This is a genomic window from Paenibacillus sp. J22FR5, from assembly GCF_059691975.1.
This window is the reverse complement of record NZ_JCAUAN010000041.1, coordinates 1-56,372: the sequence shown is the minus strand read 5'-3', so window position 1 is coordinate 56,372 and position 56,372 is coordinate 1. Positions and strand designations below refer to the sequence as shown.

Annotated in this window: 53 protein-coding genes, 2 pseudogenes and 1 riboswitch; of the genes and pseudogenes, 31 read left to right on the top strand and 24 right to left on the bottom strand. The window is 48.3% G+C overall.

Annotated elements, in window-relative coordinates; genetic code table 11:
* The first annotated feature begins 300 nt into the window (after nucleotides 1-300).
* The 5 genes from AC58P7_RS30620 to AC58P7_RS30600 all read left to right on the top strand — a co-directional run bounded on the left by AC58P7_RS30620 (nucleotide 301) and on the right by AC58P7_RS30600 (nucleotide 2,647).
* Nucleotides 301-624: an ArsR/SmtB family transcription factor gene (locus tag AC58P7_RS30620; protein WP_497349730.1), complete on the top strand. Its 324-nt coding sequence runs from the start codon at nucleotides 301-303 to the stop codon at nucleotides 622-624.
* Complete coding sequence (locus tag AC58P7_RS30615; RefSeq protein WP_497349728.1) at nucleotides 608-1,066, top strand: SRPBCC family protein; 459 nt, start codon at nucleotides 608-610, stop codon at nucleotides 1,064-1,066. The genes AC58P7_RS30620 and AC58P7_RS30615 overlap by 17 nt, the downstream gene beginning before the upstream one ends.
* A 46-nt stretch (nucleotides 1,067-1,112) precedes the next feature.
* The gene (locus AC58P7_RS30610; RefSeq protein ID WP_497349726.1) at nucleotides 1,113-1,292 is read left to right on the top strand and encodes a hypothetical protein; all 180 of its coding nucleotides are present in this window, start codon (nucleotides 1,113-1,115) and stop codon (nucleotides 1,290-1,292) included.
* 2 nt (nucleotides 1,293-1,294) lie between these two features.
* Entirely contained in the window at nucleotides 1,295-1,684 is a 390-nt protein-coding gene (locus AC58P7_RS30605) for an SRPBCC domain-containing protein (protein ID WP_497349724.1), read from the top strand.
* Nucleotides 1,685-2,011: 327 nt separating this feature from the next.
* Nucleotides 2,012-2,647, top strand: a complete 636-nt coding sequence (locus AC58P7_RS30600; RefSeq protein ID WP_497349722.1) for a GGDEF domain-containing protein — start codon at nucleotides 2,012-2,014, stop codon at nucleotides 2,645-2,647.
* A 93-nt stretch (nucleotides 2,648-2,740) separates the two neighbouring features.
* On the opposite strand, the gene AC58P7_RS30595 is transcribed toward AC58P7_RS30600, so the two are convergent.
* Together AC58P7_RS30595 and AC58P7_RS30590 are read right to left on the bottom strand one after the other, a co-directional pair.
* On the bottom strand, nucleotides 2,741-3,451 hold the full coding sequence (locus AC58P7_RS30595; RefSeq protein WP_497349738.1) for a DsbA family oxidoreductase: 711 nt from the start codon (nucleotides 3,449-3,451) through the stop codon (nucleotides 2,741-2,743).
* A gap of 34 nt (nucleotides 3,452-3,485) precedes the next feature.
* Nucleotides 3,486-4,358, bottom strand: a complete 873-nt coding sequence (locus AC58P7_RS30590; protein WP_497349720.1) for an SDR family oxidoreductase — start codon at nucleotides 4,356-4,358, stop codon at nucleotides 3,486-3,488.
* A gap of 147 nt (nucleotides 4,359-4,505) precedes the next feature.
* Here AC58P7_RS30590 and AC58P7_RS30585 point away from each other — a divergent pair, with 147 nt between their 5' ends.
* The gene (locus AC58P7_RS30585) at nucleotides 4,506-4,862 is read left to right on the top strand and encodes a winged helix-turn-helix transcriptional regulator (RefSeq protein ID WP_497349718.1); all 357 of its coding nucleotides are present in this window, start codon (nucleotides 4,506-4,508) and stop codon (nucleotides 4,860-4,862) included.
* A 79-nt stretch (nucleotides 4,863-4,941) separates the two neighbouring features.
* Here the strand turns inward: AC58P7_RS30585 and AC58P7_RS30580 are convergent, their stop codons facing one another.
* Nucleotides 4,942-5,151, bottom strand: coding sequence for a hypothetical protein (locus tag AC58P7_RS30580; protein WP_497349716.1), 210 nt, complete (start codon nucleotides 5,149-5,151; stop codon nucleotides 4,942-4,944).
* Between the two features lie 306 nt (nucleotides 5,152-5,457).
* Between AC58P7_RS30580 and AC58P7_RS30575 the strand changes: the two genes are divergently transcribed.
* The gene (locus AC58P7_RS30575) at nucleotides 5,458-7,374 is read left to right on the top strand and encodes a DUF2334 domain-containing protein (protein WP_497349714.1); all 1,917 of its coding nucleotides are present in this window, start codon (nucleotides 5,458-5,460) and stop codon (nucleotides 7,372-7,374) included.
* A 180-nt stretch (nucleotides 7,375-7,554) separates the two neighbouring features.
* Nucleotides 7,555-8,466 carry a thermonuclease family protein gene (locus AC58P7_RS30570; protein ID WP_497349712.1) on the top strand — a complete coding sequence of 304 codons (912 nt, stop codon included), beginning with the start codon at nucleotides 7,555-7,557 and terminating at the stop codon, nucleotides 8,464-8,466.
* Between the two features lie 106 nt (nucleotides 8,467-8,572).
* Here the strand turns inward: AC58P7_RS30570 and AC58P7_RS30565 are convergent, their stop codons facing one another.
* Both AC58P7_RS30565 and AC58P7_RS30560 read right to left on the bottom strand, forming a co-directional pair.
* Entirely contained in the window at nucleotides 8,573-9,844 is a 1,272-nt protein-coding gene (locus AC58P7_RS30565) for an MDR family MFS transporter (protein ID WP_497349710.1), read from the bottom strand.
* Between the two features lie 159 nt (nucleotides 9,845-10,003).
* On the bottom strand, nucleotides 10,004-10,831 hold the full coding sequence (locus AC58P7_RS30560; RefSeq protein ID WP_497349708.1) for a hypothetical protein: 828 nt from the start codon (nucleotides 10,829-10,831) through the stop codon (nucleotides 10,004-10,006).
* Between the two features lie 141 nt (nucleotides 10,832-10,972).
* On the opposite strand from AC58P7_RS30560, the gene AC58P7_RS30555 reads away from it, so the two are divergent.
* The 5 genes and pseudogenes from AC58P7_RS30555 to AC58P7_RS30535 all read left to right on the top strand — a co-directional run bounded on the left by AC58P7_RS30555 (nucleotide 10,973) and on the right by AC58P7_RS30535 (nucleotide 16,771).
* A complete protein-coding gene (locus AC58P7_RS30555; protein WP_497349706.1) occupies nucleotides 10,973-11,647 on the top strand; it encodes a response regulator transcription factor in 675 nt (224 codons plus the stop codon).
* A gap of 10 nt (nucleotides 11,648-11,657) precedes the next feature.
* On the top strand, nucleotides 11,658-13,025 hold the full coding sequence (locus AC58P7_RS30550; RefSeq protein ID WP_497349704.1) for a sensor histidine kinase: 1,368 nt from the start codon (nucleotides 11,658-11,660) through the stop codon (nucleotides 13,023-13,025).
* A 187-nt stretch (nucleotides 13,026-13,212) separates the two neighbouring features.
* Nucleotides 13,213-13,305, top strand: a pseudogene (locus AC58P7_RS30545) (NAD(P)/FAD-dependent oxidoreductase); the annotation flags it as partial.
* 150 nt (nucleotides 13,306-13,455) lie between these two features.
* Nucleotides 13,456-13,947: a CcdC protein domain-containing protein gene (locus AC58P7_RS30540; RefSeq protein ID WP_497349702.1), complete on the top strand. Its 492-nt coding sequence runs from the start codon at nucleotides 13,456-13,458 to the stop codon at nucleotides 13,945-13,947.
* A 184-nt stretch (nucleotides 13,948-14,131) separates the two neighbouring features.
* Nucleotides 14,132-16,771, top strand: coding sequence for an adenylate/guanylate cyclase domain-containing protein (locus tag AC58P7_RS30535; protein WP_497349700.1), 2,640 nt, complete (start codon nucleotides 14,132-14,134; stop codon nucleotides 16,769-16,771).
* A 76-nt stretch (nucleotides 16,772-16,847) separates the two neighbouring features.
* On the opposite strand, the gene AC58P7_RS30530 is transcribed toward AC58P7_RS30535, so the two are convergent.
* Nucleotides 16,848-17,468: a transmembrane-type terpene cyclase gene (locus AC58P7_RS30530; protein WP_497349699.1), complete on the bottom strand. Its 621-nt coding sequence runs from the start codon at nucleotides 17,466-17,468 to the stop codon at nucleotides 16,848-16,850.
* 377 nt (nucleotides 17,469-17,845) lie between these two features.
* Between AC58P7_RS30530 and AC58P7_RS30525 the strand changes: the two genes are divergently transcribed.
* The 4 genes from AC58P7_RS30525 to AC58P7_RS30510 all read left to right on the top strand — a co-directional run bounded on the left by AC58P7_RS30525 (nucleotide 17,846) and on the right by AC58P7_RS30510 (nucleotide 23,135).
* Nucleotides 17,846-18,610: a GTP pyrophosphokinase gene (locus tag AC58P7_RS30525; RefSeq protein WP_497349697.1), complete on the top strand. Its 765-nt coding sequence runs from the start codon at nucleotides 17,846-17,848 to the stop codon at nucleotides 18,608-18,610.
* A 90-nt stretch (nucleotides 18,611-18,700) separates the two neighbouring features.
* Complete coding sequence (locus AC58P7_RS30520) at nucleotides 18,701-18,925, top strand: hypothetical protein (RefSeq protein WP_028555525.1); 225 nt, start codon at nucleotides 18,701-18,703, stop codon at nucleotides 18,923-18,925.
* Nucleotides 18,926-18,929: 4 nt separating this feature from the next.
* Nucleotides 18,930-19,364 carry a DUF6526 family protein gene (locus AC58P7_RS30515; RefSeq protein WP_497349695.1) on the top strand — a complete coding sequence of 145 codons (435 nt, stop codon included), beginning with the start codon at nucleotides 18,930-18,932 and terminating at the stop codon, nucleotides 19,362-19,364.
* Between the two features lie 156 nt (nucleotides 19,365-19,520).
* Nucleotides 19,521-23,135, top strand: coding sequence for an Npt1/Npt2 family nucleotide transporter (locus tag AC58P7_RS30510; protein WP_497349693.1), 3,615 nt, complete (start codon nucleotides 19,521-19,523; stop codon nucleotides 23,133-23,135).
* Between the two features lie 521 nt (nucleotides 23,136-23,656).
* Here AC58P7_RS30510 and AC58P7_RS30505 read toward each other — a convergent pair.
* The 5 genes from AC58P7_RS30505 to AC58P7_RS30485 all read right to left on the bottom strand — a co-directional run bounded on the left by AC58P7_RS30505 (nucleotide 23,657) and on the right by AC58P7_RS30485 (nucleotide 28,113).
* On the bottom strand, nucleotides 23,657-24,664 hold the full coding sequence (locus AC58P7_RS30505; RefSeq protein WP_497349691.1) for a FecCD family ABC transporter permease: 1,008 nt from the start codon (nucleotides 24,662-24,664) through the stop codon (nucleotides 23,657-23,659).
* Nucleotides 24,661-25,677: a FecCD family ABC transporter permease gene (locus AC58P7_RS30500; protein WP_497349689.1), complete on the bottom strand. Its 1,017-nt coding sequence runs from the start codon at nucleotides 25,675-25,677 to the stop codon at nucleotides 24,661-24,663. The genes AC58P7_RS30505 and AC58P7_RS30500 overlap by 4 nt, the downstream gene beginning before the upstream one ends.
* 4 nt (nucleotides 25,678-25,681) lie before the next feature.
* Nucleotides 25,682-26,656, bottom strand: a complete 975-nt coding sequence (locus AC58P7_RS30495) for an ABC transporter substrate-binding protein (RefSeq protein WP_497349687.1) — start codon at nucleotides 26,654-26,656, stop codon at nucleotides 25,682-25,684.
* A gap of 103 nt (nucleotides 26,657-26,759) precedes the next feature.
* Nucleotides 26,760-27,566, bottom strand: coding sequence for a helix-turn-helix transcriptional regulator (locus tag AC58P7_RS30490; protein ID WP_497349685.1), 807 nt, complete (start codon nucleotides 27,564-27,566; stop codon nucleotides 26,760-26,762).
* Nucleotides 27,567-27,819: 253 nt separating this feature from the next.
* Nucleotides 27,820-28,113, bottom strand: a complete 294-nt coding sequence (locus AC58P7_RS30485) for a hypothetical protein (protein ID WP_497349683.1) — start codon at nucleotides 28,111-28,113, stop codon at nucleotides 27,820-27,822.
* A gap of 204 nt (nucleotides 28,114-28,317) precedes the next feature.
* On the opposite strand from AC58P7_RS30485, the gene pdaA reads away from it, so the two are divergent.
* Entirely contained in the window at nucleotides 28,318-29,088 is a 771-nt protein-coding gene (gene pdaA / locus AC58P7_RS30480; protein WP_497349681.1) for a delta-lactam-biosynthetic de-N-acetylase, read from the top strand.
* A gap of 123 nt (nucleotides 29,089-29,211) precedes the next feature.
* Here the strand turns inward: pdaA and AC58P7_RS30475 are convergent, their stop codons facing one another.
* Nucleotides 29,212-30,126: a peptidylprolyl isomerase gene (locus AC58P7_RS30475; protein ID WP_497349679.1), complete on the bottom strand. Its 915-nt coding sequence runs from the start codon at nucleotides 30,124-30,126 to the stop codon at nucleotides 29,212-29,214.
* A gap of 266 nt (nucleotides 30,127-30,392) precedes the next feature.
* On the opposite strand from AC58P7_RS30475, the gene trxB reads away from it, so the two are divergent.
* The 3 genes from trxB (at nucleotide 30,393) to tpx (ending at nucleotide 32,316) form a co-directional block, all read left to right on the top strand.
* Nucleotides 30,393-31,361, top strand: coding sequence for a thioredoxin-disulfide reductase (trxB, locus tag AC58P7_RS30470; RefSeq protein WP_497349677.1), 969 nt, complete (start codon nucleotides 30,393-30,395; stop codon nucleotides 31,359-31,361).
* Entirely contained in the window at nucleotides 31,351-31,662 is a 312-nt protein-coding gene (gene trxA, locus AC58P7_RS30465) for a thioredoxin (protein WP_497349675.1), read from the top strand. The genes trxB and trxA overlap by 11 nt, the downstream gene beginning before the upstream one ends.
* A gap of 123 nt (nucleotides 31,663-31,785) precedes the next feature.
* Nucleotides 31,786-32,316 (top strand): thiol peroxidase, encoded by a 531-nt coding sequence (gene tpx, locus AC58P7_RS30460; protein WP_497349673.1) that lies wholly within the window; start codon nucleotides 31,786-31,788, stop codon nucleotides 32,314-32,316.
* A 441-nt stretch (nucleotides 32,317-32,757) separates the two neighbouring features.
* Here the strand turns inward: tpx and AC58P7_RS30455 are convergent, their stop codons facing one another.
* On the bottom strand, nucleotides 32,758-35,130 hold the full coding sequence (locus AC58P7_RS30455; protein WP_497349671.1) for a UvrD-helicase domain-containing protein: 2,373 nt from the start codon (nucleotides 35,128-35,130) through the stop codon (nucleotides 32,758-32,760).
* 97 nt (nucleotides 35,131-35,227) lie between these two features.
* Between AC58P7_RS30455 and AC58P7_RS30450 the strand changes: the two genes are divergently transcribed.
* Nucleotides 35,228-36,082, top strand: a complete 855-nt coding sequence (locus AC58P7_RS30450; protein WP_497349669.1) for a YihY/virulence factor BrkB family protein — start codon at nucleotides 35,228-35,230, stop codon at nucleotides 36,080-36,082.
* A 57-nt stretch (nucleotides 36,083-36,139) separates the two neighbouring features.
* Here AC58P7_RS30450 and uvsE read toward each other — a convergent pair whose 3' ends face one another.
* Both uvsE and pyk read right to left on the bottom strand, forming a co-directional pair.
* The gene (gene uvsE / locus AC58P7_RS30445) at nucleotides 36,140-37,087 is read right to left on the bottom strand and encodes a UV DNA damage repair endonuclease UvsE (RefSeq protein ID WP_497349667.1); all 948 of its coding nucleotides are present in this window, start codon (nucleotides 37,085-37,087) and stop codon (nucleotides 36,140-36,142) included.
* A 218-nt stretch (nucleotides 37,088-37,305) separates the two neighbouring features.
* Entirely contained in the window at nucleotides 37,306-38,718 is a 1,413-nt protein-coding gene (gene pyk / locus AC58P7_RS30440) for a pyruvate kinase (protein ID WP_497349665.1), read from the bottom strand.
* Nucleotides 38,719-38,844: 126 nt separating this feature from the next.
* On the opposite strand from pyk, the gene AC58P7_RS30435 reads away from it, so the two are divergent.
* A complete protein-coding gene (locus AC58P7_RS30435) occupies nucleotides 38,845-39,627 on the top strand; it encodes a helix-turn-helix transcriptional regulator (protein ID WP_497349663.1) in 783 nt (260 codons plus the stop codon).
* Here AC58P7_RS30435 and AC58P7_RS30430 read toward each other — a convergent pair whose 3' ends face one another.
* A complete protein-coding gene (locus AC58P7_RS30430; protein WP_497349661.1) occupies nucleotides 39,628-40,359 on the bottom strand; it encodes a DUF3105 domain-containing protein in 732 nt (243 codons plus the stop codon).
* Between the two features lie 183 nt (nucleotides 40,360-40,542).
* Between AC58P7_RS30430 and AC58P7_RS30425 the strand changes: the two genes are divergently transcribed.
* From AC58P7_RS30425 to AC58P7_RS30410, 4 genes are all read left to right on the top strand, one after another.
* Nucleotides 40,543-41,988 carry a methyl-accepting chemotaxis protein gene (locus AC58P7_RS30425; RefSeq protein ID WP_497349659.1) on the top strand — a complete coding sequence of 482 codons (1,446 nt, stop codon included), beginning with the start codon at nucleotides 40,543-40,545 and terminating at the stop codon, nucleotides 41,986-41,988.
* Between the two features lie 62 nt (nucleotides 41,989-42,050).
* Nucleotides 42,051-42,160: riboswitch (TPP riboswitch) on the top strand.
* A gap of 136 nt (nucleotides 42,161-42,296) precedes the next feature.
* Entirely contained in the window at nucleotides 42,297-42,893 is a 597-nt protein-coding gene (locus AC58P7_RS30420; protein WP_497349736.1) for an ECF transporter S component, read from the top strand.
* A gap of 4 nt (nucleotides 42,894-42,897) precedes the next feature.
* The gene (locus AC58P7_RS30415; RefSeq protein ID WP_497349657.1) at nucleotides 42,898-44,487 is read left to right on the top strand and encodes an ABC transporter ATP-binding protein; all 1,590 of its coding nucleotides are present in this window, start codon (nucleotides 42,898-42,900) and stop codon (nucleotides 44,485-44,487) included.
* Nucleotides 44,478-45,275: an energy-coupling factor transporter transmembrane component T family protein gene (locus AC58P7_RS30410; protein WP_497349655.1), complete on the top strand. Its 798-nt coding sequence runs from the start codon at nucleotides 44,478-44,480 to the stop codon at nucleotides 45,273-45,275. Before AC58P7_RS30415 ends, AC58P7_RS30410 begins: the two co-directional genes overlap by 10 nt.
* Nucleotides 45,276-45,371: 96 nt before the next feature.
* On the opposite strand, the gene AC58P7_RS30405 is transcribed toward AC58P7_RS30410, so the two are convergent.
* Nucleotides 45,372-45,752 carry a YuzC family spore coat inner layer protein gene (locus AC58P7_RS30405; protein ID WP_497349653.1) on the bottom strand — a complete coding sequence of 127 codons (381 nt, stop codon included), beginning with the start codon at nucleotides 45,750-45,752 and terminating at the stop codon, nucleotides 45,372-45,374.
* Nucleotides 45,753-46,414: 662 nt separating this feature from the next.
* Here AC58P7_RS30405 and AC58P7_RS30400 point away from each other — a divergent pair.
* Nucleotides 46,415-47,002 (top strand): nitroreductase family protein, encoded by a 588-nt coding sequence (locus AC58P7_RS30400; protein ID WP_497349734.1) that lies wholly within the window; start codon nucleotides 46,415-46,417, stop codon nucleotides 47,000-47,002.
* An 88-nt stretch (nucleotides 47,003-47,090) separates the two neighbouring features.
* On the opposite strand, the gene AC58P7_RS30395 is transcribed toward AC58P7_RS30400, so the two are convergent.
* The 7 genes from AC58P7_RS30395 to AC58P7_RS30365 form a co-directional block, all read right to left on the bottom strand.
* The gene (locus AC58P7_RS30395) at nucleotides 47,091-48,005 is read right to left on the bottom strand and encodes a pseudouridine-5'-phosphate glycosidase (protein WP_497349651.1); all 915 of its coding nucleotides are present in this window, start codon (nucleotides 48,003-48,005) and stop codon (nucleotides 47,091-47,093) included.
* A gap of 4 nt (nucleotides 48,006-48,009) precedes the next feature.
* A complete protein-coding gene (locus AC58P7_RS30390) occupies nucleotides 48,010-49,140 on the bottom strand; it encodes a carbohydrate kinase (RefSeq protein WP_497349649.1) in 1,131 nt (376 codons plus the stop codon).
* 151 nt (nucleotides 49,141-49,291) lie between these two features.
* Entirely contained in the window at nucleotides 49,292-49,687 is a 396-nt protein-coding gene (locus AC58P7_RS30385) for a hypothetical protein (RefSeq protein WP_497349647.1), read from the bottom strand.
* 173 nt (nucleotides 49,688-49,860) lie between these two features.
* Nucleotides 49,861-52,455 carry an Ig-like domain-containing protein gene (locus AC58P7_RS30380; RefSeq protein WP_497349645.1) on the bottom strand — a complete coding sequence of 865 codons (2,595 nt, stop codon included), beginning with the start codon at nucleotides 52,453-52,455 and terminating at the stop codon, nucleotides 49,861-49,863.
* 183 nt (nucleotides 52,456-52,638) lie between these two features.
* Nucleotides 52,639-53,928, bottom strand: coding sequence for a glycosyl hydrolase family 18 protein (locus tag AC58P7_RS30375; RefSeq protein ID WP_497349643.1), 1,290 nt, complete (start codon nucleotides 53,926-53,928; stop codon nucleotides 52,639-52,641).
* A gap of 372 nt (nucleotides 53,929-54,300) precedes the next feature.
* Entirely contained in the window at nucleotides 54,301-54,597 is a 297-nt protein-coding gene (locus tag AC58P7_RS30370) for an alpha/beta fold hydrolase (protein ID WP_497349641.1), read from the bottom strand.
* Nucleotides 54,598-54,669: 72 nt separating this feature from the next.
* Entirely contained in the window at nucleotides 54,670-55,251 is a 582-nt protein-coding gene (locus tag AC58P7_RS30365; protein WP_497349639.1) for a TetR/AcrR family transcriptional regulator, read from the bottom strand.
* Between the two features lie 192 nt (nucleotides 55,252-55,443).
* Here AC58P7_RS30365 and AC58P7_RS30360 point away from each other — a divergent pair.
* From AC58P7_RS30360 to AC58P7_RS30350, 3 genes and pseudogenes are all read left to right on the top strand, one after another.
* Nucleotides 55,444-55,644 (top strand): annotated as a pseudogene (locus tag AC58P7_RS30360) (YiaA/YiaB family inner membrane protein); the annotation flags it as partial.
* Nucleotides 55,636-55,920 (top strand): YiaA/YiaB family inner membrane protein, encoded by a 285-nt coding sequence (locus tag AC58P7_RS30355; protein WP_497349732.1) that lies wholly within the window; start codon nucleotides 55,636-55,638, stop codon nucleotides 55,918-55,920. The pseudogene AC58P7_RS30360 and the gene AC58P7_RS30355, both read left to right, overlap by 9 nt.
* 85 nt (nucleotides 55,921-56,005) lie before the next feature.
* On the top strand, nucleotides 56,006-56,372 hold a 367-nt coding region (locus tag AC58P7_RS30350), incomplete at its 3' end, for a hypothetical protein (protein ID WP_497349637.1).

The window sequence follows — 56,372 nt, the reverse complement described above, 5'->3', positions numbered from 1 at the left end:
AAACGCACATTGGACAACCAGTTTTGGAAAACCAATGGACTTAAAAGTTTAGCGGACAGATACCACGATTTACGGAATGTTTCATGAACCGCCGTATACCGAACGGTACGTACGGTGGTGTGAGAGGTCGGGGGCTAGCCGCCCCCTCCTACTCGATTATAAGGTTAACTTATCTCATTGCACGAGACCCCTTATGGAGTAGTTCTTCTAACTTCAGGCCAAAATATAACAAAGGATATCAGGTTGCACGGTTACTTTAATTAAGTTGACACTTAATTAAGTGTGTGCTAAATTAATGTCATGATAGATAAAGCCATTCAAGCGATAACGGAGCCTAGGCGCAGAGATATTTTACATCTTGTCCGAGATGGAGAGCTGACCTCCAGCGCAATTGCGTCGCATTTTGACGTATCAGCACCAGCCATATCACAGCACCTTAAGGTGCTAGAAGAAGCAGGACTCGTTGTAGTGAGACGAGAGGGTACCAAACGATTTTATGGCATAAGGAGGGAAGGGTTTGCTGAGTTGATGCAGTACATCGAGAGCTTCTGGGACGACAGCTTAATGCGCTTAAAAGAAGCCGCGGAAGAGGAGGAAAGAAGAAAACATGACGATAATCAGTAGCAATGACACGATTAAGAAAGAAATATTTATCGAATGCCGTCCGGAGACGTTGTTTTCTTTTTTTACGGATCCTGAGAAATTAGTTCGTTGGATGGGGCGCCACGTTCTGCTCGATCCGAGTATCGGGGGTAAGTATCGCATTGATGTAAATGGTAGTGACATTGCGATGGGTGAATACAAGGAATTGATCCCGAATGAGAAAATCGTGATGACATGGGGCTGGGAGAAATCGAAGGTGGTTCCGCCTGGATCCAGTACGGTTGAATTTCGATTGACGCCCAAAGATAATGGAACGCTTTTGGAATTGACACATTATGATTTGCCGGCAACCGAAGTTGCCTCACATGTACAAGGATGGACGCATTATATGCCTCGCATACAAGCGATCGCACAAGGCCAAGATCCGGGTGTCGATCCGTGGTCTGAACAAGCTATGCATTAATTGAATACGGAAAATAATTATGATATATAAGGAGACTTTTATAAAAATGACTACACTATCTTGCAATTGTGGATTTCAAATAACGGATGCGAACAAATATAAGGTTGAAGCGGCTATGTGGCATCACGCCATTCAAGATCACGCGGACATGCTGAAGAGCATGACGGTTGATATGCTGGAGCAGTGGCTTATGAACAAAGATGAGCAATTAAAGGAGGGGGCATAACGATGAGTGGAACGATTCGTCAAGAGGTTACGTTCAGTGCTAGTCCTGCGCGTGTCTATGATATCTTAACAAGCAGCGAGCAGTTCAGCAAAGCTAGCGGCGGAGCTCCCACAGAGATTAGCACAGAAGAAGGCGGGACATTCTCCTGCTTCGGAGGCATGATTTTGGGCCGCAACATTGAACTCGTGCCTAATGAGCGTGTTGTACAAGCTTGGCGTGTTGCGAACTGGGCAGAAGGAGTTTATTCACTAGTTAAATTCGAGCTGCAGGAGAAAGGTTCCGAAACTGTGTTGGCATTTGAACATTCCGCTTACCCAGAGGAGCAAGGCGAGCATCTAGCAGCTGGATGGCATACGAATTATTGGGAGCCGATAGCAAAACTATTAGCTTAAATAGATGAAGCAGCACGCTGAGGGTTGGCGTGCTTTTTCGCATGGCAGGGGGTTCAACCATGGTTGATGTGTTCACCGAAATAACAATACTTTAAAGCGGCATTCCTTGGAAAGCAACTTTCCTATGTATATCAGGTCACCGAATATATACCTCTGGTTTGATGTCTACCAGAAGAACCCCAGAGACGTTAAACCGCATAAACCAAATATTTCTTGAAATGTATAGATCAAGTGTGTCAGTATAGACCTAAGTAGACACAATTTGGATGATGGTGATTTGGGATGAACTATTCGGGAAGAATCCTTATTATATCGGTTGTTGTAGTCATGATCGTCGCCTTAAGAACCTATGGTACGCTTTATTATAACTTTCCCTCTCTTCAGTTTCCCTTGTTTGGTATTCTTATTTTATTTGCAAGTTGGGTGCTAGGAACGCAGTATGATAAATTAAAGTTTCTTTCGGAAAGAGATAATCTGACGACGCTATACAACAGGAGATTCATACTGGATATCTTTCCTAAGTTCATCGCTTCGGTGGATCGAAAACAGGAGAAGCTGATTTTATATTTTATCGACGTGGATAATTTTAAATTAATCAACGATTCCCGTGGGCATAAAATCGGTGATCAGGTACTGCAACGGATTGGAAACGCATTAATGCTTCATTTACATAAAAGGGATATAGCCGCTCGTTGGGCGGGTGATGAATTTTTGATCCTGTCGACTTCATCGGATATCACCAAAAAAGAATCAATCATTAGTCATATCCAAACCGAATTAAAAGTAGCTTCTCGAGATTTCAATTTGGACATTTCGGTTTCCATTGGAACGGCTGTGTATCCCGATGAGGCGCGAACGCTGGATGATTTGCTTCATGCAGCGGATCAAGATATGTACGCTTTAAAATCCGATAGAAAAAGTAATAATCACAATGCGGTTGTAGCGAGTCAGAGCTTTAATTGAGCAATTGGCGCATGCATTGTTTTATATAAATGTGAGAAAGAAGCACCCTCTCGGGTGCTTCTTCTTTGGTAGTGCGCCCTTATTATCTCATCGTTATGGTTTATTCGGGACGACACACGTGCCGTCCAAACAAGCTTCATCGTTTGCCGATTCTGCAACCTGTGGCGGTTGCTGGGCATCCCATACCTGCTGCATAGTGTTCAGGTAAACGCTGCTTGGTTGGGCTCCGGACAAAGCATGCTTACCGTGGATGACATAGTACGGAACGCCGCGGATACCAAGGCGGCTGCCGTTCTCTTCTTCGCCCCGCACCTGCTCGGCAAATACATTGCTCGCGAGCATGGAGAGGGCCTCTTCCCGATCAAGCCCTGTTGCTGCTGCAATGTCCGCAAGGGTGCTGTGATCGCTTATATTCTTCGACTCGCTGAAATATGCGCGGAATAACAACTCCGATATCGCGGCACCCTTGTCAGATTGCTCAGCAAAAAGCCGTAGACGATGAGCATCGAAGGTGTTCGTCAGCACGAGGCCATCGAATTGAAAGTCGAGACCTTCAGCCGCGGCCTGTTGACTCAGCTTCTGATTCATCGCAATGGCTTCTTGACGGCTCATGCCGTATCGGGAAGAGAGCATATCATAGACATCGTGCGGGACGCTTTTGGGGGCATGGCGGTCTAGCTCAAAGCTGCGGTAGATAACGTCAACGTGATCACGATGTTCAAAGTCCGCTAGGGCTTGCTCGAAGCGGCGTTTGCCAATATAACAGAACGGACAGGCGAAGTCCGACCAAATTTCTACTTGCATAAGGCTCACCTCAATGTTGGGTTTTATGAAACGATTATTTATTGAATAATAGCGCAATACTTTCGTGGATGGAAGTCGGTTTTTTCCCGATTAGTTTCTCAAGATCTGTTGAAGTACGCCCTTCTGTGCCAGCAGCCATTTTGCTATCAATGGCAACTAAGAACTGTACAAGTCCTTCAGGAAGCCCGGCCCCAAGCATCCCTTCAACAGAGTCAGCGTCTGAAACGGATTGATAAGCTACTTTTTTTCCTGATACCTGAGATAAAATGTCTGCTAGTTCTTCATAGCTCCAAGATTGGGACGAAGCTAACTCATAGACTTGGTCTTGATGTCCATCTTCGGCAAGGACAGTTGCCGCAGCTAAGGCTAAGTCATCGCGTGTTGCTGTATTAATTTTTCCTGTTCCTGCCGAATTTATGATGCTGCCGTTATCGATATAAGATTGCAAACCTGGATGAATGTATAATTCTTGATACCAGGTATTTCGCAAAACAGTCGTTGGAATGCCTGATGCCTTAAGCGCATATTCCGTCGCTAGATGAACATTGGCCAGAGGTGCAAATGCGTCTACATCTGCAAATGCGAAACTCGTGTAAACGATGTGCTGGGCGCCGGCTTTTCTGGCTGCTTCAATGGCACTAACATGTTTGCGCACGCGACTGATGGATTCATCTTGTGGTGAAGAAATCAGTAAGAGCTTCGAGGTATCTGCATAAGCCTTTTCCATCGAAGCGGGATCATCCCAATCCCCAAATCGAACCTCAATTCCTAGATCTGCAAAGGCAGAGGCTTTCTCCATATTGCGAACACTAACAGCGATTTCGCTTGCTGGAACTTTTGTCAGTAAGTGCTGAACCACCAATTTACCCAATTCACCTGTTGCTGCAGTAACCACGATTTTTGACATTGTAGATGTCCTCCTATTTATAAAAAATTGTTGTTGGATAATTAACTATAGTCATATATTATTATGGTAGCTTGAAATATGTAAGTAGTCATTATTTTGTGACATAGTCATAAAAATATGACCATTAAGGAAAAAGAGGGATTGCGCATGTCTCGAACATCGTTTCAAGGTGAAATTCCAGAGGAACAAATCGAAGTCTGCCCCGTTACAGCAACCCAAAATGTCATTGCTGGCAAATGGAAAATCATCATTCTTTGGCATTTGAGGGAAACAAGGAGATTTGGCGAGCTTCAACGATTGGTACCAGGCGTGTCAAAAGGAATACTAACCACTCAGTTGAGAGAGTTAGAAAAGGATCAAATGGTTCATCGGAAAGTATACCAAGAGGTCCCTCCCAAAGTGGAATACTCTCTGACGGATGCAGGAAGAAGTTTTATCCCTATTCTCGAGAGTATGGGCGAGTGGGGCAAGAAATATGGGATGAACAAGAAGAATGGTCAATGAAATCGAGACTATTCGATAAGGATTACAAAAACGAAAAAGCACCCCCGCGGGTGCTTTTTCTCATCTATACACGAATCCATCAAGGGTTCGCGAGGATCTTCCCATTTTGCCACTCAAATTCGTATTCAAATTGTTCCGTTGAGTCATAAAGTTCAGGTGTGTACAGACGAACAATGTGATTTTCTGTACGTTTCTCCGATAGCTTCTCTGGCTGACTCTCTTTTGCAGCAACACCTAATACGGATAGGGAAAATATACAGAAAAATACGAAACCTATTTTTGCTGTCATATTCGGATGCCTCCGTCACAATAGAATACCTTCATTTTAGTATGCGTATGTCATTGGAATATTATCTTAATGTGAAGATCAAATTTACAATTATAAATATAGGTCGCAGTTATCTTTTCTCTTCAAATTTTCATGAATTCCACAAAATTGGTAACGTTTCCAATGTTGCTGTGCCTAATTCTATTTCTTTTTAACCTAAGTTCAATCTCTTATAGTAAGACGTCATAAATTCATATATAATTTAGAGGAAAATGTCGAAATCATAGGAATAATCTACGTTTTACATAAATGGGGGAGCAGGCTAGCGTGAAACGTAAATTGTGGCAGCAAATCGGAATAGGTATCATTGGGGGCGTGATCGCAGCCGTTGCGCTGGCCGCTTATATCCCGACGCAGACAGAGACGAATGTCTCTCCGAATGTGGATAAACGCCATGTCATGATCCGCTTAGAAGACGTGGGGCTTGGCGGTGATTACAACACGCTGGAAGGACTCGGTAAATTGCGTGCAGTGATGGAATATTTGGAGTCCGAGCATGTACCGTTCCATGTTGCAGTGATTCCGAGAAGGATGAGTCAGCAAGCGGACGGTGTCTGGAAGGAAAAAGGCATTGACGACCCTAATCCGGACGAAGTTGTTAGCGGGTTTATTACGCTGCTCCAACAGGCTGAGCATCATGGCGGCGTATTGGGGATGCATGGATATCGCCACCAGTATGGAGAGACTTATCGTTCAGATGGCGAGCAGAATTCAGGGACAGGTTCGGAATTTAATATCAAAGGCGCGCCAGAAACACAGGAAATCTCCTATGCGGCGGAACGGATGAAAGAGAGCTTGGCTGCCTTTGCCAGGGCTGACTTACATCCCGCGTTCTGGGAGTCTCCCCACTATAAAGATACCCGTGAGCAGGAGGGCGTGTTCCGTTCCTTCGTCGGACTTATGTATCAGCCGGATCTCTATGCCAAAAACTCTCGTAACGATATTAGCGCCTATGATACGATTAATACGTTCGGACAAGATAGTTTAGGTTCTGTCTATATTCCTGCGCCATATCGCTATGTAAGCGATGCAAATTCGGTCGATCAGATGTTGGAGAAGGCAGCGACGAATGATGAGCTAGCTTCCTTTTACTTTCATCCGTTCTTGGAATTTAAGTATCTAGAGCCTGTCGTTGGCGCAGACGGACATCCAGAAGAGAAGGATGGCCTTCCCGTCTATCAATATAAAAAAGGGGACACGGACTCCTACCTCCATAAATTGATTACAGGCTTCAAGAAGCTGGACTACCGCTGGATGTCACTGTATGATATCGTCCCCTTCACCCCTGCACATCGTGTTACGCTGCCACCTGATACGAAGCTGCAAAATGTGCTTCTCGGTGATGTCACAGGTCGCGGGCATGCGGATGTGGTCGTGCGCCAGTTGCATCGCATTTTAGTTATTCCCGGCAATTACGATATGCCGAGGAATCGACAGCAAGAAGCTTCACAGGTTTGGTTAAGAGAAGCGTTTACCCCCCAAGAATCACTGCTGCTCGTCGATGTCAATGGCGATGGTAAGCAAGATCTGCTAGCGTATAACGACGAAACGGGAAATGTGCGGGTAGCCTTGGCGGATAAACAACAGTTCTTACCAGCCAAAGCAATCGGTGCTTTACCGACAGGTCTTACCTCTGTACAAGCGCTGCGATCAAGTAATGGCGTTGGCTTAATCGCCAGAGGGGACAACGGCCTCGTACAAGTTAGTCTGCTGAATCAGCAGGTGACGTATACGGAGTCGAACTCGAAGCTGCCCGATGATGCTGAAATTCTCACAGCAAAATTACAGGACTCAGCTGCAGACGATATTGTTTGTGTATCGCATAAGGATAAACGCGTATCCATTATGTATCATCAGGGGAACGGGATGTTCGCTGCGCCCCAATCGGCAGGTGGAGTTTCCTTTGGAATTAACGACCAACTGTTAGTGGGTGATACAGATGGCGATGGGCGAAGCGATTTAATCGTATACACTGCGGAAACCGGCATTTGGCGAGTGTTCCAGAATGACGGGGAGAACCACTTCCAGCCTCTGGATAACGAGTTCGGTTCCTGGGCACAAGGCAAGGAACGGCGGGGTGTCGTTGCTGATTTTGATGGCAATAAGAAGACCGATATAGGCTCCTATAATGAAATAGAGCATGTGCTGGATCTGGCGCTGTCTTTTCGAGGCGGTACGCCTTAGGGGGAGCTGGTTCCAACGGTGAAAGCAGTTAGTACAGAGATTTCTCTGTAAGGGCTGCTTTTTCTTTTTGGCGTGGATGATGCACATCTGGCTAACGATTTAGTACGATCTGATATAATATAAGGAGCAAAGACTATTTCGTAGACCAATAGAACAGTCATCACATGGAGGTACAACCAAATGGTAAACGCAATCCTTGGTTATAGCAGATCCGCTTATTCATCGGTTATTAAGACCACAAAGTTAGGAAAGCAAAGCATCGGTGCAGGCGTCTGCGTTCTGCTCATGATGGTGGCGTCTGCCTGTTCGTCGTCAGAAGTGGACATGGAGATCGCAACACCTACAGCTACTATCGGAGTATCACCCCACGTGACCGCGTCTGCCAAAGCGACAGTTAAGCCCTTAGCGAATAATCGGATTCCCGCTAAAATTGTCCGGGTCGTCGACGGCGATACCATGAAGGTCTCTTTTATCGAGGGTGGACAAGCAAAGGAAGAAACGATTCGCTTACTTCTTGTAGATACGCCAGAAAGCGTGGATCCCGAGAAGCCGGTTCAGCCTTTTGCGCTGGATGCGTCCAACTATGCGAAAACCATGCTAACAGGCAAGGACGTCCAGCTGGAATTGGATGTATCAGAGCGGGATAAATACGGCAGATTACTATGCTACTTATATATAGGAGATAAAATGTTCAACGAGCTGCTGCTCGAAAATGGCTACGCCAGAGTCGCGTATATTTACCCGCCGAACGTGAAATATGTGGATCAGTTCCGTGCGATACAGAAGACGGCGCAGCAGAAAGGGTTAAACATCTGGAGCGTAGAGAATTATGCGCAGGAGGATGGATATCATGAGAGTGCGGTGAAGGGGAGCGCAGCGGCATCAGCTACACCGCAATCAAGTGCTTCGTCGCAGTCTTCGCCAACAACCACACCCAAACCAATCGCCACTACGCAGCCCAAATCAACGGTGTCCTACAACTCCTGTAAGGAAGCGAATGCGGCTGGCGCGTACAATATCATGAGAGGTGAGCCGGGCTACAGTTCGAAGCTGGATGGGGACGGTGATGGGGTTGCTTGTGAGAAGAAGTAGGGCAGCAACGATAAATTTGATGAACTTATAAATGATGGCTTCCTCCCGAAAAAAGCACCCTTAAGGGGTGCTTTTACTGTTTCAATTCCGATAACCCGTTCCCAGCCTACTGCGCTGCAGTTTGCTTATCATACTGATTGAACATCAGGTTGTAGATAGCAGCGGATAGAACAGCAAGTGCCGCCAACAAAAGGAACGTCCACGTAAAGCCGATCCAAGAACTGATCGGGATGGAGAGCGGCGCTATCGTACGTCCGAGTGTATAACGCAAGCTGGAAGCAGCGAAATACTGACCTCGGATATGGTCTGGCGCCAGTCTGGACACGAAGGCTTGCTGGGGTCCTGCCGACATGAGCTCAGCTAATGTAAAGACCGCGATGGCGATGGTTAATCCCCAAAAAGTAGACATCTGGCAGAACATCACCATGCCCAGCGCATAGAAAAGCGCCCCGCCGATGAATACGTAACGATCGCGGTACGCGAGCATCCATTTGGTCACGATGACGGTGAAAATGGCGACGAATAAGCCATTTTCGGAGACGATCAAGCCGAAAAGCTGTTTACCTGTCAGCTGGAGACCCCAGCCGCTGTAGGAGAATATTGTCGTCAACGGCATCGTTTCCTTCAAAAATACGGGAAAAAGTAAGTCAAGCTGCATGAAGGTCTGCGAAAGCAGAACACCAGCGATGACGAACAATAGAAAGACGCGATCCGTTGCAATGATTTTGTAGTCACGAAGCTGCACTGCGATAGCATGATACCAAGGCTCATCGCCTTGCAGGCGATGGCGGTCCGCTAGCTGTTTAGGCAACGTCTCGTGTAAGCGTCGTGCCATCATGAGCGCGAGTAATACGCAAATCACGGAAGCCGCAGCCAGCACGAGATACGGATTGTCCTCGTATAGGAGGGAACCGAGCAAAGGGCCGACAACGACAGCCATATTCGCGGCCGTATAGAAGATAGCAAAAACACTCGAGCGATGCTCTTCATCCACGACATCCGCCACCATAGCTTGACTGGCTGGCCAGTACAAGGAGCCGAAAAAACTGGCAAGGCTGAAGCCGATGAAGCTGACAGCAGGCAGGGCTAGCCAAGGAGAAGCGGCTAAAGCGAAAATCCCATATCCCACGGCTTGTCCCGAAGCTGCGATGATCATCATCCGTTTTCGCCCAAACCGATCAGCGCAATAGCCGCCCAACAAATTGCCGCAAACCGAAAGCGCCTGCGACAAGATCAGTAGAATTCCGGTCCAGCCTTTGCCGAAGGAATTCGCAAAATAGATCGATAAAAACGGAAAGAATGCCCAAAAAATAACGTTAAAAGCGGTTTCTCCACCGAGGCGGATTTTTAAATTAATGTCCCAATCTCTGATCTTCATTGTGTAATTTACCTCTGGTTAAATAAAGTATCTCCTTATCATACTACCATTCTTCGTGCGGAAACAAGGCAGGGAAGCGGATGAATGGTTCCAGTTGTGGTAAATGTTGATGTGAAAAAGGAGCGCACCGCAGATTAACTGCGGCATGCTCCTTATTCATCAATCGAGGGTAATCGAGGAGATACTTCCATTCGTTTTAAAATCCTTCGTATACGTCACCACGGCTTTGGCTGTCACCGTTCCAGAAGGTCCAGTGATCGTAACGGTCGGCGTGGATGAATAGCCGGCCCCTGCATTCGTGATCGTAACACCCGTCACAACACCATCAGTGACGATAGCTGTGGCGCTGGCCGGGGTCTTTTGCCACGTTGCACTATTCCGGCCGTTGTAGCGATAGAAATTAGACACCTCATCTAAACGCTCATTCGTGATGCCATAGGGCCCTAGTACCTTAAGCAAAGCGGCTTTGTTTCGTTGTGCGAGTTCTTGGCTAGGCTGGCTGTCTAAACCAGAAGGTGTCACTCCGCTAAAAGCTTCTCTAAATACCTCGGTAGGCACACCGAGCGCAGCGGCAATGAGCACAACGGGTCGGCCTTTGTCCCGAGGATCTGTGGCGAGTCCACCTGAAATCACTACGGAGTAGGTGGATGGATTCGCGACTCCGCTGGTTGCTTCACCAGTCGAGGATGCTGAATTCCCAGGCGTCGTTGGAGGTGCTGCATCTACATTTGCTGGACAATCAAGACCGTCTTGGTTGGATGATGACATATGCTCACCATTTACGCGAGGGCCTCCAGGCTTGCCGGCTTCCCCCTGCCTTGGCTTTGGCTTGACGGGTTTATCCTGCGGGGATGATGTTGCGGTTTGAATGGTATCGGTTTCGGGGGCGGCAAATACGTGGTTGTTCGTGCTTAATGCAATAACACCACTTCCTGCTAATACAACGGTTAATGCGCTGGCGAGGATGATTTTCGTTTTCTTGTTCATGGGTGATCTTCCCTTCGTTTTCGTAGATTTGGTGTTCCATGAGACCTATCTTAGCCCCACTTGGTGAAATTACGGTGAAAGCCCGAAGGCGATAGATTATACTTAATAGTAATCGTACGAACGAGGAGGGGGGCGGTAGGGATGAAGCTTTTATTAGCGGAAGACGATGTGAAGTTAGGCGAGTTAACGACCTATATGCTGAAAAAAAAGACAGGCTGCAGCGTCGATTGGGTGCAAACGGGCCATGATGCCTTCGATTATGCGATGGCTTCTAGCTATGATGTGGTCATTCTGGATTGGATGATGCCAGAGGGGGATGGCCGTGAAACCTGCGCCAAGCTGCGCCAGGCGGGGTACCCGGGGGCCATACTGATGCTCACGGCCAAAGACGCCTTGCGAGATCGTGTCGAGGGCCTCGATGCGGGAGCCGATGATTATCTCGTGAAGCCTTTTGAAATGGACGAGCTGTTAGCTCGCTTGCGCGCGTTGATGCGTAGAAGTTTTGCCCCTTTGCAGGACGATATTGTTCGAATCGGTGAGTTGGAGCTGCAGCGGACGAATCAAACCGTTAAACAAGGTGGGCAAGAAGTCCAGTTGTCTCCACGGGAGTTTCAGATTCTGGACCTATTGCTGCAGAACAAGGGGCGGACGCTGACACGTGAGATTATTTTAGATAAAGTATGGGGCCTAGATGCCGATGTGAATTTAAAATCAATCGATGCCATCGTAAAGTTAATTCGTAAAAAGCTGGAGTCTTCCGATGCTCGGGAGCTCATTCAGAGCGTGAGAGGCGTAGGATATAAAATTGAAGCGTAACAAGAGCTGGTTGAACAAGCGTCTGTTTAAGGGGAATTTATTTGATCAGACTCGCAATAAGCTCACCTTGCAATATAGCGGCGTGCTGATGCTATTCCTGGGGCTATTCGTGGTGATTGTGTACGCTTTACTCTACGTGTTCATTTGGAATGACCAACGGACACAGATGACCAAGCTGGCGGATAGTGAGCTTCAAGTCCTGCAAAAATGGGTGGATGGGGACACCAATCCGAAGCGTCTTCCCCCACGATCCGTTGAAGATGCATTCTCACTAAGTAGGGATCAATCGTTCTATTACCTCATTTCCGATACGGGGACTGTGCAATTGGGTGATGAGACGCAGCCGGAATTACGTGAGCAAATGATGGCTTTGATAACGAAGGGCCATTTCAAGAGAGAGCAAACCGAGCAAACGACCTTGCAGACGTTCGATCAGCCCTCGGTAGATGTGCAAGGACGTCCGAAAGTTGGCGAGGATGCTCGTTTTCTGGTGACGAATCGGGAGCTCAAGTGGAAAGGCGAAGTGATTGGCACCTTATATGTAGGGAAGGAAGTGACCTTCCAGCATCAGCTTTTTCGATTGTTGCTCATCCTGATGCTGGGGATGGTGCTGATTTTCTTGGTGCTTGCTCTGTGGTTCAGCCATCGGATGTCGCGTAATGCGATTATTCCGATAGCCAAAGCTTATGAGCGGCAACGCGAATTCGTTGCGGACGCTTCTCATGAGCTGCGCACACCACTAAGCGTGATGCTCACATCCATTGAGGCGCTTCAGCTTGAAGCTGAAAGTGAAGGGAATCCCTTCACGAATAACGTGCTGCGTGGTATGAAAGAGGAAGTTAACGCCATTACGAGGCTGACTGGCGAATTGCTGCAATTGGCTCGTTCCGATGCCGACGAGTTCGTGCTGGAGCGTTCCGTATTTCATGTGAAAGCAGCGGCCGAAAGCGTTATTTCGAAGCTGCTCCCGGCAGCGCAAGCAAAAGGCATCTTGCTGAAGCTGCACGTTCCTGACGAGCTAACGGTGAATTGGGATCGGAGTAAGTTGACGCAGCTGCTCGTGCTTTTTATCGACAACGCAATTAAATATACCGCTGATCAAGGGGAAGTGGAGGTCACGCTTGCAGACAAGCTGGAAAAGGGAGTTCGCTTTCTCACCATCGAGGTGAGGGATAACGGAATCGGCATCTCGCCTGACGCGCTGCCCCGGATTTTTGATCGGTTTTACCGGCAGGACAAAGCAAGAACACGCCAGACTGGCGGCCATGGGTTAGGCCTCGCCATCGCGAAGAACCTCGTGGATGCGTCCCAGGGGACGATTACCGTGGAGAGTCAGCAGGGCATGGGCAGCACGTTTCGTGTGCGGATACCTGTGTAGAGAGCACTGCCACGTTTGGGCACAACACTGGGCCTAAGCGTGGTTTTTGCATTTCGTTGGGGGACTGGCTCGCTCATCCATTTGTATTTCAGTTGAAAAAATCATCAAAACGCAGTATCATCAATTAATAATGATTATCAATCTCAATTTATGGAACAAGGAGCGGATAAGGATGGAGCTGGGCCAGCCAGCAGCCGATAAGAGCGCGATGGTCTCTTCGCATAATCAAGTATTTAAGAAGCGGAATAAAGAGTTAGTGAAGCAAATGTTCCAATCGTAATCTGGATAAACCAAACAGTAGTCATATGATAGGCACCCCGCGGGGTGCTTTTTCCATTTAGTTAGCGTTGAGTCGGTCTCAAGACGGAGGTAAATTCGCAGGAGTGACCGTATAATTTGGTACAACTAGTTTTGAAAGGGGCACTATGGCATGAATGCTGAAACACTCATCGGTTATGGAATCGGTGCGGTTATTATTATTTTGGTTATTTGGCTTAGAAGTCGAGGAAAAGCGAAGCCGATCCGGAACAAAGGAAGGGGCATGCTGATTCCAGTCTTCCTGCTTCTCATTGTGTTCGGCCTTAGTATTAGCTCGCTCACACATATTCCGGATCATCCTTTTCATCTCCCTGCCATTTGGGAACTGTTATGTGCAGGTGTGCTCGGCGTTGGGTTAGGCAGTATTATGCTATACCATACCGGTTATGAGAAGCGGGAAGACGGTTTGGTGTATTCGAAGCCTAATCCCAACTTCAAGTATGTAATCATCGCTGTCATTGCGGTTCGTTTGGTATTATCACAGTATTTCAAAGGCTTGGATCCTACGGAATTCGCTGTTTTGACGATGGTCATGGCGTATTTGTACATTTGTGTATGGCGTATTGGCAGTTTCCTCAAGTACCGTAAAGTTAGCGCTAGCTAACTCCTATAGATCATCTCAAGGAGTGCCCCCGGGGTGCTCTTTTTGGTATACTCGTACTCTTTTTACAGTTGTCAAAAAAAGGATTTCCATGTCGAGAGGTGGTAAATTCTGATATAATCTAGTTAACAATTAGACACAGCTAGCTAGGCCTGATAGAGGAAATCCAAGGGAGTGCGAGAGAGATATGCCGTCTTTGCCGAAAGGAATTGTTACGTTACTCTTTACAGATATTGAGGGAAGCACGAAATTGTGGGAGGCGTATCCTGTGGAGATGCAAGAAGCGCTGCGTCGCCATGATGAGATATTATCGACTATATTCACCGAGCACGGTGGTATCGTCGTGAAACATAGAGGTGAGGGTGATAGTTTCTTTGTAGTCTTCACCGTGGCTTCTAACGCGATTCGAGCTGCAGCCGCTGTTCAAATGAAGCTCACAGAGACCGAATGGCCGACCTTCCAGCCCATCAGCGTACGCATGGCTTTACATTCAGGTGAAGCAGAGCTGCGTGATGGGGACTACTATGGGGTAACAGTTAATCGTTGTGCACGTTTACGGTCGATTGCCCATGGCGGACAGGTTGTTGTATCGACAGCTACGGCAGAATTAGCGAGCGGTCATTTACCGTACGAACTCCAATTGCTCGATTTAGGATCACATCGATTAAAAGATATCTCCACGCCTGAGCAGGTATTTCAGCTTACGTACCCGAGCTTGAAGCATGAATTTCCCCCACTGCGCTCCTTGCAAGGTCCTGTGAATCTTCTGCCTGTGCAAGCTACACCCTTTATAGGGCGAGAACAGGAGTTAAATGAGCTGCATGAACGCCTCCCACACACACGCTTGCTATCCTTATTAGGTCCAGGTGGAGCAGGGAAAACACGTTTAGCATTACAATTGGCGAATGAATCGATGACTGTTTATCCGGATGGGGTGTGGTTGGTAGAATTGGCACCCGTACAGGACCCTAGCTTGTTGTATCAAACCGTAGCAGCCTTGTTCGGCATTAAGGAACGAAATCAGCTCTCGGCCAAGGATGCATTGTCGGAGTATCTTCAAACGAAGCAGCTGTTGCTCGTGCTTGATAATTGTGAGCATCTCATTGACTCAAGCGCACAGTTGGCTGCTATGCTGCTCCAAACTTGCCCAAACATCCAAATCATCGTAACGAGCAGGGAACCTTTGAACATTACAGGGGAAACGCTTTGGCGTATTCCTTCTTTATCTATACCCGGAGCCGAGGAGCATCCATCGGTCGAACGGCTTTTGGAATTTGAAGCTGTTCGGCTTTTCGTAGATCGAGCTAAGGCTGTTCAGGCCAGCTTTACGGTTACGCCGCAGAATGCTGCTGCCATTGTGGATATCTGTCAACGTCTTGACGGCATCCCTCTTGCGCTAGAGCTAGCCGCTGCCAGGGTAAAAGCGCTGACCGTGGAACAAATTGCCCAGCGCTTAGGGGAAAGCTTCCGCATACTGAGCGGCGGGGATCGGACAAGGCTCCCGCGCCAGCAAACGCTGCGTGCCCTGATAGATTGGAGCCATCAGCTATTAAATGAGTCCGAGCGCATCCTCTGGCGCCGGTTGTCCGTATTCGCGGGAAGCTTTCCATTAGCAGCCGCAGAGTCGATTTGCAGCGGAGATGGCGTGGACGATTTCGAAGTCATCGATTTGGTTAGCCAGCTTATCGACAAGTCGCTCGTCATATCGGAAGAACGCGAAGGCGAGATCCGATATCGCCTTTTGACAACAATTCGCCAATATGGGCAGGAGAAGCTGATTGAGGCTGGTGAGCAGGATCAGCTTATGGATGTATTTTGTCAGTACTATTTGGCTTTTATTGAACAAAGTGCTGCAGGTATGCACACGCCTCATATGCAGGGATCCACGATCAAGGAGTGGGCGCGCGAAATGGTTAATTTGCGAGTAGCCATGGATTGGAGTCAGCAAACGGCAGCATCACAGCCGTCCATGCTTGAGATCGCGGGACGATTGATTTCTGCCTCGGCAAGCTTTTGGACGATGCTTGGTTTATCACGTGAGGGTCATGACAGGCTGCAGATGTGGTTGGAGACCCCCAATACAGCGGCTTTCCCACAGACGAGAGTTCATGCACTCCTGGTAGCTGTAAATATGTCCTATAATTTGGACCAGCAGCGGGCGATTCAATATATCCAGGAAGCGTTGGAGACTGCGAATAAGCTCGGAGTTCCGTCCCTGAGAGCGAAGGCTCTTTATTACATGGCTCTTGGCTGTAATGTGATAGGACAATATCAGCAGGCTGTAGTGCTTTTTGATGAAGCGTATGTGATTTTGAAGGATTTAAAAGCCGATTGGGAGATCTCATCCTTATTACGCTTTAAAGCCATTGCTCTGATGAATCAGTTAGACTATCTAGGTGCACAAAGCATCATCGAACAAGGCTTACAGCTGTGCCGGGAATTGGGAGACTCGCATGAAGAAGCCGCTTTACATCGCATGTTAGGATCTATAGCTTTGACGGATCAGCAAGTATTTGAGGCCAAACGCTATTATCGCGAGAGTATGGAGGTAACCTGTGAATTGGGAGATAAAATGTGTACATTGAGCGGGCTTGGCGGTGCTTCTCTCGTGGCGCAAGCTAATAGACAACCAGAGCTTGCGGCTTGGTTAAGTGGCGCTTATGAGGAGCTTTCTGCCACCATTGGCGGAGGTGGTTTCATGAATCCGATTGCGAATGAGATCTGGTTGAAGCTAAAAGCCGACCATCCCGATGCATGGCGAAGCGGTGGGCAAGCCTCTTATGAGGAGGCCATCGTTAGGGCAAGAGCATTTGTTGCAGAAGCGTAGGAAATAAAGGACACGTGCGTGATTCATGAAGCGAATAAGACAACAGAAGGAACTATGGATATTTTAGGCTGGAAATCTACTGACGAGCCGCTAACACCGCCCGATGAACGATCAAAATATAAACAACATCCGCAACCGTAACCAAAACACACATTATCGTTAATAGAAATGAGTCCGGATACAGCGAATAGCAGAGCACAGATGCGCACAACGTACCCAGCATTTTGTAGTAGGCAATGTAGAGAGACTGACCTTTCAGGCCCTGTTTAAAAGGCAATTGGATAAACAGGATCGACATCATCAGATTGATGCCAAAAGCTGTGTATTTTCCTTCTTGATCATGGAACTCAACAACCATACCGACATGCAGCAGCAGGGAAATGACAAGTAGGGAGAAAATAGCAGGCAGTAGTAGGCGTGGCGGAAACTGGTGTTTGGCAAAGTAGACACTTTGGAAAAGAATTACACAGTCCAGCAGGAACCAGACGAGTGAAACGATCATCTGCAACTGGTGAAAAGGCATCACGAACGCGAACAGAAACTCCCACGTAATATTGGCGCAAATCGCCGGCAGCGGCATACCGCAGGCGCGATCCTTGAACCCTTGGAAAATGATAAGGATATAGGTGATTGTCCAAAATATAGCTAGTCCATATTGCAGGAACAGTTCCATTTGGGAGGATAGCAGGTGCTGCATCGCCATAGTGGAAAGCACATCCTTTCGGGGCGTCTCTTTCCATTTCTATGTACAACCGTGGGAAAAAAGAAGGGGCTTGCTGTTCGCTGTTGATACTGTGCGGTTGCAGATAGGGTATAGTTTCACGGGTTGCCCGAGTTTCGCGGCCTCCGAGGTCACAGCTAAGCACAGTCGCCTGATCTGGAGGATTGAATGGAAAAAGCCCATCTATTCCGACAAATGTAGTGGGAAAATTAACACGTGGTTATATTCATACAACTGACACTTAAGACACCCTAGCGGTGTCTTTTCTGCTCGCTGCATTTGCTTCAGGCGATCTTCGTGATTAAAATAGAAATGACTGGTAAAATAACCATGACCAAAGGATGGAATTCTGCATGAATATGATCAGTAATCAGCTTTCGATGAATGACTTGAAAAAGTTTAAGCACGACATTACACGCTTCATGATGACCTATAAGTTTGCGCTGGATGAAATGGAAACAAGGATTGATATCCTCGTTCAAGAATTCGAGATGCTGCATGAATATAACCCGATTGAACACACGAAGTCTCGGTTGAAATCACCGGAAAGTATTTTTCAAAAGCTGCTGAGAAAAGGGGGAGAGCTCTCCTTCGAAGGCATTCAGGGCAGCGTGAAAGACATTGCCGGCCTCCGAATCACGTGCTCGTTCGTCTCCGATATCTATGTCATCTCGAAGATGTTGAGAAACCAGAATGATCTCCATATTTTGAGCGAAAAAGATTACATCAAAAATCCGAAGCCCAACGGGTACCAAAGCTTACATTTGCTTGTTGAAGTGCCTGTACATATGTCGGACCGCGAAGAGCGCGTCTGTATGGAGATTCAAATTCGTACGATTGCCATGGACTGTTGGGCGAGTTTGGAGCATAAGATATTTTATAAATTTAATGAAGGTAACCAAGCTGTGCCTGTCCGTTTATTAGAGGAGTTGAAGCAAGCAGCAGCTTCCGCGGCAGCACTGGATTCGCAGATGGAACGATTGCATGCGGAGATCGGATTGATCAAGGAAGAGCAAGCAGACATTGCAGAGGAAGCGTTAAATCAGATCATGATCAGCAATCAGCAATTCGCGTTGCCGAGAGCACTGTTGGCTCTCATGAACGAAGAAGAGTCCTAGTCCCTGTCCGAATTCCAGATGAAGGTAATTGGGTGAGAAGTGTATTTTCGTGCTATAATAGAGAGATCGGAATGAGAAGGGTGCGAATACATGCAATCATTTGAAGACTGGAATCAAAAGGTGAAGACAACCTTCAACGCGACTAGCAACGAAGTTGTGCTCACGGTAATGGAAGCTGGCAAAATTTTAGGTCTGTCGAAAGATCAGATGAAGCAGTACGTGGACAAAAATAATCTAACGAAAGTGCCCATCATGCGAAGTGTGCATCGATATCTCTTATTAGAGAGAGAGATTACTGAGATTGTGGGGAAATAAGTAGATGAAAGTTCAAAATTATGTTAATCATCGACGCATGCATCCGTTGTTTCATTTTATATTCACTTTGCTTGCGTTCGGGTTAGTGGTCTTATCGATCACGCAGCTTGTTAGCGCCTTACAGGCCAACGAGCAGGTGCTGCCCGCGGTCCTGTTTGTACTCATTGCTGTCATTGTGGTTGTGATCTTTTTGCTTATCCGTTCCTATCCGCTTAAGGCGCAGGATCGGGCAATTCGAGCAGAAGAGAACCTTCGGCACTTTGTGCTGACACAGAAGCTGCTGGATAAGAAGTTGACGATGGGACAAATTACGGCTTTACGTTTCGCATCGGATGAAGAATTTCCTGCACTTTGTAAGAAGGCAGCGGCCGAACGGATGGCCCCAGACGCGATTAAGAAAGCGATTCGCAGCTGGAGAGGCGATAATTACCGAATTTAAGATGATTTTCACGTCATGAAAGACACATCTGCGGATGGTGTCTTTTTTTGTGCTTTTTTACGTCAATATGTAGAAAAAGTAGTTATTTTTCCCTAGGACTTCTGGTACAATTTTAGGAAAGCTATCTGATTTGTTGAATTGAAAATGAGGTGTAAAGTGAAAAGCAGCATTAGTAAAACGTACCAATCCTTTTTAGATAAATTCACAGAGGATAAGAAGGAATACAGGAAGGTATTTCTGTTAGTTGCGTATTTGTTCTTTGTGGTGTCAGCTTCAACAATCGGGCGAACGGCGGCGGATACACTCTTCCTAAGCCGATTCGACAATTCGTACCTGTCCATCATGTACTTGCCTCAAGCGATTGTCATGATTACGGCAGGCATCGTGTTCCAACGTTTTTCCCCTAAGGTGCGTTTAGAAACGCTTCTAAAGCTGATGATCCCACTGATCTCCACGTTCGTGCTGATCTCTAGATTCGGTGTAGGGTTGGAGCTGCGTTGGGTTTTTCCTGTCATTTATATCGGCTATGATGTGTTCAACTTTCTGATGATCGTATGCTTCTGGCAGTTCGCTACATCGGTGATGGACCAGCGAAAAGCGAAGCAGATGATCGGACTCGTTGGCAGCGGGGGAATCATGGGGGGAATTTTAAGCGGATTCGGTTTAAAAGTCCTCGTTCCACTCGTCGGCACACCGAACTTAATCTATGTGTATGCCGGGCTGCAGTTACTCGGCCTTGTCGCCGTGTACGTGATTCTGGGCATGACGAAAGAGTCGGTGGATTCGAAGCCGACACAGGCTCGCAAAACCTCAGCGAAGTCGACATCCGTACAGCAGAAAGCTGGCCTATTCGCGAGCGTACCGCATCTCAAATATGTCGCGATCTTAGCGGCTGCGCTGGTCGTTTCGCTAACCTTAATTGATTATCAGTTCAAAGTTATTCTGCGCGGCACCTTGCAAAACGAAGCGCTAGCCGGCTTCATGGGAAGCTTCTACGGCTTCTCAGGTTTGATTGCTCTATGTGTGCAATTGTTCGTTTCAGGGCGTGTGATTACGCGATTCGGTGTGATGACGGCGTTGTTGATATTCCCGATTGCCCTCTTTGCAGGGAGTCTTGGCATTCTCGTGCTGCCGATCCTAGCCATGGCGGTTGTTGTCAAAGGAAGCGACAAAGTTGTCGGCGACACGATTTACTCCTCGGTGAGTCAATTAGTGATGTTCCCTGTTCCTCCGGAATGGCGGAATAAAGCGAAGGGCTTTTTGGACGGGATCGTACGTAATGGTGCAAAAGGACTTGCGGCTATCTGCCTTCTCCTCGTTACACGATTCGTAGCCCCTGAGAAGCTGAGCTACATCGTGCTAGTTTTGCTCGTTGTAGGGATTTTTGCGGGCATCAAGGTAAAGAAAGCTTACTTGACGACGCTCTTATCCAATCTCAAAACAGGCGGCGATGACCTGCAAAAGGTTGAGCTCAATCTAATGGATGCCGTTACTCGGCAAATCTTGATCGATGCGCTGAACGGTTTGGACAAGCAGCAAGCCTTGTATTCGTTCGGCCTTTTGATTGAGTCAAGCTCCTTCGATCTAACACCACATTTGGACGGGCTGCTGCATAGTCCTATACGCGAAATGCGTTTGGAAGCCTTGGCGTATGTGGAGGTAAAGATTCCGGAAGGCTTCGAGCCCGTCCTGCAGACCCTGATAACATCCGAAGATGCACAAGTCAGAGCCAAGGCGATCATCGCCCTATCTGCCTATGCGGAAGAAAATTATGTAGATGAGATTACGGCACATTTAGAAGACCAATCTGTCGAAGTTCAAGCCGCGGCCATTGCGGGTCTAGTCAAATATTACAGCATTGAAGGCATGTTCCGTGCGGTTGGGAAGCTCAAAGACATGATGGAGAGCGGCCACGAAGAGGAACGCATCGCGATGGCTGCCTTATTCGGACAAATTCGAGTGAAAAACTTCTACAAGCCACTCATTTCTCTATTGCAAGATAACAGTCCGCAGGTTCGAATTCGTGCTCTGGAGTCCGCTGCGATCCTTCATGTACCCCCTTTACTTGTACCGATTATCGCTATGCTAAAAGATAGTAAAACCCGGCGCTACGCGATCGACGCACTTGCTGCTTATGATGATGAGGATGTGCTGCCGGTTCTAGCACCTTACTTGGAACAGAAGGACATCAGCTTATACTTGCCTGCGGTATTCGAACGAATCGGGACACAGCAAGCGATGGATATGTTATTTGCTTGCTATGAGAAGGCTCCTTATGCGTTGCGTGACCGCATTCTCGAGTCTTTGCAGCGGTTGACGAAGCGATTGCCGCAGCCAGAAAGCCGGAAAGTAGAGTCATACATTTTCCAAGAGCTTACGCTGTATGGACAATTCGCTGAGCATGGTGGATGCGTCGTTGGGGTAGACGACTATTCGGAAATTGCGAATATCATTGGCGAAATTCGTACAGCAATTACTCGGCGTGTGTTTTTATTACTGGCGCTCCTACAGGATGGGCAAACGATGCAGGCGGTTTATCTGGACTGGTCGGAAGGTGATTCGCGTCAACAGGCCAATGCGGAGGAAGTTATTGACCAGACGCTGCAAGGAACGCTGCGTACGGAAATGGCCAAATTCATGGCTGGATCGCGGAAACTTGCGAAGGTAGGAGCTAGCAAGGTAGAGCTGAACCTGCATTTAAGCTGGTTATCGGTACAAGGTGACGACTGGCTGACACAAACGATTCAGTATCACACCCTGCGCAAATCAGAAGCGACTGTGAATGCTGAGCTCGCTGATCTGATGCATCGAGTGCAGCTGCTTCGTCGTGTTTCGTTGTTCCAGGGTTTAACGAGCAGAGACTTGTCCGTAATTGCCAAGCGATTGCATAAAATGGCCATCCATCAAGGCAATACCGTCATTAAAGAGGGCGATCCAGGCGATTCCCTTATGCTGGTCGATGAGGGTCGAGCAGGTGTATATCGCAAAAATCAGCTTATCGGTGAGCTAAATCTAGGCGATTGCTTCGGTGAAATGGCCATTCTTACGAATAGTGCCCGTACAGCTACCATTCGAGCGGAAGAAGATATGGTGTTGTGGCGGTTAGACTCCGCCGTGTTCTATGATATGATGTTTGATCAGACTAGCATTGCTGTTGAAATGATGAAGCTGCTGTCTCGCAGACTGCGCTCGGAGCTTGCGCGTGGGCAAGGAAATGTGCAGGAGCCGGTGGTGCAAGGGGATGAGCAAGGACAAGCGGGAGATAAGAAGCTTGAAGCTGCGCAGTCAGAGCTTACACTGGCACAGGCGGAAGCTGCTGTGGCGCTGCAGGAGCCTAAGGAGGCATCAGACTTAACGAAAGATGAAGTCATTCTGCGCCGAATCCTCGTGCTGCAGAAGATCGACCTATTCGCCCATCTGGGACCGAATGACTTCATTTGGCTGGCTCAAATGGTCGATGAAATTGCCTACGAGCCTGACGAAGTGATCTGTCGCGCTGGCGATTTCGGGGATACCATGTATGGTATCATCGAGGGCAGTGTCCGCGTCCATCGCGGCAGCGAAGAGTTCGCGCTGCTAGGTGAAGGGGCCTTCTTCGGCGAGATGGCCATCATCGACAGCGGTCCGCGTTCGGCCGATTGCACCGCGAAGGAAGCAACCGTACTGCTGCAGCTGCATCGTGATCTTGTGCTGAGCTTCTGCTTTCAGAACATTGATGTACTGCGCAGCATGATGCGGGTTATTGCGGATCGTTTGCGCGGCATGATCTAGAGGATTTTAATATAAAAAGGATGCCAAAACCGTGGTAACGGGTTGGCATCCTTTTTGGCGTAATTGAAGGTTTCGGCGCGATAGAGCCCTTCACGATTAGCTAGTTTGAAGCAATTGAAGCTACATGCGGCGGCAAGAATCAACGGTAGTCGTAGAAGTTAGTGAAGAGTAGCTAGCCCCTACAATGTTGTATTTCATACAGCATTAACAGGGATTTCGGGCCTGATCTTAATTCGTGTTGTATTTCATACAGCATTAACAGGGATTTCGGGCCTGATCTTAATTCGTGTTGTATTTCATACAACATGATAAGGAGAATTAGCCGAAAACCGACCATAACGCCGCATAATGGTGTAAAAAGTGCAACATAAAGTCAAAAAAGCACCAAAATGTGGGTATCATGTTGCACAAAGTGCAACATAGAGCCAACAAAGTGCCCTTACGTAGCAATCATGTTGCACAACATGAACTTGCACTGCCAAGTAGTATGTTGTGCATCCTGTGCCCGGCACTCCAACCCCCTACCGCCGCCGCCGTTCCCGGCGCAGCAAATAAATGAAGTACGGCGTCCCGATGACCGCCGTCATAATCCCCACGGGGATCTCCCGTGGGAGAATGATGACACGGCCGACCAAGTCGCCGAGCAGCATAAGATCCGCGCCGATTAGCGCGGCGAGCGGGATCAACCACTGGTGCCGGCCGCCGACGAGGCTCCGCGCAATATGGGGCGCGATCAGGCCGATGAAGCCGATCGCCCCGACAGCCGACACGGAGATGCCGGCTAGTGCCACGGCAAGCAGCAGCAGCCAGAAGCGCTGCCGCGCGATGTTCACGCCCAGCGAAGCGGTCATCTCATCGCCAAGCTGAAACACGTTCAGCTTGGCGAAGTTCGCCCATACGATGGGCAGCAGCACGGCGATCCACGGCAGCAGGCTGTACACGTTGTGCCAGCTGCGGTTCCACAGGCTGCCGGACAGCCAAAGCAGTGCCGAGTTGATGTCGCTCGGATGGCGAACAATCAAATACTGGATGCCCGCCTGAAAGATCGTCCCGATCGCAATGCCAACAAGGGCAAGGTGGGAGGGGCGCAGCGTTAAACGGCGGCTTAATAATAGCAGCAGGAGAAACGCAACGAATGCTCCAATGAAAGCGGCAATCGGTAAGTAGTAGCTCGGCAGCTTAGGAAACAAGAATATGACCGCCGCAGCCATGAAGCCTGCCCCTTTGGTGATGCCAATAACATCGGGACTAGCCAGTGGATTTCGAATGACACTCTGGAGAATCACACCGCCAACCGCCAGCCCAAAGCCCGCGAGTATTGCCGCCGAAATCCGAGGTAAACGTAATTGATGCACGATGAAATAGGAAGGATGCTTCGCATCCGTAAGGCCAGCCCACACATCCCCAAATGGAATGCGCACCGCACCAACATGCGCATAGATGATGGCTAAGACAACCATCAGCAACAACGCGAGAATCACCGAAACAACGGGGATATGTAACACTCTTAACGCTCGTAATGCTATCATTCTCGTGCCCCCCTTTGCTTCAGCGCTAAGAAAATGAAGAAAGGTGCGCCTATGAGGGAGGTTACAATCCCGACCGGAGACTCGAAGGGAAAGGCGATGAAACGACTAAGGAAATCAGCATATAGCAGGAGAATCCCACCCAAAAGAGCTGTCAATGGACCAAGTATGATCAAATTCGTTCCCACCAACGCGCGTGCAATATGCGGAACGAGCAAACAAATGAAGCCGATCGGGCCGCACAAGGCCACCGCTGATCCTGCAAGCACAATGACGAGCAGCACACTGATGCCTCGTACCACAGTTATACGTTGGCCAAGCCCCGTTGCAATCTCATCATCCACAAGCAGCAGTTTAAACGAAGGCAGCATGAACGTAAAAAGTAGCATTCCACCGACAAAAAACGGTGAAATCACGCGCACTTCCGTCCAAGCGGCATGGCTCAAAGAGCCAACTAACCAGAAAATCATACTGTCCGTCGCATGCTGATTGAGAATAATGAAGCCTTCTGTCAATGAGGACAGCAGGAAATGGATTGTTATGCCGGCTAACGCGATGTAGTGCTTGCTTTCCATGCCTGCGAGCGACCAAACCAGCAGAGCGCCTAAAGCCGCACCGACGAAGGCAAAAGCAATCAACCCCATATTGCTAAAATGCGGCACGAAGACAAGCCCAACTACAACCGCCAATGCGGCCCCTGCGTTGATCCCGAAAATGTGCGGAGAGGCGAGCGGGTTTTTGGTCGTGAGCTGGGTCAGCAGACCAGCTAACCCAAGCTGCATCCCAACGATGCAAGCCATGATCGCACGCGGCAAGCGCAGCGTTTGGATATACAGATGAGACTTATCACTGCCTTGATAGGTCACAGCTTCGTACAAAGTTCGCCAAGACACGGGGGATTGGCCCCATTTTAAGCTAGCGATAATCCCAATTAGAATGGCTAAGAGAGTCGCAGAAAATAGGAAGAGCAGAGGCCATTTACGGCTCTGCTTCTCCATGTTTATTGGCTGATTCATAGAACTACTGCCCCAAATTCTTCACGATATCGTCGAGGATTTTCTCGGAACCCAGAAGACCGCGAGACAAGGACCAGTCACGTCTTTCTACAGAGAATACTTTTTTGTTGGCAACAGCATCGATTTTCTGCCATAGCGGGTTCTTTTCCCATTCCTGCAGAATCGTTACTTTCTCTGTTGGCATCACGAACAGAACTTGTGGATTCGTTTCAACCAGCTGTTCAAGGGTTAGCTGTGGATAAGCGGCATTATTTTTAACAGGATCCGTGTACCCAAGCATAGCAAGGAAAGAACCGCTGTAAGCATGGTCAGAATGTGCGAAGAAACCTTTTGGATTTACAACTGCAGGCAGAACGCGAACGTTTGTTGCAGTCAATTTCTTTTTCATCGTGTCCACTTTGGCTTGGTGCTCGGCAATATGCTTCTTGCCTTCCTCTTCTTTACCAACCGCTTTCGCAATAATACCAACGTTTTTGAGCATTTGCTCGTAATTAGCTGTGTAATCATCTAACACAAGAACAGGTGCAATCCCTTTGAGTTGTGGAATAGCAGCCTTATGTTTATTCATGTCGACAATGATCAGATCTGGTTTAAGTGAGCTAATGAGCTCAATGTTTGGTTCATAGCGTGAGCCGACGGATGTGTAAGTTTTCAGCAAGCCTTTAACGGAGTCCATCAATAAATCGGGTGAGCTGTCATCGGCAACGCCGACTGGCTGAACGCCGAGCGAAACGAGATCATCGGTGAAGCTGAATTCCATCGCCACGATGCGTTCAGGCTTCTTAGGTAATTCAACCGTCCCAACAGCATCTTGAACGGTGATCTTCCCGTCCGCTTTTGGTGCAGGTGTAGCGCTAGCTGCAGCTGGTGTCGTTGTTGCAGCTGATTCGGTATTCGTCGTTTTGCCACAAGCGGCGAGGCTTAGTGCAAATACGCTGATCAGTGCGATAAGGCTAATACGAGTAAAAAGGGATTTCATTTCAGCATTCCTCCATGAAAATGATTATTATTCTCAATTAGTATAATACCGAATAATGAAGGAATAGGGCATGTCTAATCTGCATATCAGACATGTCTGATTGCTATATTTTAGGATGACAGAGAACGAATTCGGAAGGTGAATAGCCTGTTTTCTTCTTGAAAACCTTACTGAAATGGAAATAATCAATGAATCCAACACGGCCCGCGATTTCTTTGGCAAGCAGATCAGTCTGCAGAAACATGGTCTTCGCTTTCTCAATACGCAATGCATACAAATAGCTCATTAGCGTTGTGCCGGTCATCTTTTTAAATAAAACAGTAAAATACCCCACGCTCATACCCGCACGTCTGGCCAGCATAGGAAGCGTAAGCTCTAGCATATAATGCTCGTTAATATAGGATATCGTGCCTTCGATGGATTCCGCGGCCGTCCTCTTTTCGTACGTCAGATCAGATTCATAGAGATAAATAAAAAGAATACGTTCCAGCATCATACGCATGCGCATTACTTGTGCCGCATCTTCATCCGCCGCCGCAAGAGGATCAAGGTCCTGTGTTCTTCGTATGATCTCGTCGAGCATATAGTGGATTTTGACCTCACTTAACGTTGTTAGATGACCTTGTAAAGTCCAGCTATGTTCGATGGGGAGCATGGTATATGTGATGATGACGTAATCGACGATTTTGGTTTTAGGTACTTGGATGGTGTAGTCGCCTTGCTCGGGATGACAGGCATAGGCTTGGGAACAAATAATGGGTTCATGCCCGTCCCAATGCAGCGTTAGATGACCTTGGCGGATAATGACCAGCTGGTATTTGCCAGGTGAGCTTGCGACAGCTAACGCAGAGGTTCCGACGTGTATCTGATCAATAAGCGGGATGAGAGGGACAAGGTGATGAAAATTCACAGAGCATGCAGTCCTTTCCAAACAACGTAAGCGATTAATCTTGATCTCTTTTGACCACATAAGAATTAATAAGTGTCCGATGCTCGCTCGGAAGAACAAATTGTTATTGGCGATAAAAACAACATCTTAACGCGGGCGCTCCTCTTCGAATGACTTCAATAGAAGCTTTTCTCATAGTGACATAAAAATAGGACCGCAACAAGCTGTCGCACACAAAAAAGCACCCCAAAAGGGGCGCTTACATCTTATCTTCTTACATCGCATATACGCTTTTACTAATGATTTCTGGTAATTCTGCGCGCTGGGCCAAATACTGCTCTGGTGTAATACTGCCGTTAAATAACCGCACCTGAAGCTGCTCTGTTAACTCTTCTAATTGGAGCTCAATGACCTTCTGTACATCTACCTGATTCGCTCTCGCGATATCGGCCAGAGAAAACCCATTATATTGCGCTTTATAAATGTCTTCCTCGGACGATAGTTTCAGGATATGCAGTAAATCTTCTCTGATTGGATTAGTATCACGTCTACGAATAAAAATCTCCACCCCTACAGATCATGTACTCTATTGTATTCAGGTGAAAGCCAAGTGGAATGGGGGGATATCATTGAATTGCAAAAGAAAAAAGGGTTTGTTGGCGTCCGACATTGTGATTTGCACATAATCTCCTGCCGTGATGTGGCATATTAGTAACAGTCCAAGTTGACTGTAACTCATCACAGAAGGCAAGGAGTGAATGTCATCATTAGCGTGAAAACTTTACGAATTCTAATACTTTCCCTGGCTCTATTGGTGGGACAAGTGACAATGGTGTCTGCCGATGGAACGTATCATTTTGGATTCAAAAAAAGCGTCAATGGGCAGCCGCCATCCATCGATGAAGAGGGCTTCAAGGGGCTTTTAAAGCAGCATGGGGCTGTTTTTACAGGTGATCAGTCGCAAAAAGAGTTGTACTTAACCTTCGATAATGGGTATGAACAAGGCTACACGGGTAAAATTCTGGATGTGCTGAAAGAGAAGCAGGTACCTGCTATATTTTTCGTGACAGGCCATTACATTCGGACAGAACCTGAGCTGTTGAAACGTATGACGGCAGAGGGACATCTGATCGGTAACCATTCGTGGAGCCATCCGGATATGAGTCAAATTTCAGCAGAGCGTATTCAGAAAGAGCTCAATCAAGTGAAAGAGGAGGTCGCTGCGGTTACGGGGCAAATGGAGATGCATTATCTGCGTGCGCCGCGGGGCATTTTCAATAACCGTTCGCTGGCTGTCTCCCAAGGGCTTAACTACACCAATGTCTTCTGGTCCGTTGCGTACCGTGACTGGGAGCCGAAGCAGCAGAAGGGCTGGGAGTATGCCTATAAAAATGTGATGGCCCAGCTGCATCCAGGCGCCGTCATTCTGCTGCACTCCGTGTCCAGAGATAATACAGAAGCGCTTGGTAAAATTATTGATGCTGCCTGGGCTCAGGGCTATCAGTTCAAGAGTCTGGATGAGATGAAGCTTCGCACACCATAGCACAAAAAAAGTAAACGCCCTTGGCTGAGAGCCAAGGGCGTTTTGGTGTCGGAGCGAATGATGTACTGCCAGCCGTCCATCGAATACATGGACTTTATCCCAAATCAATAAGCCACTAAAGTATTAGGTCGTTTTTTTAGCTATATCGGATAAATTATTCTCAATCTTCGCTTCTGATTTTTTCTGTTCCAACCAGGTTTGGGAAAGTGTTGAGATTTTTTGATCTGTTAATGTTTGTTTAATCGTTGCCGTTTTGTCTGCAAGTGTAGGTGTTGAAGCTGCTTTATGATCCGTTACCTTAATAATATCGTACCCGGTAGCGGTTTGTACCGCACTACTTAATCCACCATTTTCCAAAGCGAATGCCGCGGCTTCCATGGCTGGATCCCCTTGTCCGACAGAGATATAGCCTAGATCGCCACCTTTATCCTTCGTTGCTGTATCCGTGGAGCTTTCCTTGGCAAGAGCTGCGAAATCCCCGCCGCTTTTCAGTTTAGCAAGAATAGCATTTGCCTCCGACTCTGTCTTTACTGAGATATGAGCAGCCTTTACCTGTGCAGGTACTTTTAACGATTCTAAATTGTCATCATAATATTTTTTGATTTCATCATCAGTAATTGAGACTTGCGGCTCCAAAATCTTTTTCATCATGACTTGGGTGTTCATGTTCTTCTTCAAATCGTCCAGTGTCATCCCGTAGTTCGCGAGTGCCTTGTTAAACTCATCCTCGGAGCTATATGTGCTTTTAATCGATTCAAGCTCTTTGGTAATATCAGCTTCGGTGAGTACAATGCCTGCCTTTTTACCTTCTTGGTTGATAAGTTCTTCTGTGATCATAGAGTCCAATGTTTGTGCTCCGCCACTAGCTATCAATGCGTTATAAAGCTTAGTTGTACTTATTTCAACACCGTTGACTTTGGCAACAGCTTTAGCATCAGCATTTTTAGAAACGGGTGGAAAGAAGGATGCATAAGCGATCAAGCTGACCAATAGGACGGATGAGGTCCATACCCATGTACGATTATTTTTTGAATTCATATATATTCTTCCTCTCGTGGTGTGGCTGTTTGTCTTGTTCTCGTTCTGTACCTCATTATGCATGTCCTAGCTGAAGGGAGCATGAGCGTAACCTGAATGTAAGCTTAATACTCCGTTTGGCACCACTTATTGTATTGTGCACAATTTAATTGTTGACAAAATAAGATGGAATTGATATGATTTGTTCATGGAGTTTGCAATAAATTAAATTTTGCACAATGCAAATATACGGCATAATTGATAGCAGTACTAAAGGAGGCATTCCTATGCATCACAAAGCGATTATTATCGGAACAGGACCTGCGGGACTAACCGCAGCTATTTATTTAGCGAGAGCGAACATGTCACCGCTTGTTATTGAAGGGATACAGCCAGGTGGTCAGTTGACCACGACGACAGAGGTAGATAACTTCCCAGGTTTTCCGGATGGGATCACGGGACCAGAATTGATGGATAACATGCGGAAACAGGCATTGCGTTTTGGGGCTGCGATCCAGTCTGGACGAGTGAAGGAGGTTGATTTCTCCAAACGTCCTTTCACCTTGTTTCTAGAGGATGGCGGGCAATTGACCGCTGACTCAGTAATTATTTCGACAGGTGCAACGGCTAAGAAATTAGGGATACCTGGTGAAGCCGACAATATCGGCAAAGGTGTGAGTACCTGCGCAACGTGTGATGGATTTTTCTTCCGCAACAAAAAAATTATCGTCATCGGCGGCGGCGACACCGCAATGGAAGAGGCGCAGTTCTTGACGCGATTCGCTTCCGAAGTGCGTGTTGTGCATCGCAGAGATGATCTTAAAGCTTCGAAAATCATGCAAGATCACGCTCGCGGCAACAGCAAAGTTGCTTGGAGCCTAAACCGTACACCACTTGAAGTGGTAGCGGGGCCGATGGGTGTGACTGGACTGAAAGTCCACAACAACGCCACAGGTGAAGAGGAGCTGTTGGAAGCTGACGGGATTTTCCTAGCGATCGGGCATACCCCGAACACGGGGTTCCTTGGCGGGCAGCTGCCTACGGATGAGCTCGGTTACCTGCAAGTGATACCGGGCACTTCACAAACGACGATACCAGGGGTGTTCGCTTGCGGCGATGTGCAGGATCGGATCTACCGCCAAGCGATTACGTCAGCAGGCAGCGGATGTATGGCCGCGCTTGATGCTGAACGATTTATATCTGAGCATGCTTCACAAGAACATGAACTACAAGGAGGAATGAGCTATGTCCGTTAACCACATTTCCGATGCTACTTTTCACAATGAAACCCAAACCGGTACCGTCCTCGTCGATTTCTGGGCGCCATGGTGCGGCCCGTGCAAGATGATCGCTCCGATCTTAGATGAACTCTCAGCCGAACTCGGCGAGACTGCCAAAATTGTCAAAATCAACGTCGACGATAACCCAGCATCCGCTGAACAATACAACGTAATGAGCATCCCGACTTTACTCGTTTTCAAAGACGGGCAAGTGGTGAATCAACTGGTTGGCGTGCAGAGTAAAGAGAAGTTGAAGGCTGTTATTGCTGGGGCTTAAAGAAAGCTTGGACCAACCAATAAAGCTAGACCCCATATGGAAAATAGAAGCATACCTCTTAACCTCTCGGTTCCACGGAATTAAGCAAACCAAATCCATTCATATATCTAGGAGGACTATACAATGACACAGACACACGTACAAGAACGCACAGGCATCGCTACCCTTGGAGGAAACCCGATCACCTTGCTGGGACCTGAAATCAAAGTGGGGGATCAAGCGCCTGATTTTAAAGTAAATAAAGACTTGATGACCGAAGTAAGCTTGGCAGATTATGCAGGCAAAATAAAGCTGATCTCCGTTGTCCCATCCGTTGACACAGGGACATGTGACGCCCAGACTCGCCGCTTCAATGTGGAGGCCGACAAACTAGGCGATGATGTCGTCATCTTGACGATCTCCGTGGATCTTCCTTTTGCTCAAAGTCGTTTCTGCGGCGCCGCGGGTATTGATAAAGTTGTCACCCTTTCGGACTACAAAAATCGTTCTTTTGGTCAAGCCTACGGCGTGCTTATCAAAGAGATTCAACTGGATCAGCGTGCGATCTTCATCGTGGATGCGAATGACACCGTCCGTTATGTGGAGTATTTGACTGAAATGAAGGATCACCCGGATTATGATGCGGCTCTAAGTGCGTTGAGAGAGTTAGTTTAAGAGGCAGAGGATTAGTTGCAAAATGTAGAGATGAAAGAAAGAGCAGTGATCCTTGGGGGATCGCTGCTCTTTTGATGTTGAAGAAAGTGAACAATCTAATTTGTATAAGTGCTTGCACGTGGAGCAGTCGATTAACATTTGAGTTACTTAGGTGCGAATTCGGCGAAAGCTTGTGACAAAGGGAACGAGGATGCGCTATTTGTGCGAAAATAAGCGTAAGGAACAAGAAGAGGAACGTAGATACGCTATTTTGCTGTTTTAAGCCTCAAAACGGCTAAAAATGAACAAATAGCACACTCACGTTCCTCTTGAATAATAGTTGGAGCGAAATCATCGAAGTAGCGCACTGACGTTCCGCTCGCGTGGATTCGAGCTACGTAGGAGAGGGGCCGTGAGACAATTCGGACGGTGCGAGCGAGTAAAGTCGCACAGCCGCAGCCGCTACCGCCGCGACAGCGCGATCTCGCGGCTGCCCTTCACCATGCCCGTGCCGCAGAGCGGGCACGCCTTCGCCGCGAGTCGTGCCTCCTGCGGCGAAGAGATCCGCGACCAGGCTTTGCAGCCGGCCGCGCCGCACAACCAAGCCGCGACCCGCTCGGTCGCGGGCGCAGAACCGGCAGCAGGCGCACCCGCCGCTGCCCTAGCCCCAGCCACGGCTCCGCCGGTGGCTGACCGGCCTCCGGCCGCCGCTCCGCGAGCGGCCGCACCAGACCCAGCCGCTGGCTTGTCGCGGCTGGTCACAACCCCGTCCGCGCCAGGGAACGCGGACAATAAGAACCGGGAAGGCTCCGCCTTCTTCCCGCGATAAAACGCCGGCGAGCTGATCAGCAGCTCGCCTTTCGCCCTCGTCACGGCGACATAAGCCAGTCGCCGTTCTTCCTCCAGCGCCGCGGTTCCTTTGTCGCGCCCCGCAACGCCCGCCATTTTGACATCGTCCAAATGGCCCGCATCCAGTGCCGAGCTATGCGGCATATTGCCCTCAATCGCACAGAGCAGGTACACGATCGGGAACTCCAAGCCCTTCGATTTATGAATCGTCATGAGCGAGATTTTGTCCGCAAAATGCTCTTTCGGCAATCGACTCATTTCCGTGCGTTTTTCCGCCACTTCATGGATAAAATAAAGGAACTGCTCCACGGTATTAAATCGCTTGGCTGAGGACTCCAGCTCGTCCAGCGTTTCCTTCAGCATCTCGCGATGCTGCGTGAGCTTGCTGCGCTTGTTGGTCTCTAGGAACGCATCATAGAAATCTTTGCGAATCGCCTGAATCGCCGCCAGCGGCGTCATCTCTACGAGTGATTTGATCAGACGGATGCGGGCTTTCAGCTTTTCTTTCTGAAAATCCTTCAACTGCGGAAGGCCAAGCAGATGGATTAAAGGCCACTTTTTCGCCTGAATCGCTTCCCCATCTTGAATAATACGCATGCCTTGGTCTCGTCCAATATATAATGAGGGGAGGACGCCTTCGATGGCTTCGAAATTCCGACGCTCATGAGCAATCCGCAAATGGTCAATAATCGGCTTCACCATCCACTGCTCATAGAACGAATCATTGGTGCCATAATCCACAAAAGGGAGGTTATGCAGGATGAGTTGCTCAATAATAGCCCGACTGTTACTCGCTGTTCGATACAGAATCGCGAAATCCCCATACTGGCTGCCGCTTTCGGCGACTTTAAGCCGAAGATCGTTAATTAACCAATCTGCCTCGTCATCGCTGTTCGCAGGTTTAACATAATGCGGCTTTTGGGTACTTTCCTTTGTTGCCAGAAGTGTTTTTGATTTTCGCTGCACGTTGTGCTTAATAATCGCATTCCCCAAACCAACAATACTCGACGTTGACCGGTAGTTGATATCCAGCGTAACAGTAGTCGCGGCGGGGTACTGCTCATGGAATTGTAAAATAAATTCATTTCTCGCCCCATTGAACGAATAAATCGTCTGGTCATCGTCACCCACAACCATCAAATTCTGGTGGGCTGCAGCAATCATTTTAATAATTTCATACTGAACCGTATTCGTATCCTGGAATTCATCGACGCTGATGTACGTGAATTTTCGCTGCATGGAGCGGAGAATATCGGGATTTTGAAGTAATAACTGATAGGCTTTGATCAAAATATCATCGAAATCGATCTTCTGCTGTTCCATTTTCCATTGTTCATACTGCAAGAAAATCTTCTTTACTTCCTGCTCTTCTTCTGTGACTTCGGGGAGATCTTCGACCTCGATGAGCTGCATTTTGTAGGAGGAAAGGAGCGTAATAAGCACCTCAGGCTGATACGTATCCTGCAGGCCCATACTAAGCATGATCCGCTTAAAAACAATTTGCTGAAAGCGGCCATCACTCAAAATCTCCTGCTGCAGCCCGTTCATCCGCAGTAATCGCAGGCAAAAAGCATGAAACGTCCGCACCTGCATCACATTCGTCATACGGGCATGAAGACCAGGCATCGTTGTGAGACGTTCCCGCATTTCTTCAGCTGCTTTTTTCGAAAAAGTAATCAATAACAAATTGGCAGGCTGTACCTGATGGACACGAAGTAAGTAAGCGACTCGGCACACAAGTACCGTCGTTTTCCCAGAACCGGCCCCAGCTAGCGTAAGTAGAGGCCCTTTGTAATGGCGTACAGCCTTGATTTGAGCTTCATTCAGCAGGATGCCTTGCTCCTCAAGATCACGGAAAAAATAAGCATCCGAATCCGTATTCGGTACCAGTCCCGTGCTATTCGTAAGAAGCGCCATCTTCGCATGGGGCATGGAGCGCTCTGAACTAAAGCTTAACGGCGTTGTATACATAGGAAGGGAATTCATGTGACCACCTGTTTCATGACAATGTTTCTTACAAGAATTCAAGACTGAACCATCTATTTTACCACAAATATGGCCGTATGAAAGGAAAACTAGACGTATGGTTAAATCTTACGCTAAATTGTTGTGGAGACAGTTCAATGAGCATGATGCGACGGGACTAGCCGCGCAGTGTGCGTACTATTTTCTGCTCTCCCTGTTCCCGTTATTGCTGTTCGTTATGAGCTTATTGGGGTACTTACCCTTCTCCTCTGACGATGTGGTTAGCTTAATCAAAGAGTACATTCCGGGTGCCGTAGCAGGCTGGCTTGAGGAAACACTCACTAATTTGCTCAATGTCAAAAGAGGAGGAACGCTGTCCTTCGGTTTAATCTTGGCCTTAGTGAGCGCCAGTGCGGCAATGAATGCGATTGTGCTCGCAGTGAATAAAGCGTACGGTCTGCCAGCGCGTAAAAGCTTCATCCATTCTCGCTTTCTTGCTGTCATGCTCACGTTGGGGATGCTGATAGTGATCATATCGGCTTTGCTGCTCAGTGTTTTTGGCCATTGGATCGGGGATTGGACCGCTGTTCATATTCATATTGCCGCTGCTCATATCGAGCTGTGGAACAATCTACGCTGGATTGTGAACTTTGTCATTATTTTCGTCGTTTTTATCGGGATCTACTACATCGCGCCGAACACCTGTTTATCCTGCAAAAGTGTGCTGCCAGGCGCACTTTTCGCAGCCGTTGGCTGGCAAGGTACGTCGCTGGCTTTCTCCTTCTATGTTAACAGCTTCACGAATTATAGCGCCACGTATGGGAGCATCGGGGGAATCATCGTACTGATGACCTGGTTTTACATCTCAGCGCTCATTATCATTATTGGCGGCGAAATTAACGCTTTACGCCATGTGAAAAACGTAAATCTCTCGAAGGCAGCTATCGATGCGACGACAAAGAACCGCTTCTGAGATCATCAGGAGCGGTTCTTTTTTTGTTACCTGGGTACCGGCGGCTCTTGCGCAGCCTCACCAACTCAAAACCCCGCCATCCAGCCGCTTAACGCCGCGGATTTTTCCAAGCTGCTCGGCTAAGTGGAACAGGGCTAGATCCTTCACCTTCGCTTCAATCATGACGTCGATGCGGGGGAGATCGATCTCTTTGCATCTTTTGAGAAAAGCGGTTAGCATCTCTGGCTCAATATAGTCCGAGTGGGAGCGAAATTCCTTCTCGCTCTTGGGCGAGGAGACGTGGATCTTCATCGGCAGGTCGCCCCATGTCTGCGCGATCTGAGGGAGCAGCTCGATGGGGGACACCGCCGAGGGATTGCACCAATCGTGGTGCAAATCCAGCATGCACGGTCGCTGCAGCTTCTGACTCACAGCGAGCGTTTCTTCGAGCGTATACGTCTTGTCATCGTTCTCAAACGTAAGCCGCCGCATCGCATGCTCAGGCACCTTCGGTGCGTTGTCGAAGAGCTTCTGCGTCGCGGCTGCCTTATTGCCATACACACCGCCAACGTGGATGTTGATTATGGCGGTCTCATCCAACCTCATGCCGTCCAAAATCGCCGCATGATAATTCAAATCGTCGATGGCCGCATCGACGACCTTATCGCTCCCATTCAGGAGCGTAAATTGATTCGGATGCATGCTGAGCCGGATATCATGCTCCTTCGCGAAGTCACCGAGCTTGCGAAGCTCGTCTGCGTACTCAACGGCAACATCAATCCGCACATCCGGATGCGTAGCCAACGGAATTAGCGCGGACGAGAGCCGAAATAACCGTATGCCATGAGCCGCATTGTAGTAGAGAATGCGCTGTGTCGCTTGGAGGTTTTTGCGGCCAATCTCAATGGCACGCTTCATCGCTTCATCGCGCGGCCGCTCGGAGAAAAGCTTATATGTGAAGGTCGAGCTAGGGGTGTTATTAAAAATAGCCATGGCGGTAGATACGAATCCAAGTCGAATAATCACCTGTTGCCTCCGTTGCTCGATAGTGAAGAGTTACTCTAGTGTACCCTTTTTCCTCGTTAGTTTTCTAACTAATTGAGGAGCTCCGTCTTCGAGGTCAATCCAGCAAAGTCTAACTGAGAGTATGAAAACCAAAAACCTCCCACTCCACCGGACAAAGGTGGAAGGGAGGCTTATAATCAGTTGCAGCAGAACGCGAAACCAGTACGGAACCCTAATCTCTAAACCCGCTCAACCTTCAACAGGTTGGTCGTACCGGATTTCCCAACCGGAATACCGGCAGAGACGACAGTGAGGTCGCCTTTTTTCACATAACCAAGCGTCTCCGCTTGGTTGATCGCAGAGCGGATCATCGCGTCTGTCGATTCGCAGAATTCACCAAGAACAGGGATGACGCCCTGCACCATGCTCAACTGGCTGATAGCGTGTTGGCTGTTCGTTACCGCAATAATCGGTGCTTCTGGGCGGTATTTCGCGATCATCCGCGCCGTGAAGCCAGTCTCTGTCGGTGTTAGAATCGCCGCAGCATGCAGCTTGTTCGCGGAGGATACAACCGCTTGGCACAACACTTCCGTGATTTCGTTGTTGGACTGAAGCTGTGCATCAACCAAGGAGCTGCGCACCATGGTTTGCTCAACGCGCTCAGCGATGGTTGCCATCATCGTCACGGACTCGATTGGGTATTTACCGGCAGCAGTCTCACCTGAAAGCATCACAACGTCACTGCCGTCAAGCACGGCGTTCGCCACGTCACTCACTTCAGCACGAGTCGGACGCGGGTTGCGTTGCATGGAATCCAGCATTTGCGTAGCTGTAATAACTGGCTTGCCAGCTAGGTTACAAGCGCGAATCATATCTTTTTGCGCGATCGGAACTTCTTCCGTTGGAATTTCAACCCCAAGATCGCCACGGGCAACCATGATGCCGTCGGAAGCTTCCAAGATGGAAGCGAAGTTCGTCATGCCTTCTTCGTTCTCAATTTTGGAGATAATCGGTGTCAATCCAGCGCCGTGCTGCTCTAGTAGAGCGCGAACCTCACGAACATCGTTTCCGTTACGAACGAAGGACATGGCGACGATTGAAATATTTTCCTCAACACCGAATTTGATGTGCATGACATCGCGCTCTGTCACACCCGGCAAGGATGTACGTACGCCTGGCAAGTTAACACCTTTGCGCTGCTTCAACTGAGCTGGGTTCAAGACGCTGCAAGTAACTTCTGTACCATCGATCATTTCAACACGCAGTTCAATGGATCCGTCGTCGATCAGTACAAGATTGCCTGGCTTAACATCCTGCGGCAGGCCTGGGTAGTTCACGGATACGCGGCTGGAGTCGCCGATAATTTGTTCCGTCGTCAAGACGATGCGATCGCCCGTTTGCAGATCATAAGAAGCATCTTTCAATTGACCGATGCGGATTTCAGGACCTTTGATATCCATTAGAATCGGGATGATAACGCCCATTTCTTGTGCTGCTTGGCGCACACGCTGAATACGACCGCGGTGCTCGTCCAGATCACCATGAGCCATATTCAATCGCGCGACGCTCATGCCAGCACGAATTAATTCTTTCAGGGTAGAGATGGAGTCACACGCGGGACCCATAGTACAAATGATTTTCGTTTTACGCATTGGTGGAGGACTTCCTTTCGAATGTGAGAGATTAGTTGGCTTCATTATATGCCTTATTGGTGCGAGTTTCTATGAACTATAGTATAATATATGTAATATAGTATGATAAAAGGTGGCGAGGATGGCATGAAGCTAACAGGCTTCCACTATGATAAAAGCAGCACATGGAACGAGGAACAGCCGAATAACCGTCCGGATTGGACGCTTATTTTCGTGATCTATGGCCGCTGTGTGTACTGGATTCACGAGAAAAAACAAGTGCTGGAGAAAGGACAATGGCTGCTCATTCCGAGTGATACCCTATATTATGGGCGAAGTGTGCCTACGAAAATTCATGAGAAATTTGTGCTGCATTTCGATGCACAGACAGCTTCGGATATTTTTCCGCTGCTCCAACAGTCGTCCTACACCTCTCGACTAACAGGCAAATTCGACATTATCGCCGACCGGCTGCGCTTGATGTACCGAGGGTGGCAAGACAAACAGCCCTATTACCAGGCGCTGTGTGAAGCGCACTTGCAAGAGCTGTTTGTGTATCTTGAGCGGGAGTGGGATCAAGTGGCCACACTATCTGCAACCTCACTTCTCGTGGAGCAAATGAAAGGGTATATTCAGAATCATTACCGCGAGCATGTAACCAAGGACGAGTTGGGCGCCTGCATTAGCCGATCGCCGAATTATGCAGCGTCCCTTTTCCGCCAGGTAACGGGTCAAACCATCAGCGAATTCGTTCATGTCACGAGGATCAAAACTGCCGTGTACATGCTGCGGCATTCCGCACTGACCGTAACCGAAATAGCCGAGTTCATCGGCTATAACGATCCTTCTTATTTTTACCGCGTATTCCGAAGAATTACGGGCTTAGTGCCGACTGAGCTGGTTTCAGATCGTGAAACGATTCGTAAATAACTACATGGTTCCGCCGCCAAGACGCACGTTCGCTGGAATTTGCTCAGGACCTTTGTTGATATAGTCGTGAATAAACGTACCAACGCTAGCTTCATCGAATTTGGCGAGGGGCATTGTTTTCGTCCAAGCCGTTACAACAACCTCTTGATCTGCGGGAACGTCAGGATTTGGAACTGCGAGAACACCTGCGCCAGCCGACGTGAAGTGGGTCAAGTACTCGATTTGATCGAGCAGCTCCTTCGGTGCATCCGGATGATAATGGATGATGATATCGCCATGCTCCAGGTTGTGGACAAGCTTCTCATAAGGGGGTCTCTCCTTATAGAAACCGAACTTCAAATCGTGGGGGCTATGCGTACCCGAGGTAGGGATTTTCATCTCATACATCAAGGTGCCATCCTTGTGATCGCGTCCATAATCTTTATCCGTCGTGACTTGAATAGGTGCTTTGAAATTAAGCTTGTCTAGACTATATTTGCTGGCGGAGCTTTGAATGAGCGAAGTGCCTACACTGCCTATTGCGATAATGAGCAGGGCATGTGAAATGAGGAGCCAGGTTTTATGCTTCTTTTTCAAGGCTTGCTTTTCGGCTTTTTTCAACCGAGAGGTGTTATCTTTGTTAATTCTTGCTGCCAGCACGTAGCCAATAATCGCTGCAATGAGTATGGCTAGTCCGATAAAGAGCAACGTTGTCATCGTTTCAGTCCCCTTCTGCATCGTGGAATGATCCATCTTGGATAAGCTTCCTTATTGAAAAATAATGAAGACACTACAAATTGTAGTTTTTCTACTGGGTAGAAGTCAACTTCTAATGAGATCCTGATTTTGGAATTTAAAATAGAGGGGTTGGAGACCTACTTGTTGAATAGTGTAGGAAAATGTCTAAACTTGTAGATAGAAATTAGGGGGAGTACGATGTCTGATCAACTGCTCGAATTAAACAGAAGGAATAGCTTAATGGTAAAGCTTTTATGGGCGTGTCTTGCACTTGGGCTTGCGGCTGCGTATACGTCTGTATCCATGATGATAACCATTGTATCGGCCGGCGTACCGATTGCCATCTTATGCTCGATATTAACTTGGAAGAAGATTGCAATTCTTTATACGAAGTATATTATTACGTTCGGGCTTAGTGTGATTTCCTATTTTTTCATGTCGCATAGTTCATCGTTATTTGGCCTTTTTATTTTGTACCTAAGCTTAGCCCTCATTTCTTTATATATGGACTACAAACCGCTTGTGCTGAATGGTGTGCTAGGGCTGATTAATATGAACTATTACATAACAACGCTGACTCCACATGTGGATCCGATCGGGGTAAATCTTTTTTATTTGCTCACCATTATGATACTCATCGGTCAAGGCCAAATCGGTACAAGAATGCTAACTAACGTTGTTAGAAGCGTGAAAGAGACCGAGCTATCTCGGATAAAAACGGATGAGGTACTGTCAGGTGTGCGCACGACAACAGAAGTGCTTGGTATATCAAGTGGGAAATTGCAAGAGAATGCCGCGGTGACAGGTAGAATTACAGAGGAAGTTGTTGCTGCTTTTCAGGAGATTACCATCGGTATTGAGTCACAAGCTTCGAGCATTAACGATATTACGACGGCTATTCAGAATGTGAATGAGACGGTTGAACAGACCACTGCGGCATCGAATACGATGAGCAGCAGATCCCGTGACACGGCGAGAATGACGAATGAAGGCAAGACGCAGATGGAAGATTTGTCACTCAAAATCAATGATATTACTGTCATTGTGACGGAGACCTCCGGCATCATGAATGAAGTGAACGAAGAAAATGTGAAAATCGGTAACATTGTTTCCACGATTGCGGATATCGCTAACCAGACGAATTTGTTATCACTCAATGCATCTATCGAAGCTGCTCGTGCAGGTGAGCATGGGAAAGGCTTTTCCGTTGTTGCTAACGAAATTCGGAAGTTAGCGCAAAATGCCCACATCGCATCAACGGATATCTCAGAGATCTTAGGTTCTATTCAGTCGAAGGTCGGTATTGCTGTTGAGAAGGTTGCCGTTGGTTTTACAGCTGTAGAATCAGGGAAGAAATCGACAGATAGTGTGAACCAACTATTCGAGGTCATCAACACGAATACAGCGGAAGTGATGGAGCAAGCAGAGCACCTGCAGCGCATGAATCAACAATTGCAAATCTCATCGCAGCGTGTTGCAGATGAGATGACGTCCGTTGCAGCGATCACAGAGGAGTCTGCGGCTTCCGTTCAGGAAGTGCTGGCTAGTGCGGAAGTGCAGCAGCATCGCGTGCAGGATATTGTGGACAGCATCCGCCAATTGAACGGATTAACGCAGGATCTGAAGCATCTAATCGAGAAATAAATCGCCTAGTGGGAAAAAAAGGATTGCCAAAAAGCTGGCAATCCGCTACAGTTAAGCCAAATGAATAGCAACACGGGTGCTTGATGAAGTCAGGCTGAGATAGTGGCCCTATGCCACTGACCGTTAATCTGATCTGGATAATGCCAGCGTAGAGAACTAATGTGCCATTTTTGCACTAAGTTTAAGCCTGCCGTTAATCCGGTGGGCTTTTTGTGTCCTTAGGGGACGATGGAGCGATTTACCCTAGGTTGGCGTGTTCGCCTATCTCATTGACAAATATGGTTTGGGGAAAAGGAGTCGATTTGAAAATGGCACAGCAAGCAGCTAGTAAAAAAGGGTTAAAGTTGACCGACATTTTGATCACGATCGTGATATCCGCGGTGTTCGGGGTGATTTATCGAATTTGGGGACCGATTTATGATCTGTTAAAGCCGCTAGGCTTGCATGCGGAGCAGTTGAGCTACGGTATGTGGTTTATGGCCGCAACGTTCGCGTTCCTCGTCATTCGGAAGCCAGGGGTTGCGCTATTAGCAGAAGTGGCAGCAGCGACGATTGAGGCGCTATATGGCGGTTCATGGGGTGTGGCGACGCTTGTGTTTGGTTTGCTTCAGGGGCTTGGGGCGGAGCTGGTATTTGCTGCCTTCCGTTACCGCCGCACAAATGTAGGGGTTACGATTCTCGCAGCCTTCGCTTCAGCCATCATGTCCATTTTTGTAGATACCTACTACGGCTATATCGATCAGCTTACCTTCTGGAATTACATATTGTTTATTAGCTTGCGACTACTGGGCAGCGCCTTAATTGCCGGCGTGTTCGCCTACTATTTAACTAGTGCATTGTCACGCACGGGTGTGCTGAATCTGATTCGCCCCGTTTCCAAAAAAGATTACGACGTACTGGGGTAACAAGATGAGTGAAGGAATGAGCGTTACGAATCTACGGTTAAAATATCCCGGCGATGACGCCCCCCTGATCTTTCAGGGGGTTTCCTTTTCCATCGAGCCAGGTGAGAAAGTGCTGCTTCTGGGGCCAAGCGGTTGCGGCAAATCGACCCTGCTGCAGGTGCTTAGCGGCATTGTTCCTGACATGATTGAGCTTCCGCTCAAAGCGGATGAGATTCGCCGGCCTAGCCGATGGGGCTATGTATTTCAGGATCCGGATACGCAGTTCTGTATGCCATATATCGACGAAGAAATTGCATTCGTGTTGGAAAATCAGGAAGTGCCGCGGGAAGAAATGCCTGCGCGTATTCGGTATTATTTGGATCTAGTCGGGCTTCAGTTGCCCGATGCTCACATGCTGATTAGTACGCTGTCTCAAGGGATGAAGCAGCGATTAGCTATTGCTAGCGTACTTGCGCTAGAGCCTGAGGTGCTCTTCCTTGATGAACCCACAGCGCTGTTAGATGAAGAGGGCACAAGGCAGGTATGGGAGACAATTCGGGCGATTAGCACCGATAAAACACTTGTCATCGTGGAGCATAAAATTAGCGGGATGCTGGATCTACTCGACAGGCTGATCATTCTGACACCTGAGGGTGGGGTTTTGGCGGATGGCTCGCCGCAAGCTATTTTCCACGCGTATAAGGAGCAAATGAGGGAATACGGCATTTGGTATCCGGAGGTGTGGGAGGATTATGCGAAGGAGCGAGGGTCTGAACTCACTGTGGAAGAGATGCCACAGGAGGATTGGCAAGAGCAGGTGAGGGGGAATTACCGAGGGAGTGTGCCGGAACATCTGCCGGCGGATCTGGGGGAAGGCGGTCAATTGAGCACGCATCCTAGCATGCAGCAGCTAGAGCCTGTTATGGTCTTCCAGGATTTCATCGGGCTTCGCGGTGGGCAGATCAAGACCTCTGTGGATAACTTTAGCGTGTATCCTGGCGACTGGATCACCGTTGTCGGTGCCAACGGTGCAGGCAAAAGCTCGCTGCTCCTTGCCATCATGCGGCTCATACCGACCCGCGGAAGCTGCGTGATCGCGGGCGCCAAGGGCAACAAAGTCGAGCAGCTTGCGGAGCAAGTCGGCTTTGTGTTCCAGAACCCGGAGTTCCAGTTCGTCACGAACTCCGTGGAGGAAGAGCTGACCTATGGCCTGCTAGAGGGTCAGCAAGGGCAAGGGGCAAAGGCTGAGCTGCTGCTCCGGCAGTACGACCTGCTCGCGCTGCGCGAGCGGCACCCGTTCCAGCTCTCGATGGGCCAGAAGCGCAGGCTGAGCGTGGCGTCCGCGATGGTTCGCAGGCCACGCATCCTGCTGCTGGATGAGCCCACCTTCGGGCTCGATGCGCGCGGCACGCTGCTCATGCTCGAGGGGCTGGAGCGGCTGCGCGCCAGCGGGACGGTGATCGTGATGGTCACCCACGATCACGAGATCGTCCAGCGCTGGGCCACGCGCGTCTGGCAGGTCGAGGCGGGGCGCATCACGGAAAGCGTTCCAAAGTCGCTGCCAGCTCAAGCAGCGCATGTCGCCACGGGAGGTGAGCCGCTGCTATGCAAATAACGTTCAGCTTTCGTGAAACGTGGCTGCATCGCGTGAATCCGGGTGTGAAGTTGGTCTTGGCGATTCTGCTATTCATCGTGGTCGTCTTCACACATAACATCAACACGATGCTGATCTTGACGTTGGGCGCGCTATTACCGCTGGCTCTATTGTCAGGTCATCCTGCGAAAAGACTGTTGCTGTATGCTTCGCCATTTCTGCTGATCTTTGTGTCATCCGCTGCCGGGATGATGATGTTCGGTACGGGCGATACGCTTTGGTATCACCTCGGGATTATTCGAATCACGGAGGAGAGTTTCTACCGTGGCATCCATCTTGGCCTGCGCGGGCTGCAAGTAGCCGCCGTTGGCTTGCTGTTTAGCTTAACTACGCGGCCCGTGGCGTTATTTTACGCGATGATGCAGCAGTGGAAGGTCGCACCGAAGTACGCGTACAGCTTCCTGGCGGCATTACGCATGCTGCCTGTCATTCTTGAGGAGCTGCAGACGCTTCGCTATGCGCTCAAGGTCAGGGGCAAGCGCAAGCAGCGGAATCCACTCGCATCGTGGTATACCACGATGCGGATGATCGCCATTCCACTGCTGGCTCAAAGCATTCGCCGTGCCCATAGGACAGCGATAGCCATGGAAGCGAAGCGTTTTTCGATGAGTCGTAAACGCACGTATTATTATGTATCTTCCTATTCTAGGTTAGATGTGTATTACAGCCTTTATTGGATCGTGTTAGTCGCTGCTGCCCATTGGTTGGCGGTTACGTGGCCGCTCTTGGGCAGCGTAGACGTTCGTTGAGGCCCTGGTAGCAGCCAATCAAAATCTAAGAGAGCGCCTACGCAGCAAAGAGCAATCCTTACCCCGCATATGTGGGGGGGGATTGCTCTTTGCTCATTATTCGCCCCATTTGAGTGAAAGAGTCAGCTGACAACAGGGGTGTGTTTCTGCGATGTGAGGACCGAGAGTAAACTGAATAGCACTTGGTGTGTAGCTGGTTACGATGGCGGATTTACAGCCAAAGGTGTGTACGATACGGTCTACTTCTTTTTGATTGCCGCTCTGGGCACTCATCATTAATTGATTGGCGATCTTAGGGTCCGCCAGCTTGCTGATAACGATGGAAGCATCCTTCACCAAATGCTCAGTGGAAACGATCGAGCCAGAGAGCATTTTAGTATTAACAGGCGGAAAGTTGCGGTCCCACGCCCAGTAAGGTGCGTAGTGGTAAGGATGAGCAGGATACTGATGATACTGAACGGGGGGATACGGGTACAAAGTTGGGTCGTTGTACATCGAGACCGACCCCTTTCTGTAAAATGATGATCACTAGCAATATATGTGAGATGTAGGCGAGTGTGCATGGGCTGATCTGGTGTTTCGTTGGACAGGACAACTGTGAGGGAGAATGCGAACCAACTCGATTGGAGCAAAAGGACTACTAGCAACCTTTCTGCCAACGGATAAAAAGCTGAACATGACGAATTAGTCGTCGAGAATGGGCTGACTGAGAATGATAATTATCCTCATATACTAACTTTTAATTAACTGCTTTTAAAATATAAGTAAGGTGGTTGTGGTTATAATAAACACAAGGAACACAACATTCGGAGGAGGTAGATATCATGGGTAAATGTGCATGCGGAAACACGCAAAACGCTGAGGGGAACTGCGACGGTTCACACGCTAAAAAAGACAAATAAGGTTTGGCACATAGAATATTTATAGGAGGACTCCACGAGGTTAGGCTCGTTGGGGTCCTTTTTGTGTTTGGGCTGGTGGTTGATGCGTATATTTATAAAAATTGAAAATAAGGGTGGGACCATGTACATTAAATTTAGATGAAAAACGTAAATGGGTGTTACGGCCAAGGCATGGCAGCGAACGGCTCTGCGAGTGAACTAGCTGCAAATAATTTAACCGAAGTGGGAGTGGGAAGCATGGATGTGAAAGAAGCGATTCGCCAGCGTCGCAGTATTGGGAAACTCAAGCAGGACCCCATCGCGCACGCACTTATCGAGGAGATATTGGAAGCCAGCGTCTGGGCACCGAATCACGCGAATACCGAGCCATGGCGGTTCTGGGTGATGTCGGGTGAAGGCAGAAAGCTGCTGGGACGCGGGTATGCTGAGGTCGCCGTGGCAGAAGCGAAAGCAGGTGCGGATGGGGCACTTACCGATGAAGAGGAAGAGCAGCTGCGTAGTAGCAGTGAGAAGAAAGCGTTCCGAGCTCCGCTCGTCATCGCCGTGGCAGTCTCGCCTGCCGAGAAGCCAGTCGTGCCGGTGATCGAGGAGTATGCGGCTGTTCACTGCGCCGTACAGAACATGATGCTGACCGCACATGCTTTGGGATTAGGAACCATCTGGCGTACGGGCGATCCAACGTATCATCCGAAAATGCAAGAGAACTTCGGGCTCGTGGGCAAAGAAGAGATGGTTGGTTTCATCTATATCGGATACCCTGAGGTCATTCCGACGAAGGCAGCGCGCGTACCATTTGCACAAAAAACGCAATGGATTACGGAGTAATTTACTCAAATAAGAAGGGACATCCCTCTCTGAAGATGAACTGCGCGTAATGCGTCTATCATCTGAGAGAAGTGATGTCCCTTTATTTTTAGTTCTTCAGTGCAACCGCAATCCTAGCAGCGGTTTGCGCGTTGTGGTAAACGAGCGCGATGTTCGTCTCCAAGCTGCGCCCTTCGGTCAGCTGTTTAATCCGCGCTAGCAGGAAAGGCGTGACCTTCTTGCCGGTCACGTTTTGCTCTTTGGCCTCATTCAGCGCTTGCTGGATGACGGCTTCGATTTCGACATGGTCCATAGCGGATTCCGCAGGGACCGGGTTAGCGATGACGGCGCCGCCGCTCAAGCCTAGCTCCCACTTCGTGCGGAGCATAGCGGCCACGTCTGTCGCCTCATCGAGGCGGAAGTCTACGCCGTAGCCGCTTTCGCGGGCGTAGAAGGACGGGAACTCGCTCGTTTGGTAGCCAACCACCGGCACGCCGTGGGTTTCCAAGTACTCGAGTGTACGCCCAATATCGAGGATCGATTTCACGCCGGCGCAGACGACGGCGACGTTCGTTTGCGCTAGTTCCGTCAAGTCAGCGGAGACGTCCATCGAGGTTTCACCCTCGCGGTGAACACCGCCGATGCCGCCGGTAGCGAACACTTCGATGCCAGCTAAAGCAGCGCCGATCATCGTTGCGGCTACCGTTGTCGCGCCGATTTTACCGGAGGAGAGGATGTACGGGAAGTCGCGGCGGCTCACTTTTTCCACATGACCATTCGTCGCGAAAGCTTCGAGCTCCTGCTCGTTTAAGCCGATCTTGATTTTGCCATCCATGATGCCAATCGTTGCAGGAACAGCGCCATTATCGCGGATAATTTGCTCCACCTTTTTCGCCATTTCGATATTTTGCGGGTATGGCATGCCATGAGAAATAATCGTCGTTTCCAACGCTACGATCGGTTTATTGTTTGCGAGAGCTTCTTTCACTTCGTCGGTAAAAGTTAAGTATGAGGTAGGTAACATGAGTTTAATCTCCTTTAGTCATGGTGTGTATCGTAAGTTGTAAGCGATCCTCGTTCAGCTCGCTGGACGTGGATTGACTGGTTTGCAGGGTAATATGCGCAGCGGCAAGGCCGTATTCACAGGATCTCAAATAGGTTTCTTGACGAGTAACGCCGTAGACAATACCGGCCAAGAAAGCATCGCCTGCTCCTGTAACTTCGACGACTTTGGTTGGGATCGGAAGGAACAATCGTTCGCCTTCTTCACCTACGTACAGAACACCTTTGCTGCCTAGCGTAATAAAAACATGCTTCACGCCGCGTTCTCGAATGACTCTAGCAATTTTCGTGTGGTCAGGCTCTAAATAGTACATATCGACCACATCCTGATCCATAGTCAGTGGTGTATGGGCTAGCTGAACCGCTTCTTCTAGATTTGGAAAAATAGCCGTCACACCGGAAAGGTCACTTGGAAGCTTTTTCGCCTTCTCCGAGGAAACAGGATCGATGAAGAGAGGGATATTCTCCTCCTGACATCGACGAATTAGCTCCTCCAATGTGTCACTAGGTAGATTCGTATCCGCGATTATGAGCTTGGCAGCAGCAATATGAGACCATTTGTCCCGGAGCATCGCAGGCGTGAATTTATCATAAATGTCCATATTGGCAAAAGCGAGAAACATCTCCCCAGATGTGTCGAGGAGTGCGGTGTAGGACCCGGTGTTCTCGCCATTCAGCACAATGGCTTGACTGACATCGACGCCTCGACGCCTCGTTTCTTCGAGCACCCACTGGCCTGCTTTATCGTCACCGACTACCGTTAGGAGAGCCGTTTGGCAAGCCAATCCGGCTAAGGCTTCTGCGATGTTACGAGCAACGCCTCCGCAGGACTCAGTAACCGTCACGGGATTGGAGGAGGCCAAGCGGATAGCTTGCTTGCTTATGGCTTTGCTGTCAAGATTCGCACCACCGATGCAGAAAACGATCTGCTCATCCGAGGTGACATAGGCTCTGCCACGAATTGTTCCTTTTTTGGTGAGCGCAGCAATATAACCAGCCACGGCGGATCGGGAGATGCCGATCATACCCGCCATTTCATGCTGGGAAATGAATGGATTTTGACGGATAAGCGCTAGGATTTGCTGTTCACGATCCATGGAAAACTCCCCTTTTCGTCGTTCTCTACTTATCTTATCGCACCGTCAAACAAAAGTCTATCGAATAAACAAAAGTTTATCTGGGCATGCGAAAAAGCCCGTCCCCAGACCAGGAACTAGGCTCTTATAGGCTCCTTAGATGATATGCCAGTTATTTCGAGTACGTAGAATTGGAACGCGATCCAAGCCCAAGCAAGCCAAGTAAGCCCAATAAACCGAGGTAGCTGTACCAGTGCTTCGTTTTATCTTTGGGTGTAGCGACAGACTGCGCTTTCAGGGCGGAGACGTTCAAAGCTGTTGGCGGTGTAATACCGTAAGCAGCAGCATGCCCGTTCAGGCTGTTTGTTTGTAGGAAACGGGTGTCTGCCCCAGGCATACCAAAGGGATTGGTCTGATACATAGTGGCAGAGCCGGTCTTCAAGCTTTGCAGGTTGTCAGTTTGTGATTGATGTTGATCATGCGCATGCAGCCGATATTGATGTGCTCCAAGCAGAAGAGAGAAAGTAAGAAAAGAAATAGATGCTAATTTGAAAGATCGGGTAACCATTATCCATACCTCCAGGTATTGGTATTCAGTAGATAGGGGTCATTCGGTGTAGGTAAGCATATATTCCCCCGTGTACGAGAAGTTATGCATGAAGGTGTGGATGTCCGTTCTATGAACATGCAAAAGAACCGTCTCCCCTTAGATAACCTAGGAGGAAACGGTTCTTCATAGCGTCACTTTGTAACAGTCACTTGGACTGTTGTTCGCATGTTGGCGTACGAAATGGTAATACGTGCTGTACCTTTGCCAGTTGCTTTAATAATACCATCCTTAACGTCCGCGATCATGATGTTCGACGTGGTCCATAATGCAGGCTTCGTCACATCTTCTTCCGATCCGTCTGTATACGTAGCCAATGCTTCCACATTAGCTGTGGCACCGTCTTTAAGTGTAAGTTTAACAACATCGGTTTTCAAATATTTCAAAGCATCGATTTCGACTGGGATCGCAACTGTTTTACCGCCAAAGGAGCCAGTAACCGTTGTTTTTCCTGACGCAGTCGCTGTGAAAAGCCCTTTTTCCACAGATCCTAGCTTGTAAGAACTGACTTTCCATACGGCAATATCCGTCACATCTTTCACCGTACCATCGGACAATGTCGCAGTTAAATTCAACTGTGTTTGAGTGCCGCTCTTGGTGACAAAGTAGGATTTACTAGCAGTTAGGCCATCAATCACGCCGATTTCTACCGGAATGGTAATGCTTTTACCGCCATACGTTGCCGTGATGGTCGCTTTGCCGCGGGCTACTGGTGTTACGAAACCTTTGGATACCGTAACAATGCTGCTGTTGCTTGTTTTCCACTCAGCCTCGCTCGTTACTGTATGTGCTGCTTCGTTAGCATCCGTTGCTGTAAGTGTGATGATTCTTGTTTCATTCAGATCAAAAATCAGACTGGCTACATTCGCTTTCAACTCACTTGCCATATCGACTTGCACCGGAATGGTTACCGTTTTGTCGTCTAGTTGTGCAGTCAGTGTCGATTCACCGGATGCGATCGCCTTCACGACACCTTTATCAACCGTTACTGATTTAACGTTGCTGCTTGTCCAGATAACATCAGCGGTCACATCGTTTTCCGTGTCATCGGTGTACAAAGCTTCTGCTGTGAGGGTGACAGAGGCGCCCTTCTTCATAATGAGCTTCTCTTCGCTTACCGTAAGACTCTTCAAAACGCCTACAGAAACTTGAATCACAGCTTTACGTGTTCCATATGCAGCGGTCACGGATGCAGCCCCTGTAGCAGTCCCCGTAATTGATCCACTACTAACCTCAGCAATATCTTTGTCGCTAGTCGCCCACTCCGCTTTCTCCGTAACGTCGACTTCGCGGCCGTCTTTAAAATAAGCAGTCAACGCCACATTAGCGGAATCTCCGATTTGCATATTGACGATTTTCTGAGAGGCTTTAATGATCGTAGGCACATCGACATCCACTTCGGTCGTTGTTGTTTTACCGCCATAGGCTGCGGTTACTTTGGCAATACCAGCTTTATACGTCGTAATATTTCCTAGGCTGACAATGGCGATATCTTCATCATCAACGCTCCAAGTTGCGCTATCGGTCACGGTAGACGTGGTTCCATCCGCATAGGTTGCGCGTAGAACAAGCTGATGCGTTTCGCCTGTTTTCAAAGTAACCAGATCTGTATCCACAACCAAACGGCGAGGAACTTCAACGTCCACTTTAGCCGCAACTACTTTTTCTCCATACTTCGCAAGTACGGTTGCTTCACCGATCGCATTGCCAATGAGTTGGCCCTTCGTCACCTGAACGATATCTTCATTACTAGACGACCATTCGGCGCGATCAGAAATATCCGTCGACGTTCCATTGGCATACGTAGCTGTAAGCTTTAAGGAACCTGTCCCATTTTTCTTAAGCAAAATGCTTTGTTTATCTAATTCAAGTTTCACTGTGCTGTCTACATCAACGGCTATTGTTGTTGATTTGGTACCGTAGGTAGCTGTCAAAGTTGCTTTCCCGACACTATAACCCGTAATCGTACCTTTCAACGCATCCGCTACGGTTGATTTGTCCGTTGTCCATACTGCTTTGCTAGATACGTCATCTACGGAGCCATCAGGATAGGTCGCCATAAGCTTAATCTTGGTCGTACCATTCAGGAGTAAAGAAACGCTGGTTTTCTCAGCATCGAGACGACGTACAACCTCGACATCGACGTCCAGAACGAGAGATTGATTCATATAGGTAACTGTAATTGTGGCGCTTCCGGGATTTTGTCCTTTGACTAAACCGTTCGTCACCGTTGCGATTGAGCTCGAATTGACCGTGTAATCGGCTTTACTTGTTACATTTTCCGAAGTGCCATCTTCGTAGTAAGCCGTAATCGTCACTTGATCCGTTGCATTGAGACGAAGATCAAGGGCTTGCTTATCCGTAGTTAATGATTTTACTTTCTTGCTGACCGTTATCGTAACAATTTCCGTTTTACCCATATAGGTAGCCGTAATGACGGCTTTACCTTCTTTCTTGGCCGTAACGACACCTGCATACACAGATGCTACATCCGTTGTGCCAGAATTCCAGTCTGTTTTGACGGTAGCATTCTCTGTGGAGCCGCTGACAAAGATAGCAGTTGCCGATAAGTTGGCCGTATCGCCGACTTGTAAGCTAAGTTCATTTTTGTTCAAAACCAGCTTAGAAATTTCATCTGCTGCCAGCGCACTTCCTGTGAAAATAGCCTGACTTGCTAGAATGAAAATAACGATCAGGGACAACCATTTACTATGCGTAAATCTCTTCATGCTTCATTTCCCTCCATTAAAGCTGTTGCTAGAATCTGATTATGAAAATATATCTATTTTCATCGGCATTTCATGGAGGAAAATGAAGGGAAATCACAAGTGGGCTTGCTGAAAGTTTGCTGAATATGTCGAAAAAAAGAAAAGCCCATCTTTCACGCGCTTGCGAGAAGGGGGCTTTATGTGTTAACCGCGCTTAACAATTTTAAAATTATCTTCAAGCAACAGCCAGTTTTGCGGAAATTTGAGCCCAAGCTTCCAATAGCTGATCCCGCGAAGGCCGAGTTCTTGAATCAAACGGAATTTGGCCTGAATTGACCGAGCATCCTCAAACCAAACTGTGTGCTCCTTGCCCGCGTCATCCCAATAGTTAAAATGCGGCGCTTGTGCGGTGTAGTCATACAGAATTTGCGCGTTATATTTGCGGGCCAAATCGATTGCAGCTTGAGGAGAAACCGCTTTGGCGTAGGCGCCTCCTTGGACAAAAGGCAGTGTCCAGTCGTAGCCGTACAGATTTTGCCCCATCATGATTTTGGAGGCAGGCATTTCGCTCCGAGCGTAATCCAGCACCTTACGAACGGGTCCAATAGGAGAAACCGCCATAGGCGGCCCCCCGCTGTAGCCCCATTCATACGTCATGATGATGACAAAATCGACAATTTGGCCATGCGCTTTATAATCATGAGCCTCATACCAAGCTCCAGCTTGGGTGGCACTTGTTTTTGGCGCAAGCGCGGTGGAAATCAGATAGCCTTTGCGATGAAAACGATCCGCCGCTTTGCGCAGGAACTTGTTGTACGCCTCACGATCAGCAGGCAGCAGATGTTCAATGTCAAAATGAATATCTCTAAAGCCGAGCTGCTCTGCTGTAGTTTCGATGCTCTGGAGCAGGTGGTTTTGAACAGCTTCGTCGGTTAGGATAACGTGCCCCAGTTCTGCGCTAAATTGATCATTTTCGAGGTTGGTGACCACCATCATTAGGGTAACCCCGTGCTGTTGAGCAATTTCTCGTAGATTATTTAGAGGCGGATTGACCAAGGTTCCATCTCGTTTAATGCGGAAGGAGAAGGGAGCTAAGTATGTCAAATGAGGTGCGGCTTCGCGGGAAGCTTGAATCAGAACAGGTGACACATCCGCTCCCCTAGGCTCGACATAGGCATTCACCTCTGCTTGTTTGCGCGGGGTCGGGGGGATGTACAAACGAATCCCGCTGGGTAACGTTTGATATATCGTAAGTCCGTTGACGGAAGCGAGCGTATCTAGGTCAATGCCGAGCTTTTGTGCGATTCGGTAAAGGCCCTCCCCAGGCTGTACCCAGTAGTAGGAACCGACAATGGGTATAACCAATGCCTGTCCGATGACTAACGATTGACTGGGGGTCAACTCATTCGCCGCTGCCACCTCATCCACGGATACGCCATAGGCTTGGGAAATGCGATACAGCGTTTGTCCCTTTTGGACAACGTGAATTTGCATAGGGGTTTCCTCCTTTGAAATAAACGAGCCACCGGAAATGGCAGTCTCGGGGGTTGAAGAAGCAAAAAGTGATTCTGAGACCCCCAAAAATGGGAGGCTCAGAGAAATGGAGAGCCGGAAATGACTGTATCCGAGCCTACTTTTCTACCACATCAGGAAGTTTAAGTTTTCGGTTACCGAAAACTGCTTTCTGATTGGCAATAAAACTTACCTCTTAGACGCGGTCGCTCAACTGTGAATGGCCTCGATAAAAGGTTTTCTCATACATTATTCGCATAGTGGGCGATAGGTGTATGTTCTCGGTGAGGAAAATTAAATAGCTCGCTTATCTGCCTGAGAGATTCAGACGGATAAGCGAGCTTATGGCACAACTTACAGCCCTTGCTGCCGAAGCAGCTGGGCTGTCAGCTCCGGGTGCGAGATCGGGAAATGGTGCGCTTCCCCGATCTCGATCAAGCGGGCGGAGCGGAGCTCCTCCGCCAACGCAAATGCGCGATCCTGTGTACCCCACCTTTCCACACCATCCTCCCATCTTTGCCTCTTGCAAATCTGTTCCCAACGCGACCGCGACCGAACGAGCACGAAGACCGTGTGATTCTCACGTGAAAGCAGATCTAACGTGTGCGATCCAATAAACCCTGTTCCGCCAGTGATGAAAATATGTGCCAAATGAGTAGCCTCTCTAATCGTTGTTTGATAATCAATATTAGTACTATTTAGTACTAATATTGATTAAAAAAATTACTTTAGCAAATGGGCTAAAGTAGTGAAAGTTTGACCCAGCAAAGCTGGATCTTGATTCGCATGCTGCAGGAACAGAGCGCCTTCCAACGTGGAAACGATGAGTGCAGCGACAGCTTGTGTAGGAAGTGTGGGAGAGAACTCCCCTGTGTGTACACCTTCAAGGAGCAGGCTTTCAACCAGGTTCGTTTGATCCCGAAAAAACAGGGCCACCTTCCGTCTAAGTTCATCCGCCTCCTGCGGCATTTGGGTATACAGGGTGAGGAAAGGGCATCCGGCCAAAAAACGTGTTTCGGGGCCTGTCATGCTGTGAAGGAACAGGTCAAAACGCTCCTGCACACGTAAGTCCTTACGAGCTATGATGTCTTGCATCAGCTCTGTATAACTCTTGATAAGCTGATCAAGAATCGCGGTCAAGAGTTCCTCTTTACTTTTGAAATAATAGTAAATATTCGTCTTCGACACTGTGCTGACGAGCACAATTTCGTCCATACTGGTGGCCAAATATCCCTTGGTCAGAAAGAGATTCATGGCGGTCTGGAGTACAACATCACGGTTGGAACCTTTTTTTGTTTTTGTCATAAATAGTACTATACAGTACTAAAAAGAGAGTGTCAATTCATTCCACCTTATCTCGGTTTTGTATTAGGAAGTCTTAGGAGTAGGTACTATTGGAAAATAGTACTATTTATCAAGGACTGAGTGCCATATACTGAGTATCAAGAGCAAGTCAATGATAACGTTGCAGGGCAACGATAGGGGGATTTTAACATGATGAATCAGCGGAAACGGAATACAACAGCATTTACTTTTATGGCGTGGGCATCCTTTATTGGGGCTTTTGTGGCAATGTTTATTGGGATATATACACTCGAAGAATCGCTTAGCGTGAAGGGTTATTTTGCGGTATGTGCGCTTTTTCTCACCATGTCAGCCTTCGTACTGCAGAAGGTCATTCGAGATAATTTGGAGGATGGGTATGAATCCCGCAAACGGAATACAGCGGCTTTTACCTTTTTGGCTTGGAGCTCCTTTGCTCTAGCGTTGCTGGGTATGTTCATCGGGATCATTAACCTGGAGCAGCTGCTCTCTGTCAAAGGATACTATGCCGTAACGGCTTTGTTCCTGACAATGTCTTCATTTGTTCTGCAAAAAACAGTTCGAGATAACAACGATGACGATGCTTTGCATCCTGTGCAGCATGTGCAATCAGGTTCTCATTTGGGGGATAGCAAAGTAGAGGATCTATAGTTAGCCGAAGGTTAAGTTGTTCCTAAAATGAACATATTGCCAACCTCCCTATCATCTAGTAATCTATGGAAGGGAGGGATTTGGTATGATTAGGAAAATAAGTAAAGTTATCTCTTTATTAGTGATGATCGGCTGTCTTGGGTTTACCGTTCCTGTTTGGGGGGCTGCGAAAGCAGTAGATTCGGCTGTAACGTATGAAATGAAGGATATCTCTGTGCAGTATGCAGCGGAGTTTACCGCTTATCCTGTAGCAACGGTGGGCAAGCCAACTGTTTCCATGTCTGTTTACGATGCGGTTTATAGCAACGAGGCAAAGCCTCTGCAAGTGTTGTATGGCGTGGTTAAGCTCCCTCGATTTGATTTAATTTCCTCACGCAAGCTCGTGTATTCGCAGGATTTCATCCCTATTGGATTCGGTAAAAGAATAAAGAGAGTCAGGGCATGTTATGTTG

Bases quoted from the DNA above. Each gene is read 5' to 3' on its own strand.
- AC58P7_RS30590 (WP_497349720.1), bottom strand. From the start codon at position 4,358: ATGTCAAAAATCGTGGTTACTGCAGCAACAGGTGAATTGGGTAAATTG.
- AC58P7_RS30430 (WP_497349661.1), bottom strand. From the start codon at position 40,359: ATGGATCATTCCACGATGCAGAAGGGGACTGAAACGATGACAACGTTG.
- AC58P7_RS30500 (WP_497349689.1), bottom strand. From the start codon at position 25,677: ATGAATCAGCCAATAAACATGGAGAAGCAGAGCCGTAAATGGCCTCTG.
- AC58P7_RS30385 (WP_497349647.1), bottom strand. From the start codon at position 49,687: ATGGTTACCCGATCTTTCAAATTAGCATCTATTTCTTTTCTTACTTTC.
- pyk (WP_497349665.1), bottom strand. From the start codon at position 38,718: ATGCGTAAAACGAAAATCATTTGTACTATGGGTCCCGCGTGTGACTCC.
- AC58P7_RS30585 (WP_497349718.1), top strand. From the start codon at position 4,506: ATGTCTCGAACATCGTTTCAAGGTGAAATTCCAGAGGAACAAATCGAA.
- AC58P7_RS30365 (WP_497349639.1), bottom strand. From the start codon at position 55,251: ATGACAAAAACAAAAAAAGGTTCCAACCGTGATGTTGTACTCCAGACC.
- AC58P7_RS30580 (WP_497349716.1), bottom strand. From the start codon at position 5,151: ATGACAGCAAAAATAGGTTTCGTATTTTTCTGTATATTTTCCCTATCC.
- AC58P7_RS30380 (WP_497349645.1), bottom strand. From the start codon at position 52,455: ATGAAGAGATTTACGCATAGTAAATGGTTGTCCCTGATCGTTATTTTC.
- AC58P7_RS30400 (WP_497349734.1), top strand. From the start codon at position 46,415: ATGGATGTGAAAGAAGCGATTCGCCAGCGTCGCAGTATTGGGAAACTC.
- AC58P7_RS30595 (WP_497349738.1), bottom strand. From the start codon at position 3,451: ATGCAAGTAGAAATTTGGTCGGACTTCGCCTGTCCGTTCTGTTATATT.
- AC58P7_RS30375 (WP_497349643.1), bottom strand. From the start codon at position 53,928: ATGCAAATTCACGTTGTCCAAAAGGGACAAACGCTGTATCGCATTTCC.
- AC58P7_RS30605 (WP_497349724.1), top strand. From the start codon at position 1,295: ATGAGTGGAACGATTCGTCAAGAGGTTACGTTCAGTGCTAGTCCTGCG.
- AC58P7_RS30515 (WP_497349695.1), top strand. From the start codon at position 18,930: ATGAAAGTTCAAAATTATGTTAATCATCGACGCATGCATCCGTTGTTT.
- AC58P7_RS30565 (WP_497349710.1), bottom strand. From the start codon at position 9,844: ATGAAGATCAGAGATTGGGACATTAATTTAAAAATCCGCCTCGGTGGA.
- AC58P7_RS30505 (WP_497349691.1), bottom strand. From the start codon at position 24,664: ATGATAGCATTACGAGCGTTAAGAGTGTTACATATCCCCGTTGTTTCG.
- AC58P7_RS30395 (WP_497349651.1), bottom strand. From the start codon at position 48,005: ATGTTACCTACCTCATACTTAACTTTTACCGACGAAGTGAAAGAAGCT.
- AC58P7_RS30455 (WP_497349671.1), bottom strand. From the start codon at position 35,130: ATGAATTCCCTTCCTATGTATACAACGCCGTTAAGCTTTAGTTCAGAG.
- AC58P7_RS30620 (WP_497349730.1), top strand. From the start codon at position 301: ATGATAGATAAAGCCATTCAAGCGATAACGGAGCCTAGGCGCAGAGAT.
- AC58P7_RS30530 (WP_497349699.1), bottom strand. From the start codon at position 17,468: ATGCAGCACCTGCTATCCTCCCAAATGGAACTGTTCCTGCAATATGGA.
- AC58P7_RS30520 (WP_028555525.1), top strand. From the start codon at position 18,701: ATGCAATCATTTGAAGACTGGAATCAAAAGGTGAAGACAACCTTCAAC.
- AC58P7_RS30420 (WP_497349736.1), top strand. From the start codon at position 42,297: ATGGCACAGCAAGCAGCTAGTAAAAAAGGGTTAAAGTTGACCGACATT.
- AC58P7_RS30535 (WP_497349700.1), top strand. From the start codon at position 14,132: ATGCCGTCTTTGCCGAAAGGAATTGTTACGTTACTCTTTACAGATATT.
- AC58P7_RS30615 (WP_497349728.1), top strand. From the start codon at position 608: ATGACGATAATCAGTAGCAATGACACGATTAAGAAAGAAATATTTATC.
- AC58P7_RS30570 (WP_497349712.1), top strand. From the start codon at position 7,555: ATGGTAAACGCAATCCTTGGTTATAGCAGATCCGCTTATTCATCGGTT.
- AC58P7_RS30525 (WP_497349697.1), top strand. From the start codon at position 17,846: ATGAATATGATCAGTAATCAGCTTTCGATGAATGACTTGAAAAAGTTT.
- tpx (WP_497349673.1), top strand. From the start codon at position 31,786: ATGACACAGACACACGTACAAGAACGCACAGGCATCGCTACCCTTGGA.
- AC58P7_RS30555 (WP_497349706.1), top strand. From the start codon at position 10,973: ATGAAGCTTTTATTAGCGGAAGACGATGTGAAGTTAGGCGAGTTAACG.
- AC58P7_RS30410 (WP_497349655.1), top strand. From the start codon at position 44,478: ATGCAAATAACGTTCAGCTTTCGTGAAACGTGGCTGCATCGCGTGAAT.
- AC58P7_RS30495 (WP_497349687.1), bottom strand. From the start codon at position 26,656: ATGAAATCCCTTTTTACTCGTATTAGCCTTATCGCACTGATCAGCGTA.
- AC58P7_RS30450 (WP_497349669.1), top strand. From the start codon at position 35,228: ATGGTTAAATCTTACGCTAAATTGTTGTGGAGACAGTTCAATGAGCAT.
- AC58P7_RS30415 (WP_497349657.1), top strand. From the start codon at position 42,898: ATGAGTGAAGGAATGAGCGTTACGAATCTACGGTTAAAATATCCCGGC.
- AC58P7_RS30475 (WP_497349679.1), bottom strand. From the start codon at position 30,126: ATGAATTCAAAAAATAATCGTACATGGGTATGGACCTCATCCGTCCTA.
- AC58P7_RS30600 (WP_497349722.1), top strand. From the start codon at position 2,012: ATGATCGTCGCCTTAAGAACCTATGGTACGCTTTATTATAACTTTCCC.
- AC58P7_RS30425 (WP_497349659.1), top strand. From the start codon at position 40,543: ATGTCTGATCAACTGCTCGAATTAAACAGAAGGAATAGCTTAATGGTA.
- trxA (WP_497349675.1), top strand. From the start codon at position 31,351: ATGTCCGTTAACCACATTTCCGATGCTACTTTTCACAATGAAACCCAA.
- AC58P7_RS30610 (WP_497349726.1), top strand. From the start codon at position 1,113: ATGACTACACTATCTTGCAATTGTGGATTTCAAATAACGGATGCGAAC.
- AC58P7_RS30540 (WP_497349702.1), top strand. From the start codon at position 13,456: ATGAATGCTGAAACACTCATCGGTTATGGAATCGGTGCGGTTATTATT.
- AC58P7_RS30435 (WP_497349663.1), top strand. From the start codon at position 38,845: ATGAAGCTAACAGGCTTCCACTATGATAAAAGCAGCACATGGAACGAG.
- trxB (WP_497349677.1), top strand. From the start codon at position 30,393: ATGCATCACAAAGCGATTATTATCGGAACAGGACCTGCGGGACTAACC.
- AC58P7_RS30560 (WP_497349708.1), bottom strand. From the start codon at position 10,831: ATGAACAAGAAAACGAAAATCATCCTCGCCAGCGCATTAACCGTTGTA.
- AC58P7_RS30390 (WP_497349649.1), bottom strand. From the start codon at position 49,140: ATGGATCGTGAACAGCAAATCCTAGCGCTTATCCGTCAAAATCCATTC.